Origin of the sequence: Bacteroides sp. NSJ-48 (assembly GCF_014287405.1) — a bacterium.
Classification (GTDB): Bacteria; Bacteroidota; Bacteroidia; order Bacteroidales; family Bacteroidaceae; genus Bacteroides; species Bacteroides stercoris.
Genome location: NZ_JACOOD010000007.1, coordinates 57,672 through 115,342 on the forward strand (window position 1 = coordinate 57,672; position 57,671 = coordinate 115,342).

The window sequence follows — 57,671 nt, forward strand, 5'->3', positions numbered from 1 at the left end:
GCCGTCCCGGACTCCGACGATGTACTTTTCATAGAACGGAACAAAGACCGGAACAAGGCTCAATGGCTGAATGCCGATTCAGCCCAAAAGAAGCTGGAAGCCGCCATAAAAGACACCGATGTTCCGCCCCAGGCCGCACTGAGGGCAAACAGCGGGCTGGATGTTATTCTGCGCGACCAGAACAGCATGCTGGAACTCGCCACATATTTCCAGCGCGGCCTGCACTCCGGCCTGGATGTCATTTCCGACCCCGATGTCCTTGTATACGACAGCCTGCTCACCTTTCAGCTCAAAGACCGGGGCATCACGCTGCCCCACCGCCTGGAGCATATCTATACGAACGACAAAGCATCTCCCCATACGTTTACAGACACGCTTGCCGTGGCCGGTACTCCCGGATACGTTCCAAGCCCCGAAGCCAAGCTATACGAGTACGCTTTCGACATCAGTACCCATCAGAGCTACCGCCTTTGGATGGAACCCGTTACCCCGTTGGTGCTGAAGCAGATGTCGGGCATTCTGACTACCTCGTTCGTTATCCTCATCATCCTCTGCTTCGCGTTCTGGATACTTATCCGCACCATCTTGCAGCAAAAGACGCTGGAGGAGATGAAAAGCGACTTTACCAACAACATCACCCACGAACTGAAAACCCCTATCGCCGTAGCCTATGCCGCCAACGATGCCCTGCTGAACTTTAACCAGGCGGAAGAAAAGGCACAACGCGACAAGTATCTGCGCATCTGCCAGGAGCAGTTGCAACGGCTCAGCGGACTTGTCGAGCAGATACTCTCCATGAGCATGGAACGCCGCAAGACCTTCCGCCTGCATCCGGAACCGCTGTCCATGGAAAGCATTCTCGAACCGCTTATCGAGCAGCATAAACTGAAGGCGGAGAAGCCCGTGCATATCTCTACGGACATCGAGCCTGCCGGACTTACCCTCACGGCAGACCGTACGCACTTCAGCAACATCATCAGCAACCTGATTGACAATGCCATAAAATACTCGCCCGAAGCAGCGGACGTAAACATCCGTTGCCGGCAAACCGCCTCTGCCGGACAAGGAGAGTTTGTTGAAATCGCCATCAGTGACCGTGGAACAGGTATCGCTCCCGAAAAGCAGAGCCACATATTCGATAAGTTCTACCGCGTTCCCACCGGCAATCTGCACAACGTGAAGGGCTACGGTCTCGGTCTGTTCTATGTCAAGACCATGACCGAAAAGCACGGCGGAAGCGTAACGGTAAAGAGCGAACCGGGCAAAGGAAGCACGTTCACTCTGAGGTTTCCGAACGGATAAAAGGAGTACCCGTCCGTTTCCCCCGGAAGAAACTCCGGTTTCCCTTAAGGGGAACGCGCGTTTCCTTTAAAGGGAACTGTCGTTTCCCCTAATGGGAACGGAAGTTTCTCCCGGCGGAAACGGAAGTTTACTTAGGAGAAACAGGAATATACCTCCGGAGTACATACAGATATTACATAAACAAGAATAACAAGGATGTCATGGATAAAATAAAAGTATTGCTGGTTGAGGATGAAGAAACCCTCGCCATGATTATAAAGGACACGCTGGAAGGGCAAAGTTTCATTATCCACACCGCTGCCGACGGCGAGGAGGGGTTGCGCCTGTTCTTCGACCTGCGCCCCGATGTGCTGGTGGCAGACGTCATGATGCCCCGTATGGACGGCTTCGAAATGGTACGCCGCATCCGCCAGACCGACAAGCACACGCCGGTGCTTTTCCTCACTGCCCGCTCCGCCATCAATGATGTTGTAGAGGGCTTTGAACTCGGCGCCAACGATTATCTGAAGAAACCTTTCGGTATGCAGGAACTGATTATCCGCATCAAGGCGCTGGCGGGCAAGGCTTTCAACTTTACGGAATCTGCTCCCAAAGAAGTCACCGACTTTGAAATAGGCAATTACCGGTTCAACCCCGTCACGCAACGGCTGGCGTATACAGGAACCGGTGCTGCTCCGCACGCCGATACGGAAATGGAACTCTCACACCGCGAATCGGAAATACTGAAGCGCCTCTGCGAGAACCGCAATCAGGTGGTCAATACCCAGAATGTACTGCTCGACCTTTGGGGAGACGACAGCTTCTTCAACTCCCGCAGCCTGCACGTATTCATAACGAAGCTGCGCCACAAGCTGGCGCAAGACGACCGCATACGCATCGTAAACGTGCGGGGGATAGGCTATAAACTGATAGTTAACATAAACTGACAGTTAACTGATGCCGGCCTGATAGCTGCAATGCCTTTACGGACACTCGCCTGCCAAATCCGTAAATAGGATACAAGCTTCTGTAATCAGGGTATCTTCCCTTGTCCAATATCCGGGTATTTTTGCAAACGGAATTAATCACATTAAAACAATGAAGACAATGGAAGAAAAAGTAGCATTAGTCACCGGTTCTGCAACGGGAATCGGACTTGCCTGTGCGCAGGCGTTTGCAAAAGCGGGATATATCACCGTGTTGGCAGATATAAACGAACCGGAAGAACAGGCTGAAAGTCTGGTGAAAGAAGGTTATAAAGCAGTGGCCTACCGTTGCGACGTATCGGACACAAAGGCTGTGAAAGGTATGATAGACTGGATTGTCAACTCTTTTGGCAGACTGGATGCGGCGTTAAACAATGCGGGAATACAGACCCCGCAACGTCCCATGGCGGAAATCACGGATGATGAGTTCGACCGCACGGTTGCCGTTGACTTGAAAGGCGTATGGAACTGCATGCGCCATGAAATTCTCCAAATGTTAAGTCAAGGCGGGGGAGCCATCGTAAACACCTCTTCGCAGGGCGGCGTAACGGGATTTCCGGGACAGGCAGCTTATATTGCCTGCAAACATGCCGTGATAGGACTGACCCGTACTGCCGCCATTGATTATGCGGCAAAGAACATACGTATTAATGCCGTATGCCCCGGAGTTATCCGCACCCCCATGGCGGAGGATTTGATGCGCCGCAACCCGCAACTCGAAACGGAACTGGTGCGCGACATTCCGGCAGGCCGCCTCGGAAAGCCCGAAGAGATAGCCAATGCGGTACTCTGGCTATGCAGTCCGCAGGCTAGTTTCGTAGACGGGCATGCCTTGCTTGTGGACGGGGCTTTCAGTATCCATTAAGGTATGGTTTGTTAGAAATGATATGCCTTCTTACAAGAAAAGAAAAGCATAACAACGGCACAAACCGCAGAATTTGGTTTAGTATAAAGAATGAGAAATAATATAAAGAAGTTTCAGAAAATTGACGGAAAGGATTATCTTTGTCTGAGAAGAAAACAATAACCGTGCCCAATCATGAAACAAGTTTGTTTTTTTATCATCGCCCTGCTGGCAAGTGCCGTTTCACTACACGCCCAAACCGAAACGAAGGGCGACAGCATACGCTCCCATAACCTGCCCGACGGTACGCCGCCCGAAGGGACATTCCTACCCGAAACGAAGAATTATGACGGCTTTCTCCTGGACATGAGCCTCATGAGAATGGAAGCTCCCCGCCTGCCCCGGTTTACGTTGGAAATACCGGATGCAAGCAAAGACTACAGCCGGATATTCCGTCTCAACCCGGACGCGACCTACTCGCAGGGGCTTTCAAATGTGTTCTCGCTCACCAACGCCACCGTTTACAGCATGAATCCGTTTGGGCTGACGGGCTTCTGGTCATCGCCGGAGAACCTGCAAATGGGCAGCTTCAAACTGAAGAACGGAATGCGTATCAATACATACGGCGAGTACGACAAGGACGGCTGGAAAGTTCCCAACCGTTCGGCATTGCCGTGGGAGAAGAACAACTTCAAAGGAGCATTTGAAATGAAATCCGCCAACGGTGCATTCGGCATACGCATCGAAGTACAGCAGGGCAACCGAACGCCGTTCTAACCGTAAACATCACAGACTGATATAATCAGATACAGCGGTTCGACCATACTAAAACATAAGATCCGGCTCTGCCAATCCTTTCTCCTTGCAGTACGCATATACTATTTCCAGAATGGCGTCTCCGTACTTCTCCACCCCTTTCTTCCCGAAATAAGGGATGCGGACAAGCATGTCCTTGTCGGCAGGCAGCAGGTTGCTGATGCCCAAGATGGCCTTTTGCTGGATGACCGTGTAGACCGGCAGCCCCAAACGGGCTGCTTCCGTGTTTCTCCATGCCACCAGGCGGTCGTAAAGTTCAGGATGCAGTACGTCCGAAGGCACTTGAACGGAAGATGCCGCCGTTTCTTTCCTTTTGCGGTCCTGCATGTTCTTCTCCACCGTATCCAGCATGCCTCTCCGCTTCAGGTCTTCTTTGCCGGAGACAGCATGCTCGCCGATAGACAGTATGGCTTTCCGCTTCAAATACCCGGCTGTGCTGAATCCGTGTTCCGTTATGTATGCCAGCAGTCTGTTTTTCAACAGGAAAAGAGTATTCAAATCCTCTTTGGCTGCGTTCAGTTGCTTCTTCAGCACCTTATTATCCGTGGCAAGAGCGCGTGGCCCTATCAATACGGGATACAACAGCGCCATTTCATCTTTAAAGTAACCGGCTCCCGCAACAATCCGCTCCTGCAGGGTTTCGTCCGCAGCATAATCCTGTGCGGCGTCAATCAGGCGGTTGTACTGTATGCCGAACCTCTGCGCCACTTTTACCACCTTTTCGCGGAAACGCTCCGCCGCCTCTTTGTAGGCGGCAAGCTGCTTGGGATAGAGTTTATAAAGATGTTCATCGACCAGCCGTACATAGCGCTGCAACGCTTGTGCCAGCGGCAGGAAATCAAACAGTTCCGACAGCAGCCCGTGAAAATAGGCACGTTGCAGTGAATGGAAGCGGTTTTCGTCCGGTTCGTTCCGGCGGGCTTCTTCCGTAAACCGGTCTACGGCACGGTCGCTGATAACAGCCTTTGCCGAAAGCGGTGCGCTGAGCACCAGGCCTTCCAGCGTCTTGCAACGGCTCAGTGCCACATACGTCTGCCCATGCGCAAAGGATGCGCTGGCGTCGATAATGGCACGCTCAAACGTAAGCCCCTGACTCTTGTGGATTGTAATGGCCCACGCCAGTTTCAGGGGAAACTGCCGGAAGGTGCCTTCAATATCTTCTACAATCTCCCTGCTCTCTTCGTCCAAGACGTATTTCGCATTTGCCCACTCCTCTTCCTGCAACAGGAAAGTATCCCCGCTGTCTTTGGCACGTACCTCGATACTCTGGGCGGAAACGGAGGTTACCTCACCAATCATACCGTTGTAGTAGCGGTGCTCGCCGGAAGAGTCGTTCTTCACGAACATCACCTGAGCACCTTCTTTCAGTTCGAGAACTTCGTCCGTGGGGTATGAATATTCGGGAAACTTCCCCTCGACAGTAGCGCGAAACGCATAGGTACGTCCCGGAAGCTGTTCCAGCTCGTAGCTGTTGATACGCTGCGCCTGATAGTTATGGGTGACCAGACGGATATATCCTTCCTCTTTCCGAGGCTGGAAGCCGGGGAGATAGCGGCGGTTCAGCGTTTCCAGCACCTGCGGGTCGCAATGGTTCTCACGGATGCGGTTCAGCAGTTCCAGGAAGTCTCCGTCATTCTGCCGGTATACGGTCTTAAGCTCGATGGTGCAATATTCCGTCTGCTTCAGCGCGCGGCTGGAGAAGAAATAGGGAGTGTCGTAGTACTTGCTGAGCATCTGCCATTCCTCGTCTTTCACCACGGGAGCCAGCTGCTGCAGGTCGCCAATCATCAGCAACTGCACACCGCCAAACGGTTTGTAGGGGTCGCGGTAGCGGCGGAGCATTTCATCTACCGCATCCAGCAGGTCGGCGCGTACCATACTGATTTCATCAATCACCAGCAGGTCCATGCTGCGTATGATATTGATTTTCTCCTTACCGAAACGGAAGCGGTAGCTTGCCTTTCCATTCGTACTGAACGAGCTTTCGGGCACATAAGGCGCAAACGGAATCTGAAAGAACGAATGGATGGTAACACCGCCGGCATTGATGGCCGCTATGCCGGTGGGCGCAACGACTACCATACGTTTGGGACTTTCCTGCTTAAGCTTGCGCAAAAAAGTAGTTTTACCGGTTCCGGCTTTGCCTGTCAGAAAAAGATGAGTGCCTGTGCTTTCGATGAATTGCCACGCAAGCGCTAATTCGGGGTTCTGCTCCATTGTTCTTTTCGGTTTATTTTAGAACGGTAAAGGTAGTACAAATAAACAAAGGAAAAGGAAAACCGGCTAATGTTTTTTGCCGCACGGACGGCATCCGTAAAAAAAGAGGTCATATCCTTTTGGGACATAACCTCTTATCCTTGTTTCCTGCCGGAAAAATTATTTCATACTGCCGCCAATGATGTCCAGCAGCTCATTCGTAATCGCCTGCTGGCGGCTCTTGTTGTATTGCTTCGTCAAGTCCTGAATCAGCTCATTGGCATTGTCCGTGGCAGCCTGCATGGCAAGCATACGTGCCGCGTGTTCGGAAGTGTTCGAATCCAAGAGGACCGTATAAATCTTCTGGCTCAACACTTTAGGAAGAAGCTCGGCCACCAGTTGGGAAGCAGAGGGTTCTACAATATAATCATTGTTGAAACTGCTTTTTCCGACAGTCCCGGTTGCTTCTTCGGCTACCTTGCCCAAGTCGATGGGCAGATAGTTGTCTCTCGTCAGCACCTGCGAGCCCATAGACTTGAAATGATGATAAATCAGCTCCACCTTGTCGACGCGCCCTTCAAGGAACTCTTTCATCAGGAGTCCGGCAAGCTCGTAAGCCTGCACATACGAAGGCTTGTCGGCCATTTCCTGATAACTGCCTTGCGGCTCATATCCCAATTTCTTTACGGCTTCTTCCACTTTCCTGCCTACGGGATACACCAGGATATTCTCCTTGCCCAGCGACCGGTAGTCTTCCAGTGTACGCTCCAGCATCTTTGCCACGTTGGAGTTGAAAGCGCCGCATAAAGACGAATTGGACGAGAATGCCACAATTGCCACCTTCCCTACCGGACGCTCCTCGGTGTAGGGAGACTCTACCGTAACATCCGTACTCAGGAAGTTTGTCAGAATCTCGTTCAGCTTCCGTTGATAGGGCAGCATATTCTCAATCCGCCCCTGTGCCTTATGCAGCTTGGCGGACGCCACCATCTTCATCGCCGAAGTTATCTGACGCGTACTCTTGACGGAGCTTATTCTATTTTTTACCTCTTTCAGTGAAGCCATTTCATATAGTGATTAGGGGTTAGTGATTAGCGGTTAGGGGTTGCCGGATGCCTAACTGCCATCTACATAAATTGCTTGGCTGCCTTTGCCGCCGTCTCTTCTATCTTCTTGCAGACATTGTCATCGATGACACCCGACTTCAACACATCGAGCACCTCCATCTGATAATCTCTTTCAAGGAATTCGAGGAAACTGCGTTCAAACTCATTCACCTTATCCAAAGGCACATCCTTCAGCAAACCGTGCGTGCCGCAATAAAGAATGGCAATCTGCTTCTCTACAGGCATCGGACTGTACTGGGGCTGTACCAGCAAACGGGTATTCTTCTGGCCCTTGTCGATGGTGAGCGCAGTAACCGGGTCCATATCGCCGCTGAACTTGGTGAATGCTTCCAGTTCGCGATACTGTGCCTGGTCTATCTTCAACGTACCCGCCACCTTCTTCATTGCCTTAATCTGGGCGTTACCGCCTACACGGCTCACAGAGATACCTACGTCGATAGCCGGACGGTTGCCCTGATTAAAGAGGTTGGTGTCGAGGAATATCTGCCCGTCGGTAATGGAGATTACGTTTGTAGGGATGTAAGCCGACACGTCGCCCGCCTGCGTTTCGATAATGGGAAGCGCCGTCAATGAGCCGCCGCCCTTCACTCTGCCTTTCAGGCTTTCGGGCAGGTCGTTCATCTCGCGTGCCACCTCTTCCTGGTTGATAATCTTCGCCGCACGCTCCAGCAGACGGGAGTGCAGGTAGAAGATGTCGCCCGGATAGGCCTCACGTCCGGACGGACGGCGCAAAATCAAGGATACCTCACGATACGCCACGGCCTGCTTGGACAGGTCGTCATAGACAACCAGCGCATGACGGCCGGTATCGCGGAAATACTCGCCGATTGCAGCGCCGGCAAACGGGGCGTAATACTGCAACGCAGCCGGGTCGCCCGCCGTAGCTGCCACAACGATGGTGTAATCCATCGCACCGTTCTCGCGCAGCGTATTTACGATAGATGCCACCGTAGAACCTTTCTGGCCGATAGCTACGTAGATACAGTATACGGGGTCGCCTGCCTCGTAGTTGGCACGCTGGTTGATGATGGTATCGATGGCAATCGCGGTCTTGCCCGTCTGGCGGTCGCCGATAATCAGCTCACGCTGCCCGCGGCCGATAGGAATCATGGCATCGACAGCCTTCAGACCGGTCTGCAACGGCTGGTTTACCGGCTGACGGTAAATAACGCCCGGTGCTTTACGCTCCAACGGCATTTCGCAAAGCTCGCCGCCTATCAGTCCCTTGCCGTCCAACGGTTCGCCCAACGGGTCGATAACACGTCCCAACATACCCTCGCCTACCATAATGGAAGCGATACGCTTGGTACGTTTCACCACGAAGCCTTCCTTGATTTTATCCGTAGGGCCTAACAACACAGCACCTACGTTATCTTCTTCAAGGTTCATCACGATGGCTTTGATACCGTTGTCAAACTCCAGCAACTCGTTTGCTTCGGCATTACGCAATCCGTAGATACGCGCCACGCCATCGCTGACTTGCAGCACCGTACCGATTTCGTCCAGTTGCACGCGGGTGTCGATGCCTTCCAACTGTTTGCGCAGAATATCGGAGACTTCGCTTACTTTTATATTTTCAGACAACATTTTATTTAGCAATTAATGTTTAGTGATTAATGATCGGTATTCGGTTATATCACTAACCACTGTTATACAATTCTTCTGTTCTTATCAATGAACTGCTGTTTCACTCTCTTTAGCTGGGTAGCAATACTGGCATCCAGACGGAAATCGTTGATGTCGAATATAAATCCGCCTTCGATGGAAGGGTCAACATCGGTCTGTAACTCCATTTTGGCATGCAACAGATGGGAAGCGCTATTTCGGATGCGTTCCCAAATCTCACGACTTACGGGTACGGCAGTCGTCAGTTTCGCTACACCGATATGTCTGCTCTTTCTGTATAAGTCCAGATAGCTCAAACAGATATATTGCAGAAATGCCTCACGCCTGTTTTTTAATATCAGCGTAACGAAACGGGACAATTCCTGTCCGGCAGGAGCATCCCCCACTGCTGCGGTACAGATAAGCGAGAATTTCTCCTGTACCGGCAGTACAGGGTTCTCCAATGCCGCACGCAAATCAGGATGCTTCCTGAAGCTCCTGCTCAACGTGCGCATTTCCGTATACAGCCTGTCTTCCGTACCCGTGCTCTTGGCATACTCCATGAGAGCCTTTGCATACCGCATCGAAACAATTCCTATATCCATTTTTCCAAAGATTAATGATTAGCGATTGGCCGTCAGCATTTCGTCCAGCATACGGTCAATCATTTCCATCTGGTCTTGCTCTTTGTCCAGATTATGACGGATTATCTTCTCCGCAATATCTACCGATAGTACAGCAACCTGACGGCGGATATCACGGATAGCTTCTTCCTTCTCTTGCTGAATCTGCTGTTTCACATCATCCAGCTCTTTCTGTGCAAGGGCTTCGGCATGTTTACGCGCCTCGACAATAATCTTGTCACGCTCGTGCATTGCTTCCCGCATGATGCGCCCCTGCTCCTTGTTTGCAGCAGCAATCAACGCATCACTCTCCTCTTTCAGTTTGGCGAGCTGGGCGTTTGCCTGACGTGCCACTTCCAGCGACTGGTCTATGTAGGCCCTACGCTCTTCCACCATTTTCGTAATGACGGGAAAGCCGTATTTGGCCAGTACCACAAAAACCACGCCGAATGAAAGGAGCATCCAGAACAGCAGACCACTATCAGGTAATAACAATGACATAATTTATTTTTTTTATAAGAAGAATACCAACAGACACACAACAACCGCCAACAATGCAACACCTTCAATCAAGGCGGCGGCAATAATCATGTTCATACGAATATCTCCCGATGCTTCCGGCTGGCGTGCAATGGCTTCCATGGCAGAACTACCAATCTTGCCAATACCCATACCTGCACCGATAACAGCCAAACCAGCACCCAGGGCAGCGCCCAATTTACTAACTCCAACACCTGCCGCAGCAGCTTGCAATAATACAGATAGTAACATAACTTTCAAATTTTAAATTGTTATTTTATTAATGTTTATATTCCAGATAATCTTATCAGTTTCTCATTTTACCGCCTTCTTCTCACCGGCTTTCTCCGTGTGCTCTTCCTGTGCCAGACCGATAAACACCGCCGACAGCATGGTAAACACATACGCCTGGATAAAGGCGACCAGCAATTCCAATCCGTTCATAAAGATATTGAACAGCACCGAAGCTACCGTCAGCGAACCGTTCAAGGCAGGTCCCATACTTGCCGATATGAATATCAGACATGTAAGCACCAGCATTGCCATGTGTCCTGCCAGCATATTGGCAAAAAGACGTATCATCAAGGCAAACGGCTTCGTAAAGATTCCGAAGAACTCGATAAACGGCATCATGGGCACAGGCACTTTCAGCCACCAGGGCACATCGGGCCAGAAAATATCTTTCCAATATGTCTTGGTTCCGAAAATATTAACGGCAAGGAATGTGCACACGGCCAGCACCATTGTAATTGCAATGTTACCGGTGACATTTGCCCCGCCCGGAAATACCGGAATCAATCCCATAAGGTTGTTTATGAAGATAAAGAAGAATGCAGTAAGCAAGTAAGGGGCAAACTTACGGTACTTCGGTCCTACACAGCTCTTTATGACATCATCATTCACCATCATAATGAACATCTCCATAAACCCGACGAAACCGCCCGGAGCCGCACTGTCCTGAGGATGCCTGCGATACCAGCGGGCAACGCTCAGTACGATGACTATCAATAATACACTGTTGATGAGCAATGCCAGCGTAACCTTCGTAATGGATATATCCCACGGACGCACCTCATTGCCTGCTGCATCGTGCTCCACCAGTTTTCCTTCGTACTTGCTGCCTTCCGGAGCAATGGAAAGTCCCTCGTAACTGCCTCCGTTCTCCTCCAGACGGGAAGAAAGGAATACGTGCCACCCCGTTGTGCCGCTATATACAATGACGGGCAACGGAATGATAACCTTCGTTTCTCCGAAATCGGTGATGTGCCATTCGTACGAATCGCCGATATGCCCGAACACGATTTCCTTTACGTCTACCGTATTCTCCTCTTGCTCGGCAGGAGTCACATCGTCACGTTGGGCCATGCTGTCGAGTTCGGCCACAAGGCCGTTTTGCGCTGCGGGAATACTGTCGGCCTGCATAGAAACGGCAGGTAACAACAACCCACATGCCAGCAATACTCCGGTTAGTATGTTACGCAATTGTTTCATTTTCTTGTCTCTTTTTCTTTTTCAGCTTCCGGTTCATTTCAAAAGTGAAGAAAAACCAGGAGTCATAAGTCAAATATATCAGATAGTTAGCGATGAACGTCAACAGGAACTCTTTTGCTTCCTCACGCACTGCAACGCAATACACCAGCATCACAATGATAGATGCAAGCATCCGCATAACACGCATCAGCAGGTATATCTGCAACATCCGCCCCGGCATCCGGTAACGGCAGCTTTCAATCATGTTTATCATAAACATGCCGAAAACAAGGAAGAATACAGGTATCAGCGGATAACCGCCGAAATAGTGGTGCGGGAACACCGAATAATAAACCCATCCGCCTATGCCGCCCACCAGTACCGTTAGAAGCGCCACTTGCCACAAATAGTTCCGTTTTGTTATGCTCACATCAATTCGATTTAAGGTTGGTAATCAGAAGAGTCAGTCTATACAAACCGAAACTCTGTTGCTGTTCATCTCTACAAAACCGCCATGAATATCCAGTGCACGTTCTTCGCCGTCTTTCGTTACATAAGCCAGCGTACCTGCCTTCAACGACGATACAATGGGTGCATGTTGCACCAGAATAGTAAACGAGCCAAGCGTACCCGGCAACGTTACACTATCGACTTCGCCTGTGAAGATTTCTTTTTCCGGCGATACAATATCCAAATGCAGTCCTTTCATCTTTATAGTCTACTGAATTTTTATTTCTTTGCCTGTTCCAGCAATTTCTTTCCCTTCTCTATTGCTTCCTCGATAGTGCCGACATTCAGGAAAGCCGGTTCGGGCAGATAATCGACTTCACCGTCCAGAATCATTTTAAACCCTTTAATGGTATCTTCTATAGAGACCATTGTTCCGGGAACTCCGGTAAACTGTTCGGCCACAGCAAAAGGCTGTGACAAGAAACGTTGTACACGGCGGGCACGATTCACCAATGTGCGGTCGGCATCCGAAAGTTCTTCCATACCGAGGATAGAGATAATATCCTGCAACTCCTTGTTGCGTTGGAGAATCTGCTTTACGCGCTGAGCTACTTCGTAATGCTCCTGACCTACGATATGCGGGTCGAGAATACGAGAGGTGGACTCCAACGGGTCGACAGCCGGATAGATGCCAAGTTCGGTAATCTTACGGCTCAATACCGTTGTTGCATCCAAGTGCGTGAAAGTAGTGGCGGGTGCAGGGTCGGTCAGGTCATCGGCAGGAACATATACTGCCTGTACGGAAGTGATGGAACCGTTGCGTGTAGAAGTAATGCGTTCCTGCATAGCACCCATTTCCGTTGCAAGTGTAGGCTGATAACCTACGGCCGAAGGCATACGTCCCAACAGTGCAGACACCTCGGAACCGGCCTGGGTGAAACGGAATATGTTATCAATGAAGAACAATATATCGCGCGGACCGTTCGTTTCAGACCCCATGTCACGGAAAGATTCGGCTACCGTCAAACCGGACAACGCAACCGACTGACGCGCACCCGGTGGCTCGTTCATCTGACCGAATATCAGGGACACCTGCGATTTGGCCACTTCGTCATAGTCCACTTTGGAAAGATCCCAATGACCTTCTTCCATTCCTTTCTTAAACTCTTCGCCATAGCGGATTACACCGGATTCAATCATCTCCCTCAGCAGGTCGTTACCTTCACGGGTACGCTCTCCCACTCCGGCAAACACGGAAAAACCGTTCTGCTTCTTGGCGATATTATTGATTAACTCCTGGATGAGTACAGTCTTGCCTACACCCGCACCACCGAACAGACCGATCTTACCGCCCTTACTGTATGGCTCCAGCAGGTCGATAACCTTGATACCCGTATAGAGCACCTCTTGTACGGTAGTCAAATCTTCAAATTTAGGGGGTTCGCGGTGGATAGGATAAGCACCAGTACGGTCCAGTTCTTTCATTCCGTCGATAGAGTCTCCTACGACATTCATCAGACGGCCTTTGATTTGCTCTCCTATCGGCATAGTGATCGGTCCGCCCAACGGGTAAACTTTCATGCCTCTCTGCAGACCATCCGTACTATCCATAGCTACGGTTCTTACGGTATTTTCACCAATGTGCTGCTGTACTTCCACAATCAGCCTTTTACCGTGATTCTTTCTTATTTCCAGTGCGTCGTGAATGCTTGGCAGCATCAGCTCTGCCTCTGTTCCTTCAAAATAGACGTCTACAACAGGTCCGATAACCTGAGAGATATGTCCAACAATCTGTGACATAAGCAATCTTTTTATATTCTATTTTCCTAATTATTTCCAGTAAAATTGTAAGTCGCTGCATGGAATCTTCCATCAGTCATGTCGCGTCTTTCATCGTCCAAATTCACTTGCTCTACTAACATTCGCGCCAGACTGTTTGTTCATTCAAAATAGTTACATAAACAACTTCGCAAATGTATAAACAAATCACGTCTAATTGTTCTCCTCAAAAGCATTTTTTCTATAAATTACACTATTTTGAACGATTAATACTACAATGGGAACAATTTGTTCCACACATAATAACGTTGGTTAACAATCGGTAATGCACCTAATCATAAAAAGCCATCCGTATTCTCTTAAAAAATAAGCCCTGTCTCGCGACAAGGCTTATTCACAACACAAACACAAAATAAAACACGACAAAACTACTATGCAATCTTACCTGTCTATGCCGGGGAGGCATATGTACTAATTACGGATATTCACATATACATAAGCAGCGTCAGGCCGATTTGCATGTAATAAACAAATGCGGGGAAGCATTTGTTTATTTTCTGTATGTTAAAAAGTTCAAAATCTTTATTCTTATTGAATGCCTCTCTCACGAAGCTTCAACTGCCAGTTCCATGCGGAGCGCAAAGTATCTTCAATACCTACTTCCGCTTTCCAGCCCAGCTCTTCGTTTGCCAGTTTCGGGTCGGCCCACACCTTTACTATGTCTCCGGCACGGCGACCTACAATCTGGTAGTTCAGCTTCACACCGGTTGCCTTTTCAAACGCATTGATCAATTCCAATACGGAAAGACCGCGTCCGGTACCGATATTGAACACTTCCACTTTTTCTTTCTGTTTCTTCTCCAGAATACGGCGGATAGCTACAACATGAGCCTTTGCCAAATCCACCACATTGATGAAATCGCGGATACAGGAACCGTCAGGAGTATCGTAATCGTCACCGAATACACTCAATTTCTCACGGATACCGATAGCCGTCTGGGTGAGGTACGGTATCAGATTCTGCGGCACACCGTTAGGCAATTCACCGAGCAGTGCCGAAGGATGGGCGCCAATCGGGTTGAAGTAACGCAGCAGAATCGCATTGATGGGAGCACCGGAAGCAACCGTATCACGGACAATCTCTTCGTTGATTTGCTTCGTATTTCCGTACGGGGATTCCGCCTTCTTGATAGGAGCCTCTTCCGTTACGGGAAGATGGTCGGGCTGGCCATATACGGTACAGGAAGAAGAGAATACAATGCCCTCCACTCCATGCTTAGGCATCAGTTCGAGCAGGTTTATCAGGGAAACCAAGTTGTTGCGGTAATAAAGCAACGGTTTTTCCACAGACTCTCCCACCGCCTTGCTTGCCGCAAAATGGATAATAGCCTTGATACCTTTATATTTAGCAAACACAGCGTCGAGACCGGCGTAATCCAGACAATCCAATTTCTCGAATGCTGGACGGATGCCCGATACCTTTTCAATGTTGTCTACAACATCTGCGCTGGAGTTTGACAGATTATCGATAATAACGACTTCATAACCTGCGTTCTGAAGTTCTACCACAGTATGAGAACCAATATAGCCGGTTCCGCCTGTAACCAAGATTTTCTCTTTCATATTAATATAGATAATTTAGCTTTTAGGTTATCATTAGGCTACAAATGTAAGGAAATAAATTCATAAAGCACGTACATGACCGGTAAAAATTAACCAAAGAATATTTCACCCCTGACCGTGTACGATAACTCTGCCTATAAAAGACAAAGCGAAGAAACCGCCCTCTTCTTTTACAAAGAGAACCGGTTCTTCGCTTTATCTAAAAATCAGAGTATATCTTAGAGCTTAACTACACCGGAGAAGCCCATGAATGCCATAGCCAGCAAACCGGCGGTAATCAAAGCTATCGGAGTTCCCTGCATACCCTTCGGCACGTTCACCAGACTCATCTGTTCGCGCAGACCTGCAAAGAGCGTCAACGCCAGACCGAAGCCGATAGCCGTAGAGAATGCATAAACCACACCGGTCAGCAAATCATAATCTTTCTGGATAACGAGGATAGCCACACCGAGAATACAGCAGTTCGTTGTAATCAGAGGCAAGAACACACCTAAAGCCTGGTATAAAGAAGGAGATACTTTTTTCAGGATAATCTCCACCATCTGCACCAATGCGGCAATCACAAGGATAAAGGTGATGGTTTGAAGATAGCCCAGACCGAAAGCATCGAGCACAAACTTCTGAATGAGGAACGTTACGATTGTAGCAATAGTAAGCACGAATGCCACTGCTGCCGACATACCCAACGCCGTCTCCACTTTCTTGGATACGCCCAGAAACGGACAGATACCCAGGAATTGCGACAACACAATGTTATTGACAAAGATTGCCGAGATAAATATCAATATATATTCCATAATATCAATTCTAATTATGAATTACAAATTATGCTTTCTTGAAGCTGTTAACCAACGCAATGAGGTATCCCAAAGCAATAAACGCACCCGGTGCAAGAACAAATACCAGCATACCGTATTCTTCGGGAAGAATCGTGAGGTTGAATATCTTGCCTGTGCCCAGGAATTCGCGGACAGCACCCAATAAAGTCAATGCGATAGTAAAACCTAATCCCATACCCAAACCGTCGAAGAAGGATGCCACCGGATTATTTTTGGCAGCAAAAGCCTCGGCGCGGCCCAGTACGATACAGTTTACTACAATCAGCGGAATAAACAAGCCCAGTGTCGCATAAAGTGCGGGAACGTAAGCCTGCATCACCATTTGCAGCAGTGTTACGAACGATGCGATTACAACAATGAAAGAAGGAATGCGCACCATATCCGGAATAAGGTTCTTGATAGCGGAAATCACCACATTGGAACAGATAAGCACGAACATCGTTGCCAGTCCCATACCCATACCGTTGATAGCAGATGAAGTCGTACCCAATGTAGGACACATACCAAGCAGGAGTACAAACGTAGGATTCTCTTTTACAATCCCGTTCATCAATACTTTAAAATTATTCATATCTCTACTCCTTTCTTATTTAGCACTGACAGAATCAGTGAGTTCAACTTTAATAGTAGCTCCCGTAGCCGTATTGGTTCCGGCAGCCTCTTCCACATTCTTTTGAGTAGCTCCCGTAGCGCCGTCAGCAGTATTCTGACCTGCATAGGCAGCATATGCAACGTTTACGGCATTCAGGAATGCGCGCGAAGTAATGGTTGAAGCTGTAATGGCATCTACCTTACCGCCGTCCTTGCTTACTGTCAGAGAAGCTTCACCGGGATTCATACCTGTAATATCTCCCTTGTTTCCCTTCTTGAACCAGTCGGCAGCCTTGGAGCCCAATCCCGGAGTTTCCACATGCGACAGCAGCGAGTAATCGATAATCTTGCCTTCGGCATCGAAGCCTACCAATACCTTCAGCTCACCGCCAAAGCCCATGGAAGTCGCTTCGACAGCAGCACCGATGAATTTGCCTTCTTTAGTGGCGGGATACACAGCGTACTGGACACCATTTACCTCCTGAGTCTTTTTTTCGGCAATCGGGTCATTGTCAAAACCCGGAACCACAGCGCTGACAGCATCGCTCAACGTCTTGGCATTGGCCTGCGCAATAGGTTCTTTCGTCAGTTCATTTACATAAGCCAGCAATGCTACGGATATCGCAGTAACTCCCGTAAGCACCAGCAACATATTCTTTAAGGATGATTCTAACTTTTTCATTTCTTCTTCGCTACCTCCCCAAAGCGTTTAGGTTTAACATATGTGTTGATAAGCGGAGTAAACGCATTCATAATCAGAATAGCGAACGACATACCTTCGGGATATGCGCCGAACAGACGGATGATGACCGTGAGCAGACCGATACATACGCCGTAAATCAGCATTCCCTTATGGCTCATCGGAGAAGTTACATAATCCGTAGCCATGAAGATAGCACCCAGCATCAGACCACCGGACAGCAGTTGCACCACCGGAGATACATAGATTTCCGGATTAACCCAGTACATGATGCCGGAGAAAACGAATACCGTAGCCAAAATGGATACGGGAATGTGCCATGTAATAATCTTCTTCCACAACATATAGGCCAGTCCCAACAGCAGGGCCAATGCGCTGACTTCACCCAGACAACCGCCGTTATTACCGATCAGCAAGCTGAAAGATGAGGGAAGGTCGCTCAAAGACATGCCTGGAGCACCGCTGATTACACCTTTCATTATAGCCAACGGCGTAGCAGCCGTAGTGGCATCCGTGTAAGCGGTCAGTTGTCCTACGGCAGGCCATGTGGTCATCTGCACAGGGAACGACAGCAACAGGAACACACGTCCCGCCAATGCGGGGTTAAAAGGATTACAACCCAAACCTCCGAAAGACATCTTGCCTACACCGATAGCAAACAAGGCGCCCAGAATGATAATCCAGACAGGAAGGTTGGAAGGTAAGTTGAATGCCAGCAACACACCGGTGATAATAGCGGAACCGTCACAGATGGTTGTGGTTTCTTTCTTCATCAGAAATTTGCCGATAGCCCATTCAAAGAACAGACAGGCTGCTACGGAAGTAGCCGTAACAATCAGCGCGCCCAGTCCGAAAAAGTAAAGCGATACAAGAAATGCAGGAATCAATGCTATCAGCACGCCGTACATATTCTTCTGCACGCTGTCACCGCCGTGAACGTGGGGCGAAAGGGATACGATTAATTTATTCATAAGATTATACTAAATCAATTCTTTCATTTTTTTACCTGACGTGCACGTATCATCGCTCCTACCTTACCCTTACCCAAACGGATATAGTCCAGCAACGGACGGTTGGAAGGACAAGTGAACTGGCATGAGCCACACTCGATACACGACATGACATCTTCTTTCTCTACTCTTTCAAAATCGCCGTGAGCCGATACGGTAGCAAGCAAGTAGGGTTCCAGCCCCATAGGACAGGCACTCACACATTTGGCGCAACGGATACATGGCTGCGCCTCACCACGCTTGGCTTCCTTATCGTTCATAATCAGGATGCCTGAACTGCCTTTCGCAGTCGGCACATCCGTATTTACCAGCGCCTTACCCATCATCGGACCGCCGCCGATAATCTTGCCCGTATCTTCGGGCAGACCGCCGCAAGCGTCAATCAACTGCTTCATCGGCGTACCGATACGCGCCAGGAAGTTGGAAGGCTTGGACAAAGACTTGCCGGTAACGGTAATGACACGCTCAAACAGCGGTTTATTCTTCTGAACAGCCTGATATACGGCAAATGCAGTACCTACATTCTGTACAACGGCACCCGTGGAGATAGGCAATGCACCGGCAGCGACCTGGCGACTGATAACAGCGTCTATCAACTGCTTTTCACCGCCTTGCGGGTACTGCACTTTCAAGGGCACAACCTCGATACCAGCATAGCCGGCAGCTACTTTCGTCATCAGCTGGATAGCATCGGGCTTATTATTCTCAATACCGATGAATGCCATGTTCACCTTAACGGCTTTCATCAGAATAGAAACACCTACCATGATTTCTTCGGCATGCTCCAGCATCAACTGGTGGTCGGCAGTAAGATACGGCTCGCACTCCACGGCATTGATTATGACACATTCCGCCTTGAATGCAGGCGGCGGGCACAACTTCACCTGTGTAGGGAAACAAGCGCCTCCCAAACCTACGATACCGGCATCCGCAATCTTCTTCACGATTTCCTCGGCTGTGAGATTGCACTCTTTTACCAATGTATCGGTACGGTCTATGGTCTCTTCCCACTCATCCCCCTCTACATCAATGAATACAGCCGGTTTGGCGTATCCGCTGGCATCGACGATAGTGTCGATTTTTGCGACCTTTCCGCTGACAGACGAATGGATAGCCGCTGATACGAAGCCGCCGGGTTCGGCAATCTTTGTACCTACTTTCACAACATCACCTTTAGCAACGATAGGCTTTGCAGGAGCGCCGATATGCTGGCTCAACAAGATAACGGCTTTTGCCGGAATCTCTGCCTGTACGATAGGCTGATGTGCTGAAAGTTTATTTTCGTGTGGATGAACTCCACCGATTGAAAATGTCTTCAACATACAATTCTGTATTTTTAGTCGTTTAATTTCTTTTAATATTATGCTTCAGTTTTCGGAGTTTCCGGAGCAGCAGCAGTTTCAGAAGCTTTGGAAGTTTCCGCTGCTTTTTTAGGAGCTTCTGCGGGCTTTGCAGGAGTTTCCGCCGGCTTCTTGGCAGCTTCCGCAACTTTCTTCACCGGCTCTGCAGACTTAGAAGCAACAGCCTCTCCTTCCGCTTTCGGTTTACGCGGCGGGAAATTGAGGGCGATTATCGTACCTTGCGGACAAACTTCTTCGCATTTACGGCAAGACTTACATTTGTTCGGGTCGATGTATGCCAGATTGTTCTCCAGCGTAATTGCCTCGAACGGACATACCTTCACACACTTGCCACAGCCGATGCAGGCTACGGTACAGGCCTTACGGGCTACAGCACCCTTATCCTTGTTTACGCACTGCACATAAACGCGGCGGGATTTCTTGCCTTGCGGACGGATTTCGATAATATTTCTCGGACAAGCCTTGGCACATGCGCCGCAAGCGGTACACTTGCTTTCGTCCACCTCGGGAAGCCCGGTTTCGGGATTCATGCGGATAGCACCGAACTGGCAGGCAGACACACAGTCGCCACATCCCAAACAGCCAAAGCTGCATCCCGTTTCGCCACCGTAAAGAGAAGCTGCGATAGCACAGCTCTTCGCACCGTCGTATTGATTGACACGAGGACGGTTGGCACACGTTCCGTTACATCTTACCACTGCAACCATCGGTTCGGCAGCAGCAGCATCCAATCCCAGGATTTCGGCAACTTTCGTCATGACAGGCTGTCCGCCCACCGGACAAAGTTTACCTTCCAACGAACCTGCCTTGACGCAAGCATCGGCAAATCCGCTACAACCCGGGTAACCACATCCACCGCAGTTTGCCTGAGGCAGCACAGCTGCCACTTGTGCAATTCGCGGATCTTCATACACGGCAAATTTCTTGGAAGCCACGTAAAGAATAACCGCCGCAACCAGCGCTATGGCCCCCAATGAAATTACTGCAATCAGAATTACATTCATAAATTAGTTGTTTATTAATTATTTGTTTTATGTATTAGTTAGTTCATCGGTTTAATCGAGAAAGAGAACTTCTTTCCCAATCGCGACTTGTTCAGCCACAATATATAATAATAAGGTATAAGGAGCCCTAACGAACACAGTGCAGAGACCAGTTCGTCGTGCCACATAGCCATAAAAGCAAAAAGGGAAAAGATTAAAACAAGAAAAGGAAACACAAACGCAAGCAAAACCGCCATTACCCCCATAGACAATTCTCCGACAACCCATACACGGTCGCCGGGCTGATAAGAAGAACTTTCATCTATAACATCGATAAGCTTTTCTTTTGTATCGGCAGAACTGCAATGTCCCTTGATACTGCATGAAGCACATGCTGAAGTTTGAACAATCCTCACCTGAAGATGAGTGCCGTTTATGTTTTCCACAATACCCTGATGTCTTATAGTATCCGCCATTTTGCAAAGTGTGCATTACAAATCGCGGCAAATTTACGCATTATTTGCGAACTGCAAGGGATTAGACTGCTTTTTCTGTGTACGCAAACGCTCTTTTTCCTGTTTTTCGCAGTTTTTCGCTATTTTTTCTTCTGAAAAACAAAAAAAGAGCGCCCCGCTGTCATCGGCGGAGCGCTCCCTTTAATCATTCGCAACAGATATGGTTACCATTTGTAATTGATACCGAAGCTCAACAATTCCTTCACCTGGAAATAGCTGTCGCCTTCGGTAGGTTTGGCACTGTCATCAAAACGGGCATGCACATAAAGCTTGGTGGAGAGATAACGGTTCAGCACAAAATTAATGGTGTTTTCCCATTCAATACGTGTCCACTCGTAACTGGTCTGGAAGTCCAACCGTGAATCCAGAACGATAGAAGGTATGATAGTCCACGAAAGCGTAGGCTGTATTTGAGAACCGAAATTATGCTTGACGCACTTACCCTCGTCCAGGCCGAACTTCACTTCATCCACCTCTTTATTGCCCACATAGCGCAACATATAGGTCAGCGGGGCGATAAAAACAGACAAGTTAAACTTTTCCTTTTTCAGCTTATAGTCCATACCGATACTGGACGACCAATCTGCGGGTGCAAAGAATGCTGAGACCAGCTCTTCGCTATTCGCCTTGTAACTATGGCAAAACTGTGTTTTAAATTCCGTAGTAATGGTATAATACCACTTGGATGCAGCCTGAATACCCAATTTGCTATAAAGGCGGAACTGGTCGGTGCTTACCAGGTAATCGTGGAACTCATCGGAAGGAGCTGAGTTGAAGCCGAACTTGGCATCCAGCATATTCTCCCACTGGAGTTTCTCCCTATCGTTATAGTTGGCAAACAACTGCAGGTTGGCAAGCAAGGAGTTCGTACTTTCACCGCCCTTATACCAGTTGTCGGAAATATAGTTTTGCGTAATCTGCAACGAACCGTTTCCACCGGTCACCCACCAGTTGGGCTTTTGTATCACGACTTCCGCCTCTTCTTTCACTCTTGCCATGTTCTCCTGGGCAAAGAGTTTCACCACGGAAGGCTTGGAAGAGATTTCCTTTTCGATATTGTCCTTGAAAAGTTTTTTCTTCTTAATCTCTTTCTCGGTCATTACCACCAAGTCCGGACGATTGACGTACGTATTCATCATCACGCGGTCTACAACCCTATTCGCATTCTCTTTCGACAAGAAGCTCAATGTATCGAACGGCAGGAGTTCTTTCGTCATCGCAGGTACCGTATCCGGCTTCTGGAAAGTCCAGCCAACCTGCGACAGGCGTTCCATAGGAGCATAATAATAAGTGGTGGGAACAAACATACGGTAATAGTCCGGATTGTATGCAATATACCGTTCGGGAGTAGCCGGATCGTTCAAATAATCCAACACACCGAAATATTTTTCATACAGCACGGAGACTGTATCCAGCCGGTACCCATTATCGCAGGGTTTCAGTTTCAATATCCAGTTCTGACTCCAAATACCCGACAATGTATCCGCATTCTCCGTTGCAGCCTGTTTTCTTGTACTCTTTGCAGCATTTTGGGCTATCACCGGAAAAGAAAGCAGTGCGGCAACCAATCCTATTAAAACACGTCTATTCCTCATACTTTTCTTAAAATCTATATTTGAACGCAAAATTAAATCAAAATGTTCAGATTACAAAAGGTGGAAAGTGAAAGTTTATCAGAACCTTATTACGCACAGATATTCCACTTTTTATAATTGTTTTCACCAAACTGTTATGTACTTCCTCTTTTTTTTCATAATTTTGCGCTTTAATTTTTAGAGAAAACATTTAAAACAGTATAGCTGTGGGAGAAACAAAGTATATTTTCGTCACCGGTGGCGTTGCCTCCTCATTGGGTAAAGGTATTATTTCGTCATCCATCGGTAAATTATTGCAAGCAAGAGGTTATAAAGTAACAATTCAGAAGTTCGACCCGTATATCAATATCGACCCGGGTACGCTGAACCCTTATGAACACGGAGAATGCTACGTAACGGTAGACGGCCATGAAGCCGATCTCGACCTGGGACACTACGAACGCTTCCTGGGTATCCAGACCACAAAGGCCAACAATATTACAACCGGACGTATCTACAAAAGCGTTATCGACAAAGAGCGCCGCGGCGATTATCTGGGAAAGACCATTCAGGTAATCCCTCACATTACGGATGAAATCAAGCGTAATGTAAAGCTGTTGGGCAACAAATATAAATTCGATTTCGTAATTACCGAAATCGGTGGCACGGTAGGCGACATCGAGTCTCTTCCGTACTTGGAAAGCATCCGCCAGTTGAAATGGGAACTGGGTAAAGACGCCTTGTGCGTACACCTTACTTATGTACCCTACCTTGCAGCAGCCGGCGAATTGAAAACCAAACCGACCCAGCACTCCGTAAAAGAGTTGCAAAGCGCCGGTATCCAGCCCGATGTGCTGGTACTCCGCACGGAACATGAGCTGAGCAACACCTTGCGCAAGAAAGTGGCCCTTTTCTGCAATGTAGACGAAAATGCCGTTGTACAGAGCATCGATGCACCTACTATCTACGAAGTGCCTATTCTGATGCAGGCTCAGGGACTGGACGAAACTATCCTGAAGAAAATGGGACTTCCCGTGGGCGATACTCCGGGACTGGGTCCGTGGCGCGCCTTCCTCGAACGCCGTCATAAGGCAGAAACGACCGAACCGGTACACATCGCACTGGTGGGCAAGTACGATTTGCAGGATGCCTACAAATCCATCCGCGAAGCCCTTTCACAAGCCGGAACATACAATGACCGCAAGGTATCCGTAGATTTCGTAAACAGCGAGAAGCTGACGGACGAAAACGTAGCGGAAGCATTGAAAGGCATGTCGGGCGTTCTCATCGGGCCGGGTTTCGGCGAACGTGGCATTGCCGGAAAGTTCGTAGCCATCAAATATGCGCGTACGCACGATATTCCGACATTTGGTATCTGCCTGGGCATGCAATGCATTGCCATTGAATTTGCCCGCAACGTACTGGGATACGCTGATGCCAATTCGCGCGAAATGGACGAAAAGACACCGCACAACGTTATCGACATCATGGAAGAGCAGAAGTCCATTACCAATATGGGCGGCACGATGCGTCTGGGCGCTTACGAATGCGTATTGCAAGAAGGCAGCAAAGCATACGAGGCCTATGGCACGGAACACATACAGGAGCGCCACCGCCACCGCTATGAGTTCAACAACGCATATAAGGCAGAGTATGAAGCGGCCGGCATGCAGTGTACGGGCATCAATCCGGAATCGGACCTGGTGGAGATAGTAGAGATACCCGCCCTGAAATGGTTTGTCGGAACCCAGTTCCACCCCGAATACAGCAGTACCGTACTGCACCCGCATCCGCTATTTGTAGCTTTCGTAAAGGCTGCGATTGAAAACGAAACAAAGTAATCATCACTAATTAATAATTGAAAATTCATAATTTGATTAAATGGATAAAAACACCATCACAGGCCTTGTCTTGATAGCAATCCTGTTAGTCGGATTCAGCTTTCTGAGCCGTCCGAGCAAGGAGCAACTGGCTGCACAGCAACGCTATTATGACTCCATAGCCCAAGTACAACAACGCGAAGCTGACCTGAAAGCAAAGGCGGAAGCCGCTTTGGCCAATGACAAAGAGGAACAGACGGCAGACTCTACCGTTCTCTTCTTCAACGCTCTTCAGGGAACCGACTCACAGGTTACAATACAAAACAATCTGGCAGAGCTGACAGTTGCCACCAAGGGCGGACGTATTTCGTCAGCTACGTTGAAAGAGTATATGGGACAGGACAAAAAGACACCTGTTACCCTATTCAGCGGCAACGACGCTTCCATGAACTTCCTTTTCTACAACAAGAAGGAAACCATACAGACGGAGAACTACTATTTTTCGGTGGTGAACCGTACGGACAGCACCGTAACCATGCGTTTGGCGGCAGACAGCGCCAGCTATATCGACTTTAAGTATGCCATGCACAATGACACCTATCTGGTAGACTTTACAATCGACGCCGTAGGTATGGCAAACAAGCTGGCAAACACCGACTATGTAGACATCGAATGGTCGCAGCGTGCACGTCAGATAGAAAAGGGATATACGTATGAGAACCGCCTGGCGGAACTGACCTATAAAATTACCGGAGACGGAACCGATTACCTTTCTGCCGGCAAGAACGATGAGAAAGAAGTGGCAGAGCGCCTGGACTGGATTGCTTTCAAGAACCAGTTCTTCTCTTCCGTATTCCTTGCCGATGCCGACTTTGAGAAGACGAAGCTGAACTCAAAGCTGGAGACACAGGGAAGCGGCTACATCAAGGATTACTCTGCCGAAATGAGCACTGCTTTCGACCCGACCGGCAAGACTCCGACGCAACTGTTCTTCTACTTCGGTCCCAACCACTACAAAACGCTGACCGCACTCGATAAAGGACGCGAGGACAAGTGGGAGCTCAACCGCCTGGTATATCTGGGCTGGCCGTTAATCCGCTGGATAAACAAATGGTTTACCATCAATATCTTCGACTGGCTGTCCAGCTGGGGATTGAGCATGGGTATCGTTCTGCTGCTGATGACATTGATTGTAAAGGCAGTGGTATTTCCCGCAACTTGGAAAACGTACATCTCCTCTGCCAAAATGCGTGTACTGAAACCGAAAATAGACGAAATAGGCAAGAAGTATCCCAAGCAGGAAGATGCCATGAAGAAGCAGCAGGAAGTGATGGCGCTTTACAGCCAATACGGTGTGAGTCCGATGGGCGGCTGTCTGCCGATGCTGATTCAGTTCCCCATTCTAATGGCATTGTTTATGTTCGTGCCGAGTGCCATCGAGCTGCGCCAGCAAAGTTTCTTGTGGGCCGATGACTTGTCCACGTACGATGCGTTCATCAATTTCCCATTCCATATTCCGTTCCTGGGCAGTCACCTCAGCCTTTTCTGCCTGCTGATGACAGTAACGAATATCCTGAACACCAAATTTATGATGCAACAGCAGGACACAGGCGCCAACCCGCAAATGGCAGCCATGAAATGGATGTCGTACCTGATGCCCGTTATGTTCCTGTTTATATTGAACGACTATCCTTCGGGACTGAACTACTACTACTTCATTTCGACGCTTGTCAGTGTGATAACTACCATCATCATGCGCAAAATGACGAATGAGGAAGCGCTTCTGGCACAACTGGAAGCGAACAAGAAAGACCCGAAGAAAATGAAAAAGACCGGTTTCGCTGCCCGCCTTGAAGCTATGCAGAAGCAACAGGAGCAGATGATGAAAGAAAAGCAGAACAGGAAATAAACTTCCGTTCAAGATATTTTCTCAGAAGGAAGCCGGACAATGCACTTTGCCCGGCTTCCTTTTCCTTTTTTCAAGTATATCTGTCTCCCAAAAAGAATTATCGAATGTATCCCAAAAACCTATTTATCGAATATGCAGACTAAATACACCTACAAAGAAATCTGGCTTATAGCCTACCCTATTCTCATCAGCCTGCTCATGGAGCAGATGATCGGCATGACAGACACTGCCTTCCTGGGACGCGTGGGCGAGATAGAATTAGGAGCATCCGCCATTGCAGGTATCTTCTACATAGTAATGTTCATGGTGGCATTCGGTTTCAGTATCGGAGCGCAAATTCTGATAGCACGGCGCAACGGCGAACAGCAATATAAAGAGATAGGCAACCTCTTCTACCAGGGAGTCTATTTCCAGTTGGGAATGGCAGCGGTTATGTTTGCCCTCTGTTACAGCTTCGCTCCGGTGATATTGAAACGGCTTGTCTCTTCCCAGCACATCTACGATGCGGCAATGAGCTACCTCAACTGGCGTGTATTCGGCTTCTTTTTCTCCTTTACGGCAGTGATGTTCCGTGCGTTCTTTCTGGGAACGACACAGACCAAAACGCTGACGCTGAACTCAATCGTCATGGTATTGAGCAATGTCGTATTCAACTACATCCTGATATTCGGAAAATTCGGAGTGCCGCAGCTCGGCATTGCCGGAGCCGCCATAGGCTCGTCGTTGGCGGAATTGGTGTCATTGATATTCTTCATCCTCTACACCCGTCACCGCATCGACATCCGCAAGTACGGACTGGACAAAATACCGGGTATCCGCTGGAACATACTCAAACGCATGCTCAACGTCTCTTTCTGGACGATGGTACAGAATTTCCTGTCACTCTCCACGTGGTTCCTGCTCTTCCTTTACGTAGAGCATCTGGGAGAACGTTCGCTGGCCGTTACCAACATCATCCGCAACGTATCGGGCATAATGTTTATGGTTATGATGGCATTCGCTTCGACCTGCGGGTCGCTTGTCAGCAACCTTATCGGAGCAGGACACACCGACTGCGTGCCCGGTACGATACAGCAGCATATCCGCATAGCCTATGCGTTCGTGTTGCCGCTTGCCGTGTTCTTTGCGCTGTGCCCCAAGCTGATACTGAGCGTGTACACGGATATGCCGGAACTGCAAGAGGCAGCCGTTCCCTCGCTTTGGGTACTTTGCTCCGCCTATCTGTTCCTCGTACCCGCCAACGTCTATTTCCAGTCCGTATCGGGAACCGGAAACACGCGTACGGCCCTGGCCCTGGAGATGATAACACTGGTGGTTTATACCTGCTACATCACATACATCGTAGCCTATCTGAAACTGGACGTGGCATTTGCATGGACATCGGAAATTGTTTATTCCGTAGGAATTCTGGTGCTTTGCTATTTCTACATGAAGAAAGGGAAATGGAGTCTGAAGAAAATTTAAATTAATTTCCTATCTTCGTTACCGAAATAAATCTTCAAACATATATGAAACAATCAAACCTATTATTTATGTCGGCAGCAATGATGTTGGCATCCTGCGGCGGAACCAAAGACGCAGGACAGAACGGGACGCTTATCGAAAGATCGGATATAAAGATTGAAGGTAAGCGCATGACGCCCGAAGCGCTTTGGGCAATGGGCCGTATCGGCAGCGTAGCCGTATCGCCCGACGAGAAACAGATTGCTTACTCGGTAGCCTATTACAGCGTACCGGAAAACAAGAGCAACAACGAGTTGTTTGTCATGAATGCCGATGGCAGCAGCAACAGACAAATCACCCGCGACAGCTGGCAGGAAAGCCAACCCGTCTGGATTAAAGACGGCAAGAAAATCGCTTTCCTCTGCAACGAAAGCGGCAGCAGCCAGGTGTGGGAGATGAATCCGGACGGTACGGAACGCAAACAGCTCACCCGGTACGAGGGAGACATCGAAGGATTCGCTTTCTCGCCCGACGGCAAGAAGCTGCTTTTCATCGCCCAGGTAAAAACCGTGCAGAGCACCGCCGACAAGCATCCCGACCTGCCTAAGGCAACCGGTATCATCGTTACCGACTTGATGTACAAGCATTGGGACGAATGGGTGACAACCGCTCCGCATCCCTTCGTTGCAGACTTCGACGGCAACGGCATCAGCAACGTACAGGATATTCTGGACGGCGAACCCTACGAAAGCCCGATGAAACCCTGGGGCGGTATCGAGCAACTGGCCTGGAGCCCTGCTTCGGACAAAGTGGCCTATACCTGCCGCAAAAAGACGGGACTGGCCTATGCCGTCTCCACCAATTCCGATATTTACATCTATGACCTTGCCACCGGGAAAACGGAAAACATCACCGAAGAGAACAAAGGGTACGATACCAATCCCCAATATTCGCCCGACGGCAAGTACATAGCCTGGCAGAGCATGGAACGCGACGGCTACGAGGCAGACCTCAACCGCCTGTTCGTCATGAACCTTGCAACCGGAGAGAAGCGTTTCGTAAGCCGCGCCTTCGAATCCAACGTAGATGCTTTCTTGTGGAACAAAGACTCGCAAAGCATATACTTCATCGGCGTATGGCACGGTGAAACGCAGATTTACAACATCGGTCTTGCCGACAATGACAGTCTGAACCGACTTACCGACGGCATGCACGACTACGCCTCTCTCGCCCTTTGCGGTGACAAGCTCATTGCCAAGCGCCACTCCATGAGTATGGGAGATGAGATATACGCCGTAAACAATACACGCAACGGCAATGCTTTTGCCAAGGCCGAGCAACTGACATTCGAGAACAAGCAAATCTACGACCAACTGGAGATGGGTAAAGTAGAGGCACGCTGGATGACGACCACCGACGGCAAGCAAATGCTGACCTGGGTTATCTACCCACCCCAATTCGACCCGAACAAGAAGTACCCCACCCTGCTCTTCTGCGAGGGCGGACCTCAAAGCCCCGTCAGCCAGTTCTGGAGCTATCGCTGGAATTTCCAGATTATGGCTGCCAACGACTATATCATCGTAGCTCCCAACCGCCGCGGTCTTCCGGGCTTCGGTGTGGAGTGGAATGAAGCCATCAGCGGCGATTACGGCGGCCAGTGCATGAAAGACTACTTCACAGCCATCGACGAAATGGCAAAAGAACCGTTTGTCGACAAAGACCGCCTGGGTTGTGTAGGCGCCAGCTTCGGCGGCTTCTCCGTTTACTGGCTTGCCGGACATCACGACAAACGCTTCAAGGCATTCATTGCCCACGACGGTATATTCAATATGGAAATGCAGTACCTGGAGACAGAGGAAAAATGGTTTGCCAACTGGGATATGGGCGGCGCATACTGGGAAAAGGACAACGCCACAGCCCAACGTACATTTGCCAACTCCCCCCACCTCTTCGTTGACAAGTGGGATACCCCTATCCTCTGCATTCATGGCGAAAAGGATTTCCGCATCCTTGCCAACCAGGCAATGGCAGCCTTTGACGCTGCCGTAATGCGCGGTGTTCCTGCCGAACTGCTTATCTATCCCGATGAGAACCACTGGGTGCTGAAACCGCAAAACGGCGTTCTGTGGCAGCGCACATTCTTTGAATGGCTGGATAAGTGGCTGAAGCCTGCAAAACAATAAAGAAAGCAGATAAAAAAGAATATGAAAAAAGAAAGCCGGCACATCGTTGCAGTGATGTTGCCGGCTTCTTTTTTTTCTATGTCATGCTCCCGCTTGTCAGACCAGCACGCCCAATATCGGGAATGTCGCTCCCTGCATTGCGAAGCAGATGCCAAAGACACACGCACTTACAATCCAAAGAATGACCAACGTCCATTTCAGGCCGGAAACCATAGGCTGCCACTTGAATATCTGGCTGAATATCATCCAAACGAGGCTTACCAACGGAATGCCCACTACCAGGATACCAGCAATATACATCACAATGGCCGATAACGGAGAAGCAGGCAATACGACATTAAAAGTAGGGAACATCGAGATAAGTGCTGCCCCACCGCCGATGGCCACCATTACGGCAGCAAAAAGCAGGGCTACGAACACCACTCCGAACACAAACAGCAGCGGACTGCAGATGATAGCGAATATCACCAGGCAGATTTTAAGGAACAGCCCCACCACCATAACCAGGGCATCGCCCAGTTTCTGCAGGAAAGTACGAGGCTTGTCGGACCTCATATAATCGTTCACGCCGTTTGCCATCTTCTCAAAACCGCCGGTCACTGTCTTGCCTATATTATCCACCGTAACCGCCTCGCCCCGCATACTCAGTTTCTCGGCTGCCGTGCGGGCTTCCGGAACGATTATCCAGCAAATGATGTAAGCAGGTATCAGGAGCTTGAATCCGAAAATCATGATTATTACAAGCACCAGACGCAACATCGTCACGTCCCAACCCCAATAGGCAGCCAATCCGCTCACCACACCGCCCAACATCTTATCGTCGGGATTGCGATAGAAATGGTGAGACACTTTCTCCGCAGTTGCGGAAGCGCCTGCACCTGTATTGCCGGCATGGTTGCTGCCGTCCCAACTGCCGCTTCCGGAAGCGGCATCTCCTGCGTCAGGCTCCAGTTCCTCCGGCTTTCCCATGCGGGCAATCACTTCTTCCACATAGGTAATGGTAATCACCTGCGAACCCGCAGCAAGCTTCTCCGTAAAAAGCTCGGAGATACGGCGTTCAATGTCATCGATTATCTCGTCTGCACCGGCTTCCTTACGGAAATGTATCTTCAGGTTGCTCAAATAATTATCCAAAAGGCGGTAGGCATCTTCATCGATATGGAAAACCGTTCCTCCTAAATTTACCGTTAATGTCTTTTTCATCGTTATATGTTTTTTATTTATTCTTTCATTACTCTTCAATAGCCCAACATGCTTCACGCTAATTGTTGGCAATATGATTGACCGTATCGCTCAGTTCGCGCCAGGACACCTCCAGCTCACCCAGAAAAGCCTCTCCTTTTGCGGTCAGCCTATAGTATTTGCGCGGCGGTCCCTGCGTGGACTCTATCCATTCGTAACTCAGCAAATCATCGTTCTTCAAACGGGTGAGCAGCGGATAGAGCGTACCTTCCACCACAATGAGCCGCGCTTCCTTCAGTTTCTGTATAATATCCGAAGCATAAGCCGGCTCTTTATGGAGCAACAGCATGATACAATATTCAAGCATGCCCTTGCGCATCTGCGACTTTACATTATTAACGTCCATAATTCGTATATGTTATTAAATGGTTTGACTGTTTACAACAAAAATGCCATACCTGCATCCTTTGTATGGCACAAATATATGTATTATCTTAGTACCTTGTATTGCAAAGTACCTTACATTAATATTATTTAAGAGTATATATGACCGGAGAGCAACCCGGGCTGTGCCTGTCGCACCTACAAAATCCCCGTTGATATGCCACAAATAATTACAGTTTAGTTTCTGTTTGAAACAAAGTATGCTATATTTGCATCATATTAATATAAACGCAGCAAAACATGTTTACCATCAGAAAAGCAACAAGCGCCGATTGCGGGTTAATCCATAAACTCGCCTGGCAGATATTTCCCGAAACTTACAAAGAAATTCTTTCGAAAGAACAAATCGAATATATGATGGAATGGATGTACTCCTTAGAGAGCATCCGCCAACAGATGGAAGAAGAGGGGCATGTGTACCTCATTGCCTGTGAGGAGTGCGAAGCGGCGGGTTATGTATCCGTACAGCAACAGGGAAAAGACCTGTTTCACCTGCAAAAGATTTATGTGCTTCCTTATTATCAGGGCGCACACTGCGGAAGTTTCCTGTTTCGCGAAGCTGTAAAATACATCAGGGATGTGCATCCCGCCCCGTGCATTATGGAGCTGAACGTAAACCGCAACAACAAAGCGGTAGGTTTTTACGAGCACATGGGGATGAAGAAATCCAGAGAGGGAGATTTTCCGATAGGAAACGGATACTATATGAACGACTACATCATGCAGTTGAAAATCGAAGAATAAGCAGCGGGCCGCATTATGGAATCCAAAGGGCTACACTACGTTTCCAAAGAGCTACATTACGTTTCTAAAGGGCTACATTATAACTGTAAAGGTCAACTCTGCAATTCCAAAGTTGACCTTTACGTTTTCTCTATTATTTCGCTACTCTCTCCAGCCATTTAACCATTGAGAGCATCACAATCATGGAAGCGCCCGTTGCACCCACGAAAACCAACCAGCATGCCCAGATTGGAACAGTGGTATAAAGGATACCGCCAACGAAAAGCAGCGAATTACCTACTGCCGTTGCAGCCAGCCAGCAACCCTGCATCAGACCCTGCAAATGAGGGGGAGCCACCTTGGACACGAAAGACAGTCCCAGCGGTGAGATGAACAACTCGGCAACCGTCAGGATGAAGTACAAACCTATCATAATCCACGGAGTCACACGGATGGCATTGATTTCGGCGGCACTCATCGTGCTCAACGCATCTTTGGCAGGCAAAGTGAACGAGAATATCATCAGGAACACGTATGCCAATGCCGCAATACCCATACCGATGGCAATCTTCATCGGAGTGGACGGTTCTTTATCCTTTTTCTTCAATGCGCCGAACAGCCACATGATAAACGGAGTGAGGAATACCACAAAGAACGGGTTTACGCACTGGAAGATTTCAGCACCCTTGATACGGGTAAAGCCAAGGTCAATATCGATTACGCTCAAGTCTACATAGTCGCGTGCAAAGTAAGTCAGCGAATAACCGTTCTGGTGGAACGACAGCCAGAAGAAGATTACCACACCGAACACTGCGAACAGGGCATAAATACGCTGTTTGATTTCGGCTGCGCTCATCTTGATTTCTTCTTTGCTTACGGTAGCATTCTGTTCCTTGGCAGCTACAACCTTCTTTGCCGGGTCGGGGAAGCGGTTCTTGTTGACCAGGTAGATTACCAATGAAATCAACATGGCAACAATGGCAGCCATGAAAGCGTATTGGAAACCGCGGTTAAACACATCCAGGTAGTTGTTGACAAACGCACCCATATCAGCCACATGGCTGCCGTCGAGCGTAACCTTGTCTGCCAGAGCTGTAAGATTCTCCATAGCCTGGGGAGCCATCTTGTCGCCCTCTTTAAGGAATTGGTGACAAAGTTCGGGCAAAGTGGCATCATAGTCGAAGTTGTTGACCTTCAGCCACCAGTTGCGCACACCGATAGCAATCCACGGAGCGAAGAAACCGCCGATGTTAATGAACATGTAGAATATCTGGAAACCGGAGTCGCGCAGGCTTGAGTACTTGGGATCATCGTACATCTGACCCACCAATGCCTGAAGATTACCCTTGAACAGACCGTTACCGAAAGCAATGACCAGAAGTCCGAAACAAGTCAGTCCCAGGTAAAGTCCCATGCTGGGAACAGGCGTAGGAGTAGGAATGGCAATAATCAGATAACCCACCGCCATCATCACCAGACCGGCAAGGATAGTGCCTTTGAAGTTTTTAGTCTTATCGGCAATGATACCGCCTGCCAATGCCAGAATATAGATAGATGCATAGAACGCGGAATAGATATATCCGGTAGTCGTTTCAGACAGCCCGAACTTCGCCGAGATAAACAGTGTAAGGATTGCCATCATAATATAGAAGCCGAAACGCTCTCCCATATTAGCCAAAGCGGCAGCAATCAAACCATTAGGGTGCTTGCTAAACATAAAAATAAGTTTTTGTAAATTAGTAATTAGTATTAGTTTATTTATATTTTTTGCAAATATATACTTTTCATCGAGATTTCCGGTAAGAAAACGAAATATCTCTTGCCGGAAATCAGGTTTTTAATATCCCTTTCACGAAAAAAGCCGGAAAAAGCATGCGAATAATTACACTATGACAATCTGTGCCGGAAAAAGCATTAAAATCACATAATCCCTCATGCCTACACACCTCATGCCTCAAAAAGCCTGCAAACCTCAGCGTGTACCTCCTTTATCAAATCCTTCGGATTGAGTTTGAGTTGCAACCCGCGCTGTCCGGCACTGATGTAGATATAGGAGAACTGCAGGCAGGTTTCGTGAATATAGGTAGGGAAAGGCTTTTTCATGCCGATAGGCGAACAACCGCCGCGGATATACCCCGTCAGCGGAAGCAGTTCCTTCATCGGGATAAGGTCGCACTTCTTGTTTCCGGACACCTTGGCGGCCAATTTCAGGTCTACTTCGTGCTCTCCGGGAATGACGCACACAAAATAACCGGTTTTATCGCCATGCAATATCAGTGTTTTAAATACCTGCTCTATATCCTCTCCCAAACTGGTAGCCACGTGTATGGCACTCAAATCTTTCTCATCCACCTCATAAGGAATGAGCTCGTAGGCAATCTTTGCCTTATCAAGCAGCCGGGCTGCATTTGTCTTGTTGATTTTATTTTCTTTCATCACAAACTATAATTGCAGACAGGCGAAAAGCATTCCGTTGCAGAAAGACGGTTTGCCGTCCGATGCCTTTCACCCGTCATCTTTCTTTCAGACTATTTTAAAGATGAAGTTCTTCTTTCAGGAACTTCGGGGTATATCCTTTCGTGCTCATCGCCACCTCTTCGGGCGTGCCGCAAGAGAGAAGCTCTCCCCCGCCCTTACCGCCTTCGGGTCCCATGTCAATGATGTAATCCGCCATTTTGATGACATCGAGGTTATGCTCGATAACGATAACCGTGTTGCCTTTATCGACCAATTTATTCAATACATTCATCAGGACGCGGATATCCTCAAAGTGCAGTCCGGTAGTAGGTTCGTCAAGAATATAGAGCGTCTTGCCCGTATCCCGTTTGGAGAGTTCGGTGGCCAACTTCACACGCTGGCTCTCGCCACCGGAGAGCGTGGTGGAAGACTGCCCCAGCTTGATATACCCCAGGCCGACCTCCTGAATTACCTTAATCTTGTTCAATATCTGAGGTACGTTTTCAAAGAATTCCACAGCACGGTTTATCGTCATATCCAGTACGTCGGCAATGGACTTCCCCTTGAAGCGCACTTCCAGCGTTTCGCGGTTGTAACGCTTGCCATGGCAAACCTCACAAGGGACATATACATCGGGCAGGAAATTCATCTCAATGGTTTTGTAGCCGTTGCCCTGGCAGGCTTCACAACGTCCGCCGCTTACATTGAACGAGAAACGTCCCGCCTTGTATCCGCGGATTTTGGCTTCGGGCAGGCCGACAAACAGGTTGCGGATATCGGAAAAGACTCCCGTATACGTGGCAGGATTGGAGCGCGGAGTACGCCCCAGCGGCGACTGGTCTACATTCACCACCTTATCTATATACTCCAGTCCCTCGATACTGCCATACTCCAAGGGGTCCTGAAGCGAACGGTAAAACTTCTGCGAAAGGATGGGCTGAAGCGTTTCATTAATCAGTGTGGACTTTCCGCTGCCCGATACTCCCGTTACACAAATCAGTTTGCCGAGCGGGAACTCCACATCCACATTTTTCAGGTTATTGCCTCTTGCACCGCGCAGCCACAGGCTATGGCCGTTGCCCTTGCGCCGTTCGGCAGGCACTTCAATGGCACATTCGCCGTTCAGATACCGGGAAGTCAGCGTATGCGTCCGCAACATCTGCTGCGGAGTGCCGGCAAATACCACCTCGCCCCCCAGCCTGCCTGCCTTGGGGCCCATATCTATAACGTAATCGGCGGCAAGCATCATGTCTTTATCATGCTCCACCACAATCACGGAATTACCCATATCGCGCAACTCCTTCAACGAATGAATAAGCCGCAGATTATCGCGCTGGTGCAATCCGATGCTCGGCTCATCCAATATATACAGCACGTTCACCAACTGCGAGCCTATCTGCGTAGCCAGTCGGATACGCTGGCTTTCGCCGCCGGAGAGGCTGACGGCGCTGCGGTCCAGAGACAGATAATCCAATCCCACATCCAGCAGGAATTTCAGGCGGGTACGGATTTCTTTCAATATTTCTACCGCAATCTGCTGCTGTTTCCTGCTAAGATATTGGTCTACGTTCATCAGCCAGTCATACAACTCGTTGATGTCCATTGTGGAGAGTTCGTAGATGTTTTTATCGTGAATACGGAATGACAAGGCTTCCTTGTTCAACTTCGCTCCGTGGCATTCGGGACAGACAGCCGTCCTGGCAAATTGCTCCGCCCACTTCTGTGCCGTGGCAGACGCATCCTTTTCCTGCAACATCTGGATATACTTCACCACTCCTTCAAAAGTGACAAAGTAGTCGGAAGACGTACCGATAAGGGAGCTTTTTATCTTTATTCGCTCATCCGAACCGTATAGAATCTCATCTATCGCATCGTCCGGCAACTCCCTGACAGGAGTTTTCAGTGTAGCTTCATACTTCTCCAGCAATGCGGCAATCTGCCAGAATATCATGCTGTTCTTGGCTTTTCCCAAAGGGATGATGGCTCCCCCGCTGATGGAAAGCTCGCGGTCGGGGATAATCTTGTCTATATCAATCTGGTTCACCACACCCAAACCCTTACACTTGGGACACGCCCCCTGCGGAGAATTGAAGGAGAAGTTATGGGGGGCAGGCTCGCGATAGGACAGTCCGGTGACAGGACACATCAAACGCTTGCTGTAATGGCGCACGCTCTCGCTTTGGGCATCAAGCACCATCAGCAGCCCGTCGCCCTGACGCATGGCAACGGCAACGCTGTTCTTCAGGCGGGTGTCGTCTTTATCCGCCACCACCAGTTTGTCGATTACCACTTCCACGTCATGGTTCTTGTAACGGTCCAGCTTCATGCCGGGCAATGCCTCGCGCACCTCGCCGTCCACACGGACATAGAGATAGCCTTTCTTGCGAATCTGCTCGAAAAGTTCCTTGTAGTGTCCCTTACGGTTGCGCACCAACGGGGCGAGGATGTAAATACGTTTTCCTTTATAATCGTTCAGGATAAGCTCGAGTATCTGCTCTTCGGTATATTTCACCATTTTCTCGCCGGAAAGATACGAATAGGCTTCGCCGGCACGGGCATACAGCAGACGAAGATAATCGTATATCTCCGTTGTCGTACCCACGGTGGAACGCGGATTTTTATTGGTGGTCTTCTGTTCTATGGAAATCACCGGGCTCAGACCGGTAATCTTATCTACATCGGGACGCTCCAGATTGCCCAGAAAGTTACGGGCATAAGCGGAAAACGTTTCGATATAGCGGCGCTGGCCCTCGGCAAATATCGTATCGAATGCGAGGGACGACTTACCGCTTCCGCTCAGCCCGGTGATTACCGTAAGGCTGTTGCGGGGAATTTCCGCATCGATGTCTTTCAGGTTATGTACACGCGCTCCGTATACATTGATATATTCTGTTTCTTCTTGCATATTTTAATGAATGAATTTGTGCAAAAATAACGGTTTCCGACCGAATATCAGTCGAAAAGCGGTATTTTTCGGTTTTGAAATGCACAATATTATTTCTTAACGCAATCCTTTGGTTAAAATGGGACAATATTGTTAACTTTGCGGCTACTTTGGGAAATTGTAAACATAAACCAACGATTACTGAATGAAAACGATTAACCGTATTTTTTGTTCCCTGCTGCTTGCCGGCGCGTGCAGCCTCGGAACAAGCGCACAAGAAAACCAATCCTACTTTCTGCATACGATAGAAAAAGGCCAGAGCCTGTATTCCATTGCCAGCATGTACAACATCAGTCAGGCGGATATAGTAAAACTGAATCCGGGAAGCGACGACAAGATATACGTAGGCCGTACCCTGCGCATTCCGCGTACGGATGCCGGTTTGCAAAAGGAGACTTTCCATACCATAGCTCCCGGTGAAACCCTTTACCGGCTTACGGTGAAATACAATGTGTCCGCCAAAGCTATATGCGATGCCAACCCCGGACTGAGCGCCGATAACTTCCGCATCGGGCAGGTCATCCGCATTCCGTCGGCCACGGATGCGGCAGCCGTCACCGCAGACACGCAGGCACTTTCGGGCATGCCCGCAGGCAACACTGCCATTCAGGCCCCGGTACAATCCCGCTGCCGCGACATGCACAAGGTAAAACGCAAGGAAACGGTATTCAGCATCAGCCGCGAATACGGTATTACCGAAGCCGAACTCATAGCCGCCAATCCCGAATTGCGGGGCGAGAACAAGATAAAGAAAGGTTCGTTCCTCTGTATCCCCTATCCGTCCTCTCCTTCTGCAACGCAGCAGGATACACCCCGGCAGGCCGCACCGAGCGACAGCGAACTGTTCAGTGAAAACACAAAAAGCAGCAAGCGCATCAATGTCATCAAGGCTGCCGTAGTCCTTCCGTTCCTGCCCGACGGGGCAAGCAAAAGCGAGTCTGCCAAAATGGTGGAATATTACGAAGGATTCCTTATGGCGGTAGACAGCCTGAAGCGCACAGGCACTTCCATAGACCTTTATACTTACAGTACCGGTCCTGCCACATCCTCCCTGAACTCCATACTCGGCAAAAGCGAGATGAAGGACATGGATATTATCTTCGGCCCGTTGCACCAGCAGCACATCAAGCCTTTGGCCGATTTTGCCGACAAGCACGACATACGGCTGGTGATACCGTTTACGTCTAAAGACAATACCGTATTCCGCAATCCGTCGGTTTACCAAATCAATACTCCCCAATCCTACCTTTATTCGGAAGTGTACGACCACTTTGTCCGCCAGTTCCCCAACGCCAACGTTATCTTTATCGAGGCAAGCCAGGGAACCAAAGAGAAGGCGGACTTCATCAAGGGATTGAAAGAGGAGTTGCGCAACCGTTCCATACCTACAAAATCACTGAAAGAGGATGCTACCGTGGAGTCCTTGAAAGCCGTACTGCGTGCCGACCGCGAAAATATATTCATCCCCACTTCCGGAAGCAACATCACACTGATTAAGATACTGCCGCAACTGACACTGCTGGTACGCGAGACGCCCGACAGCCGCATACATCTGTTCGGCTATCCGGAATGGCAGACTTACACCAAAGACCATCTTGAAGCCTTCTTCGAACTGGATACATACTTCTACTCCTCGTTCTACACGAACAATCTGCTGCCGGCAGCCATTAACTTCACCAAGAGCTACCGCAAATGGTATGGCAAAGAGATGGACGAACGTTATCCCAAATTCGGCATGCTGGGTTTCGACACGGGCTACTTCTTCCTCAAAGGACTGTCGCGCTACGGTTCGGGATTTGAAAAGAACCTGGACAAAATGAACCTTGTTCCCATTCAGACCGGCTTCAAGTTCCAGCGTGTAAACAACTGGGGCGGATTTATCAACCGGAAAGTGTTCTTTGTACGCTTCACCAAGAATTTCGAACTGATAAAGCTCGACTTTGATTAAAGAAACGCCTTACAGCCATTGGGTTACAGTAATTCGCAATTGAAGAAAATGAAACTAAAAACAATTATAGGAACAGCACTCTTAGCAGGTACATGTGCTTTGCCGGCAAACGCACAGATAGGCGAACAACGCCATAACTTTTCCGTGGGCATCAACGGCGGCATCAACCTGAATAGCGTAAGTTTCTCTCCCAGAGTCCGCCAGAACAACCTGATGGGTATCAACGGCGGAGTGACCGCTCGTTATATTTCCGAAAAGTATTTCAGCATGATATGCGGTGCACAAATCGAACTTAACTTCTCCCAGCACGGTTGGGACGAATTTTATGAGGACTATCCCGAACTGCAATACACGCGGAAGATGAACTATCTGGAAATTCCCTTCCTTGCACATCTGGCATTCGGTAAGGACAGAGGTTTGCAGTTCTTCGTCCATGCCGGTCCGCAGATAGGCTTCTTTTTAGGAGACAGCTATACGATAAGCGGCGACTGGGACAACTACCCGGGACTGACCGTAGAACAGCATGACAAAGCCGTAGACAACAGGTTCGACTACGGCATTACGGGCGGAGCCGGCGTGGAACTTCGCACCAAAGCCGGAAATTTCCTGGTGGAAGGCAGATACTATTATGCCTTGTCCGACTTCTACAACAGTACCAAGAAGGACTACTTTTCCCGTTCGGCACACGGAGTCATCACCGCTAAAATCACTTATTTGTTCGATTTAAGGAAATAAAGAAAATAACGGTATAATCCGGATACAGAGATATAAAAAGCGGGGCGAGTGTTGAATGTAACACTCGCCCCGCTTTTTATACCGGACTGTCTGTCTTACCGGACAGACCTTTTCTCTTTATCTCAATCTGTCCGCAGCTTTCACCATCAGCTCATCGCGATAGATAGCGCGGAAAGCCAGATAATTCAGTATGATACATACGGCAGGCAGGCATAAAGCCCATCCCAACTGGAAGGCCATTGCATTCAAATCGTTTTTCAGGATAAACATAAACGCGAAGAAAGCAATGTAATAACCTATCAGCAAAAGACTGCCGAACACCGTCATACGAACCTGCAACATACGGTTACGGAACAGGAATATGGTGCATAACGCAATAATCGCACTCAACAGCAGAATGCCGAACAAGCCCCATGTAGACTGGAAGTTTCCATCGGCCAAAGTCACGCCCAACGGCTTGAATACATGAGCCGCTATCCCATCCGGACCGATAAACTGTCCCACCGGCAAGCAAAGAGCCACAACCAGCAGGATAGCCACCAATAACAAATAAACGGATTGAATACGCTGTATCATTACTGCAATTTCTCTTTTTCCTTGGAAGGATTACGATAATATACCTTACCTTCAAGATATTCCTGAGTGGCAATCAATGTCGGTTTCGGCAACTTCTCATAATAACGGGAAATCTCAATCTGTTCGCGATTCTCGAATACCTCCTCAAGATTATCGTTGTAAGAAGCAAACTCGGCCAGCTTCTTGGAAAGGTCATTCTTGATTTCAACACTGATCTGATTGGCACGCTTACCAATAATCGCTACTGATTCATATACATTACCGGTATCCTCACACAACTCCATCATATCACGAGTCACCGTAGTAGTAGGAGCATTTGTCTTTCTGTAATCCATAAATTTCTATCTAAATTAATTTTATTCTACAACAATTGTTTCACTTTCTGTCAGTCCTTCAAAATCTTCTGCGCTTCCTTGAAGATGCGGTCGGCATCTTTCATGTATTTGCTTTCGGGAAACTCGTTCTTAAAGGCGTAATATTCGTCTACCGCTTCACGATAACGTTCCGCACGCTTGTCTTCCACACTATACACCGCCATTTCGTATTTGGCGCGCAGGATAAGGATGGACAAATCTTCACGCATATTGGTGTAAGGGTAATCCTTTAATGCGTTCTGTGCAGTGATAACGCAAGATTCATAATTATTTCCCAAATAATTTCCCAAATTATAATAGAGCTTGGCAGAGAGATATTCTTTCATAACCAGCTTGTCCTGCAAAGCAAATATCATGCTTTGGGCCTCGTCTTTCTTCGAGCTGTCAGGAAAATATTCAAGGAACATTTGCAGTTGCTGAATCGCACTGTATGTACCGGACTGGTCCAAACGGGGCTCCGGCGTATCCAGGAACAATGCCTTTCCGGCATGGAAACGCGCCAGTTCGGTAAACGTACCGCGCGGGTACACATTATAGTATTGGGTAAATGTCTGCGCGGCAGTCTGATAATCTTTCTGGTTATAATAGCTCATACCCAGCATGTAAAGAGACTCTTCCGCTTTATCAGTACCTTTAAGAATGGCAATCAACTCGTTCAGCAACGTGGCAGCACGACTGTACTGGCCTTTTGCGAAGTAATTCTTTGCCGCTTCATACTTGTATTCGTAGTCTGTGCTTTTCAGCAACTTGTTGTATTCTCCGCATGAGGAGAGCAGCAGTGCTGCAAGCAAAGTTATAAGGACGTTCTTCTTCATTACTTTTATTCAAATAATGTGCAAAGATAGAGGTTCGCATCGAATTAAACAAAGATACGCACCTTAATTTTTCAAAAACAAAGATGAATGGGGTATCCCTACTTTGGCACACTCCCTTTCATAACCTTCATACTGTCCTTTTTTTACAGTTTATACAAGTCGCTCGCAGCCAGCAAGTCCACCTTTTTCTCCGTCAATACCCGGATACAGTTTTCCATATCGTTGGGACGGATAATGACATTGGCAGTCTGCCCGTTGGCAAAGGAGTACATATATTCGATGAACACGCCTTCATCAGACAGGCAACGGAGCACCTTTGCCAATGAACCCGGAATGTTGGGACAACTGATTCCCACCACATCGGTCACATTGACGGCAAAATGATTATCCTTCAATGCCTTATACGCCTTATCAGGTTCGGAGACGATGCCGCGAAGAATACCGAAATCGGCATTCTCGGCTATACAGAGTGCAGAGAGATTGACACCCTCTTTGGCAAGAACTTCCGTCACTTCCGTAAGGCGACCGGACTTGTTTTCCAAAAAAATAGAAAGTTGTTTTGCTACCATAAGTTTACTATTTTACGATTTACAATTTACGATTGTCGATTACGCGCTTCGCTTTACCTACGCTGCGCTCGATGCTGCGCGGCTCTACCAGGCGGACATCCACGCCCAGGCCCAGTACGCTTTGCAGGCGTGCGGTAAGCTTTTTCTTCAAAGCCAGCATCTTGTTGATTTCATCCGAGTAGTATTCCGGACGGACTTCCACTTGCAGTTCCATGGTATCCGTATTATTCTTACGGTCGACGAGCAACAGGTAATGCGGTTCGAATTCGGGCATTTCGAGAATGACGGATTCAATCTGCGTGGGGAATACATTCACGCCACGGATGATGAGCATATCATCGCTACGTCCGAGAATACGGTCCATACGCACCAGTGTACGGCCGCAAGGACATTTGTCATAATGCAGGGCGGTAAGGTCTTTGGTGCGGTATCGCAGCAGCGGCATGCCTTCTTTGGTAAGGTGGGTAAACACCAGTTCGCCCGTCTCGCCCGGAGCAACCGGTTCAAGAGTGTTCGGGTCTACTATTTCGGGGAAGTAATGGTCTTCGTTGAGATGCGTCCCATGCTGGCATTCGCACTCGTACCCCACGCCGGGACCTGCTATTTCGCTCAGCCCGTAAATATCATAAGCCTTTATTCCCAACTTCGCCTCGATGTCGCGGCGCATATTCTCCGTCCACGGCTCTGCGCCGAATGCACCGAACTTCAGCTTGAACTCCTCGCGCGGGAAACCGGAGTCCTTAATGGCATCCGCCAGATACAGCGCATAAGAGGGCGTGCAGCAAAGCACCGTCGAACCGAAATCGTGCATCAGCGTAATCTGTTTCTCCGTATTGCCGCTGGACATCGGAATGACGGATGCGCCGATATTCTCGGCACCGGCATGCGCACCCAGTCCGCCGGTAAAGAGTCCGTATCCGTAGGATATCTGGAAAATGTCCGAGCTGCCCGCACCGTATGCAGTAAAAGCACGCGACAGGCATTCCGACCATGCCGACAGGTCTTTACGCGTATACCCCACCACGGTAGGCTTTCCCGTTGTTCCGGAAGATGCGTGAATACGGACTATCTGACTCATGGGAACAGCACAAAGCCCGAAAGGATAATTGTCGCGAAGGTCGTATTTAGTGGTAAAAGGAAGTTTCACGATATCATCGATGCTGTTGATGTCATCGGGGGCAATGCCCAGTTCCTGCATTTTCCTGCGATAGAAAGGAGTGTCATGATACACACGCTCCACTGTCTTTTTAAGACGAATGCCCTGGATTTTGCGAAGACTTTCGCGGTCCATGCATTCGATACTCTCGTTCCAAATCATGTTTTTGTTGTATTACATTAATGGTTATTGTTAAATTGATACCGCAAAGTTATGTTTTACTTACTGATTTGCAAATTTTCAGTACGAAAAACTTCAATATTCTTCAAGAAGCAGATTTCATATACATTCCGTCTGTTTTCCGGCTTGACGATGCAAGGACTTACAATGGCAGCATTGTTTTTAGACCCATTAAGTTGCTTTATTTTCATTCCTTTCCTATCTTTGCCCGACAATACTGATGAAATGAATAAATTCGAGTTAACATCCGCCTACCGCCCCACCGGCGACCAGCCGGAAGCAATCGCACAGCTCACCGAAGGAGTGCTTGAGGGAGTTCCCGCACAGATCTTGCTGGGCGTGACCGGCTCCGGAAAGACATTCACCATTGCCAACGTCATAGCCAACATCAACAAGCCTACGCTCATATTGAGCCATAACAAGACGCTGGCGGCACAACTCTACAGCGAGTTCAAGGGATTCTTCCCGAATAACGCAGTGGAATATTACGTATCCTATTACGACTATTACCAGCCCGAAGCCTACCTGCCCTCTTCGGACACCTATATAGAAAAGGACCTCGCCATCAATGACGAAATAGACAAGCTGCGGCTTGCCGCCACTTCCGCCCTGCTTTCCGGACGCAAGGACGTGGTGGTGGTATCTTCCGTATCGTGCATTTACGGTATGGGAAATCCGGCGGATTTCTATAACAACGTAATCGAAGTGCAGCAGGGAAAAACCTACAGCCGCAACGTATTCCTGCGCCGTCTTGTAGACAGCCTCTACGTCCGCAACGACATCGACCTGAACCGCGGCAACTTCCGTGTAAAGGGCGATACCGTAGACATCTACCTTGCATACGCCGACAACCTTCTGCGCATCGTTTTCTGGGGAGACGAGGTGGACAGCATCGAAGAGGTAGACCCCGTGAGCGGTGTTACAATCGCCCGTTTCGATGCTTACAAGATATACCCCGCCAACCTCTTCATGACTACCAAAGAAGCCACCCTGCGCGCCATCCACGAGATAGAGGACGACTTGCACAAGCAGGTGCAGTGGTTCGAGAGCGAAGGCCGTCCTTTCGAGGCAAAGCGTCTGCAGGAGCGCGTTACCTACGACATGGAGATGCTGCGCGAACTGGGTCACTGCTCGGGCATAGAAAACTATTCGCGCTATTTCGACGGGCGTGCGGCAGGTACGCGCCCCTACTGTCTGCTGGATTTCTTTCCCGATGATTTTCTTATCGTCATTGACGAAAGTCACGTCAGCGTTCCGCAGATACGCGCCATGTACGGCGGCGACCGTGCCCGGAAGACAAACCTGGTAGAATACGGTTTCCGGCTTCCCGCCGCAATGGACAACCGCCCGCTGAAGTTCGAGGAATTCGAGTCGATGGCAAAGCAGGTGATATACGTCAGCGCCACCCCTGCCGACTACGAACTGATGCAATCCGAAGGCATCGTTGTGGAGCAGGTAATCCGTCCCACCGGTTTGCTGGACCCCATTATCGAAGTGCGTCCCAGCCACAACCAGATAGACGACCTGATGGAAGAAATCCAGTTGCGCATCGAACGCAACGAGCGCACCCTCGTCACCACGCTGACCAAGCGCATGGCGGAAGAGCTGACGGAGTATCTGCTCAACAACAGCGTAAAGTGCAACTACATACACAGCGACGTAGACACGCTGGAACGTGTAAAGATTATGAGCGACTTGCGCGAGGGCGAGTACGATGTACTTGTCGGTGTCAACCTTCTACGTGAGGGACTGGACTTGCCGGAAGTATCTCTTGTGGCTATTCTGGATGCCGACAAGGAGGGATTTCTCCGCTCCCACCGCTCGCTGACACAGACGGCGGGACGCGCCGCCCGTAACGTCAACGGCATGGTTATCATGTATGCCGACAAGATAACGGAAAGCATGCAGCTCACCATCGACGAAACCAACCGCCGCCGCGAGAAGCAGTTGAAATATAACGAGGAGCACGGCATCACCCCTCAGCAAATCAAGAAGGCAAAGAACCTCAACGTATTTGCCGGCACGGAAGGATTTGCCGAAGGTGGAACCGGCAAGGAAAAATCCCCGGCAACCGCGCCCCGTCCCTATGTGGAACAAGAGAGCAGCACCACGGTTGCCGCAGACCCGATTGTCCGGTACATGAGTCGCGCCCAACTCGAAAAGAGCATCGAGCGCACCAGGAAACTGATGCAGGAAGCCGCCAAGAAACTCGACTTCATCGAAGCCGCACAATACCGCGACGAAGTACTGAAAATGGAAGAACTGCTGAAAGAAAAAACGGAATAGAAGCTAAAAAGCCAGCCTGTATCAAACTGTTTGACGCCGCATTTGTTACTCTTTGCATATAACCCACTTAACAAACAAGATTATGAATAAAAAAAGAGGAACGGTAGCGCTGACAGCCTTGGCTGCCCTGTTTTCAGTAGCCATACAGCAAGCGGACGCATGCACGCGCGCTACTTACATCGGACCGGAGAATCTGGTTATCACAGGCCGTACGATGGACTGGAAAGAGGACATCATGAGCAACATCTACGTGTTTCCGCGAGGAATGCAACGGGCCGGCTACAATAAAGGCGAAACAGTGAAATGGACTTCAAAGTACGGCAGTGTCATTGCCACAGGCTATGATATAGGTACGTGCGACGGCATGAACGAGAAAGGACTGGTGGCCGGACTGCTGTTCCTGCCGGAGTCCGTATACGACCGTCCCGGAGACACCCGCCCCGTAATGGGCATCAGCATCTGGACGCAGTATGTGCTCGACAACTTCGCCACCGTGCGCGAAGCCGTGGACGAACTGAAGAAGGAGACTTTCCGCATCGACGCTCCCCGAATGCCCAACGGCTCGGCTTCCACCCTTCATCTGGCTATTACGGACGAAACGGGGAATACCGCTATCCTGGAATATCTGGACGGGAAACTAAGCATCCACGAGGGCAAGGAATACCGGGTGATGACCAACTCGCCCAGGTACGAGTATCAATTGGTCGTCAACGACTATTGGAAGGAAGTCGGCGGATTACAGATGCTGCCCGGAACCAACCGCTCCAGCGACCGTTTTGTACGCGCGTCATTCTACATTCATGCCATTCCGCAGACAGCAGACGCGGCGATTGCAGTACCCGGCGTATTGAGTGTGATGCGTAACGTATCCGTACCGTTCGGAATCACTACGCCCGACAAGCCTCACATCTCCTCCACGCGCTGGCGCTCGGTAGCCAATCAGAAAGATAAGGTATATTACTTTGAATCCACCCTTACTCCCAACCTCTTCTGGCTCGATTTGAAGAAGATGGATTTCAGCCCCCAAGCCAAGGTCAAGAAACTCTCTCTGACCAATGGAGAAGTCTATGCGGGAGATGCCGTAAAGGATTTGAAAGACAGTCCTTCTTTCACGTTCCTGTTCCAGACACCGGTTCTCTGAGATAAGGCTTATACATAAACAAAGTTGTCAAAATGCACTTGACAATTTCTTTCAAGCACGGACTTCACAGATTTACCTTATCCTTTTTCTGTGAAATCCGTGCAACTCATGTCTGAAAAGAGACGGATAATAAACCTTTTTTTTCAAGGCATCTCTTTTTGCATGCCTCTTTTTCATGGCGCACTTAAGAGTCTTTCTCATGATTTTTCCGTATGTTTGCAACCAAACTTCAAACCTGCATGCCTACATGGAACTATTAGTATACAAAGCCTCAGCCGGTTCGGGCAAGACCTTCACACTGGCAGTGGAATACATCAAGCTTCTGATTCTCAATCCCCGCGCCTACCGGCAGATACTTGCCGTGACCTTTACCAACAAGGCTACGGCGGAAATGAAAGAGCGCATTCTGACGCAGCTCTACGGCATCTGGAAGGAAGACCCCGCATCGGATGCCTACCTGAAACGTATCAAAGAAGATTTGGCTAAGAAGCCGGAAACCGCCTCTCTTTCCGACAGGGAGTTGCGCCAACGCTCCGGAATGGCATTACAGTATATGCTGCACGACTACAGCCGCTTCCGCGTGGAAACAATCGACTCGTTTTTCCAGTCGGTCATGCGCAACCTTGCCCGCGAACTGGAACTCAGCCCCAACCTGAACATCGAGCTGAACAACGCCGAGGTGCTGAGCGATGCCGTAGACAGCATGATTGAAAAGCTCACCCCCTCTTCGCCCGTACTGGCCTGGCTGCTGGACTACATCAACGAACGCATTGCCGATGACAAACGCTGGAATGTGTCCAACGAAGTAAAAAGCTTCGGACGGAACATTTTCGACGAAAGCTACATAGAACGCGGCGAAGGATTGCGGTTCAAGCTGCGCTCTCCCGAAACGATAAAGCTCTATCGCGACGTACTGCGCGAAATGGAGACCGATGCACTGGAGCAGATGAAAGGCTTCTACGACCAGTTTGAAGGCGAGCTGGAAGGCCATGCCCTTGTGCCCGAAGACCTGAAAGGCGGTGCACGCGGCATAGGCAGCTATTTCCGCAAGTTGCGCGACGGACGGCTGGCGGATAAGGATGTCTTGAATGCCACCCTGCAAAACTGCCTGGCGGACGCCAAGAACTGGGCTACCAAGACATCTTCGCGCAAGGACGAGATTATCCGCCTTGCCGAAACCAGCCTGATGCCCCTGCTTCAGGATGCGGAAAGGTTCCGCCCGCAGAAGAACCGCACGATAAACAGTTGCCGCCTCTCGCTGCAACACCTCAACAAACTGCAACTGCTCAATCACATCGACGAAGAAGTACGCACCCTGAACCGCGAGCACAACCGGTTTCTGCTGTCCGACACCAATGCGCTACTGCACAAATTAGTGCACGAAGGCGACTCCTCTTTCGTATTCGAGAAGATAGGCGCCAACATCCGCAACGTAATGATAGACGAGTTCCAGGACACAAGCCGCATGCAATGGGACAACTTCCGCCTGCTGCTGCTCGAAGGGCTTTCGCAGGGAGCGGACAGCCTCATTGTGGGAGATGTGAAACAGTCCATATACCGCTGGCGGAATGGCGACTGGGGGATATTGAACAGCTTGGGAAGCGACCAGTCTAAAGTGCCACTCTGCGATGCTAAAGTGCCACTTTACGATGCTGAAGTGCCACTTTACGACGCTAAACCCCTACACTGCGAAAGCGGTGTCCAGCTCCCCTTCCCTTTCCCGGTGCGCGTGGAAACCTTGAAGACAAACCGTCGGAGCGAAACGAATGTCATCCACTTCAACAACCGCCTGTTTACCGCCGCAGTAGACTATCTGAACGCATTGCATCTGGAAGAGCTGAAGGAAGAGTGCATCCCCTTGAAACGCGCCTATGCCGATGTAGCCCAGGAGTCTCCCAAGACGGAAAACAAAGGCTATGTCAAAGTCTCCTTCCTAGAGCCCGATGAAGAACAGAACTACACGGAAAAGACCCTGTCGGCTATGGGCGAAGAAGTGCAAAGGCTGCTTTCGGAAGACGTGAAGCTGAACGATATAACCATTCTTGTGCGCAAAAACAAGAATATACCGCCCATTGCGGATTACTTCGACAAAGAGCTGCACCTGCCCGTTGTATCGGACGAAGCGTTCCGCTTGGATGCCTCGCTTGCCATTTGCATGCTGATAGATGCCCTGCGCTACCTGTCCAATCCGGAAGAGAAGATAGCGAGAGCCTCGTTAATCGCGAATTACAGTTTGCAGATTACCGGTAAGGGAGAAGCGGAAGCTCCCCTTGCAGCGCCTGCCGACTGGCACAAACTGCTGACCGCCGATGCAAGAACCGCGCTTCCCGCAGAGTTCGTCGCCCGTATGGACGAATTGCGCCTGATGCCTCTGTACGAATTGTTGGAAGAACTCTTCACACTGTTCGACATGGGACGCATCGGAAAGCAGGACGCCTATCTGTTCTCTTTCTTCGATGCGGTGACAGAGTACCTGCAAAACAACTCATCCGACCTCGACGGTTTCATCCGCTACTGGGACGAGACGCTTTGCAACAAAACCATTCCCAGCGGAGAAATGGACGGCATACGCATCTTCTCCATCCACAAGTCCAAGGGACTGGAGTTCCATACCGTGCTCATCCCCTTCTGCGACTGGAAACTGGAGAACGAAACATACAACCAACTGGTGTGGTGCACCGCCCCCGAAGCGCCGTACAATGCCATAGACCTTGTACCTGTCAACTACTCGTCCACAATGGCGGAGTCCGTTTACCGGCAAGATTACCTCAACGAACGGTTGCAGTTGTGGGTGGATAACCTGAACCTGCTGTACGTGGCATTCACCCGTGCCGGAAAGAACCTTATCGTATGGAGCCGGAAAGACCAGAAAGGCACTATGTCCGAACTTCTCTCCGCCGCCCTGCCCCAAGTGGCCAAAGCGGAAGAAGGCAGTTGGGACGAAGAAGGGAGCATCTATGAAAGCGGAGCGGTATATCCGTCGGAAGAGGCGCTCCTTCACTGCGTTCGGAATGGAAAGGACAAGGATGCGGACACTCCGGACGGGAAAAGCCGCACTGTGAACAAGCTTGCACAGAAGCCCGTCAAACTTCCGGTACATACGGAAAGCATGCGCCACGACATCGAATTCCGGCAGTCCAACCGTTCCGCCGACTTCATAGCCGGAGTGGATGAAGCCGAGTCCGGCCGGCGCTTTATCAACCGGGGGCGTCTGCTGCATACGCTGTTCTCCGCCATTGAAACGGAAGCGGACATCGACGATGCCGTCAACCGTCTGGTATTCGAAGGTATCATCGGCCGTGCCGAGACAGAGGAAGAGATACGGGAACTCACCCGCAAGGCATTTGCGCAACCGCAAATCAAGGACTGGTATTCGGGAAGCTGGCAGTTGTTCAACGAATGCGACATCATCTGGCAGGAGAACGGAGAACTCCGCAACCGCCGCCCCGACCGCGTAATGATGCGCGACGGTGCAATCGTGGTCGTAGACTTCAAGTTCGGCAAGCCCAACAAGAAATATAACAAACAGGTACAAGGGTATATGGAATTACTTGTCCGCATGGGATATGACGCCAATGCCATCAGCGGGTATCTGTGGTATGTAGAAGAAGAAATAATAGAGAAAGTATGAAAACATTCCTTCAATCAGTAGCCCAAGACCTATACTCCAAGATAGGGAACGACCTGTCGCGCACGGCAATCGTATTCCCCAACAAGCGTGCCAGCCTGTTCTTCAACGAATACCTGGCGGCTCAGAGCGACCGCCCGTTGTGGTCTCCCGCATATGTCAACATCAGCGAACTGTTCCGCAGCCTTTCGCCTCTGAAACCCGGCGACCCTATCCGGCTGGTGTGCGAACTGTACAAAGTGTTCCGCGAAGAAACGCACAGCGAAGAGCCTCTGGATGATTTCTATTTCTGGGGCGAGCTGCTTATCAGCGACTTCGACGATGCCGACAAGAACCTGGTAGATGCCGACAAGCTGTTCAGCAATCTGCAGGATTTGAAGAACATCATGGACGACTACGACTTCCTCGACCAGGAGCAGGAAGAAGCCATACAACAGTTTTTCCAGAACTTCTCCATCGACAAACGCACGCAACTCAAAGAGAAGTTCATCTCCCTTTGGGACAAGCTGGGAGACATCTACCGGCACTACCGGAAGAACCTCTCCGAACTGGGCATCGCGTACGAAGGCATGATGTACCGCCATGTAATAGAGGAGCTTGATACGGACCGGCTGCGCTACGACCGCTACGTCTTCGTGGGCTTCAACGTGCTGAACAAGGTAGAGACCCGCTTCTTCCAACGCCTGCAGGATGCGGGCAAAGCCATGTTCTACTGGGATTATGACGTGTTCTACACCCGCCTGCCCCACGAACAGCAACCGCCCTACGTGCACGAAGCGGGCGAATTTATCCTGCGCAACCTCAAGCTGTTTCCCAACCAACTGCCCGAAACTGCCTTCGATGTCCTGCGGCATCCCAAGAAAATACGTTTCATATCCGCTCCTACGGAGAATGCGCAGGCCCGCTACCTGCCCCAATGGGTGCGTACGGTCGTGAAAAGCGATACCGAAGCAAGCAAGGAGAAGGAAAACGCCATTGTGCTATGCAACGAGGCACTGTTGCTGCCCGTGCTGCACTCCATCCCGCCGGAAGTGGAGAACGTAAACATAACCATGGGATTTCCATTGGCGCAGACACCCGTATACAGCTACATCAACGCCCTTATGGAACTGCAAACCGCTGGCTACCGCAGGGATACGGGACGCTATACCTACGAAGCCGCACTTGCCGTACTGAAGCATCCCTACACCCGGCAACTGTCCGCCACGGCCGAAGACCTGGAGAAGCAACTCACCAAGGACAACCGCTTCTACCCTCTTCCGTCGGAGCTTAAAAAAGACGCTTTTCTCGAACAGGTATTCACCCCGCAGAACGGAACTGCTGCCATCTGCCGCTATCTCACCGAGCTGCTGCGCGAAGTGGCCGTTATATACCGTCAGGAGAAAGATGAAGAGGACATCTTCAACCAGCTCTACCGGGAGTCCCTATTCAAGGGCTACACCCTCATCAACCGCCTGCTCAGCCTGATAGAGAATGACGGGCTGAGCCTGCATACAGACACGCTGAAACGCCTGATGAACCGCCTGCTCACCGCCACCAACATCCCGTTTCACGGCGAGCCCGCCATCGGCATGCAGGTAATGGGCGTACTGGAAACGCGTAACCTCGACTTCCGCAACCTCATCATGCTGTCCCTCAACGAAGGGCAGCTCCCCAAGGCGGGCGGCGATTCGTCTTTCATCCCCTATAACCTGCGCAAGGCGTTCGGCATGACTACCATCGAGCATAAGAACTCCGTGTATGCCTACTACTTCTACCGCCTCATACAGCGTGCGGAGAATATTACCTTGCTGTACAATACGGCATCCGACGGACTGAACCGGGGTGAGATGTCGCGCTTCATGCTCCAGTTTCTCGTCGAGTCTCCCCACGACATCTCACGCCAATATCTGGAAGCCGGGCAATCTCCCCAACAAAGCCTCAAGATTGAAATACACAAGACGGACGAGGTACTGCAACGGATGTACAACGCATACGACATCCGCCGGCATCCCAACGCACTCTTTTCGCCTTCGGCACTCAACACCTACCTCGACTGCCGGCTCAGATTCTACTACCGCTACGTTGCCGGACTGAAAGCTCCCGACGAGGTAAGCACAGAGATAGACTCCGCCCTGTTCGGAACCATCTTCCACCGTTCCGCCGAGCTGGTATACCAGGACCTCACGGCCAACGGAAAGGAGATACGCCGGGAAGACCTGGAGCAGTTGCTCCGCAACGACGTAAGGTTGCAGGCATACGTAGACACCGCCTTCAAGGAGGAGTTTTTCCATGTGCCTGCTGGCGAGCAACCCGAATACAACGGCACACAGCTTATCCACTCCAAAGTAATCGCATCCTATCTGCGGCAATTGCTCCGCAACGACCTGCAGTACGCCCCTTTCCGCATGGAAGGCATGGAACAAAAAGTAACGGAAACCCTGGAGATAGAGACTCCTTCCGGAATGCTTCCGCTGAATATCGGCGGAACGATAGACCGTATGGACAGCAAAGGCGATACCCTGCGCATCGTGGACTACAAGACGGGCGGCACTCCCAAGACTCCCGAAAGCATAGAGCAGTTGTTTACCCCTGCCGACAACCGTCCGAACTACATCTTCCAGACTTTCCTGTATGCTGCCATTATGTGCCGCAAGCAAGGACTGAAGGTAGCTCCATCCCTGCTGTACATCCACCGTGCGGCATCCGAGAGTTACTCGCCCGTTATCGAGATGGGCGCACCGCGCCAGCCCAAAGTGCCGGTCAACAATTTTGCGTTTTATGAAGATGAGTTTCGCGAACGGCTATCGGCGCTCCTGCAGGAGATATACAATCCCGAAGAGCCTTTTACCCAGACGGAAGATGCGAAGAAATGCGAATACTGTGACTTTAAAAGACTGTGCAAGAAATAGAGGAGTACAATAAAACAATAGGGTAATTAAAGTAATAAAATCTGAGGAATCATATTGCAGCCAATATCACTTTAGCACCCTATTGTTTTATTGTCCTCTTTTTTATTTCTTCAACGGGATAGAGAAATAGAATGTCGACCCCTCTCCTTCCTTGGATGTAAACCACAGCTTACCGCCAATCTTCACTGCAAAATCCTGACACAGCAGCAATCCCAGTCCGGAGCCTTCTTCATTATTTGTGCCGAACGTACTGAAATGCGTATCTGTATGCAGCAGTTTCTGCTGTCCTTCTTCATCGATGCCGCAGCCGCTGTCTTTTACACTGACTACCACTGTATCTCCTTGCTCTTCCATCTTCACCAACACTTCCGAATTTTCGTTACTGAATTTAATGGCATTGCTCAGCAGATTGCGAATAATGGTTTTCAGCATATCAATATCGGTACAGACAGGCAACTTCTCCGGCTTTTCTTCACGGATGGTAATTTTCTTCAAGCCGGCCACCATATTGAACACATCAATCACGCTGTCTACCACTTCCACGGCATCCACATCCTGATAGACAACATTCAGGTTGCCAATCTGGCTTTTTGTCCACTTCAACAGGTTATCCAGCAATGAAAACACATCTTCCGTTGTCCGGTTTGCCATTGTCAGCAGTTCGTACATCTCAGCGCCAATCTTCTCAACGGGCAGATTGAGCATCAGCATGTTCAGCACCATCTTGATAGAGCCCATCGGAGAACGCAGATCGTGGGCAATCACAGAATACAACTTGTCGCGCCCGGCAATGATGCGCTGCAACTCTTCCGTCTTATTCAGAATGATACGTTTGGCCGCCACCAATGAAATCTGATGGGTGACACGGATTATCAGCTCTTCCTTATTGAAAGGTTTGGAAATAAAGTCGCTGGCACCCGCCTGAAAACCTTTCACTATATCCGTTGTACTGTTCAACGCTGTCAAAAAGATGATTGGAATATCCGCTGTATCGGGATTGGATTTGAGACGCTGCGCTACTTCAAAGCCGCTTAAATCGGGCATCATCACATCCAGCAGCAGCAAGTCCGGACGTTCTTTATCCACTTGCTCCAAGGCCTGCCGTCCGTTGTTTGCCGTAGCAATCGCAAACTTCTCATTTGTCAGGAGTACTTTCAACAACAATACGTTGGACATCACATCATCTACGATGAGGATTTTGTACTCAGAAGGATTTATTTCCATGTTCATCTTTGTATTATATTTTTTCCCGTTATTGGTACCATATTTATTCAGGAACGATACTTGCCGAAATATTCAATCATGTGGAGCAAGCCTTCCTCCAGCTCTATTGCAGGCTGCCAGTCCAGTTTATGTTTGGCCAACGTAATGTCCGGTTTCCGTTGTCTCGGGTCATCGTGCGGCAGTGGTTTGAATATCAGTTTTGATTTGGAGCCTGTCAGCCTAATAACCTTCTCTGCCAGTTCAAGGATGGAGAACTCGTTGGGATTGCCCAAATTTACCGGACCGATAAACCCTTCTTCCGTATTCATCATACGTACCATCCCCTCTATCAAGTCGTCCACGTACTGGAAACTGCGGGTCTGGGCGCCCGAACCGTAAATGGTGATGTCCTTGTCCTGCAATGCCTGGACCACAAAGTTGGAAACCACCCGCCCGTCGTCGGGCAGCATGCGCGGACCGTATGTATTGAAAATACGTATAATCTTTATGCGTATCCCGTTCTGACGGTAATAATCCATAAAAAGCGTCTCTGCGCAACGCTTGCCTTCATCATAACAAGAACGGATACCGATTGGATTTACATTTCCCCAATAACTTTCCACTTGGGGATGTATGACAGGATCGCCGTAGATTTCGCTGGTAGACGCCTGCATGATTTTTGCACCCGTCTTTTTGGCCAGCCCCAGCATATTGATGGCTCCCAATACCGAAGTTTTAATAGTCTTTATGGCATCGTGCTGATAATGTACCGGCGATGCGGGGCAGGCCAGGTTATAAATCTCATCGACTTCCGCCTCATAGGGCAATTCCACATCGTGAAGCACGAACTCAAAACGGGGATTTCCTTTCAGATGGGCTATATTCTCTTCCGAACCGGTGAAGAGATTGTCCAGGCATATTACTTCGTGCCCGTCTTTAATCAGCCGGGTACACAGATGAGAACCTATAAAGCCGGCACCACCGCTAACCAATATTTTTTTCATGCAGCACTTATTTCTGTGTCCGAAGACCATGCAACTTGTTTGTTCTGTTTATGTGCTGACAAATGTAGGCGATTTGGCTAAAATATGCAAGTTTACAGGAGATTTATTTCAACTATCAAGGCATATATTCCGGCTTGTTGTCAGGAATACTGAAATCTTTATTGGCAAACAGGTCTGCCAAACCCGAGATTTGCTTCAGACGAAGCAGCTCGTCCCGGTCCATTCCTATGTTTTTCATAATCCACTGGTCGGACATACCGGCACGGTCCAGTTCGGCAACGATGTTGCACATCAACTCGATGTTATGCGCCCCGCGCGCACGGTTATGACGGATAGTGGACGCCATGCGGTTGGACAGCTCCTTGTCAATTACAACAACCGGCAGCAAGCCGTTTTCGCGCTGATAAATCCGCTTGGAAGTTTTCAATACCTGATAGCGGTGGTAGCCGTCCACCAATATATAGTTGTCTTTCTCCCGGTCGTAATAGCACACGCAGGGCATTGTAAATCCGTCTTCCCAGATGGACAGTTCCAGCAGTTTCATTTCGGGCGGTGCCACTACATTGGGGTTATAATCATTGGCCTGTATCTTTTCTACGGGAATTGCTTTTACATTATATACCGGACTCTTATCTACACTCATAACATCATATTTTTGAATTGTTCCATTATCTTGTCTCGCTTGTATATCTCCTCTTTGGTCAGGGCAAACCCCATGTACTTGCACGCGTGGTCGTTCTTCAGGATACAGATGCACATGCGCTTGTAGGTAGGGATTTCCCTGAATTCCGTTATATCGATATCATCCAGATAATCCATGCGGACAGGTTTCTTGTTTGTCTTGTAATTGGTATGATTCATCACTTCGATGGGAATGCCTGCGTCTTGCAGCTTCTTTATGGTATTCTCGCCCAGGCATCCCCCTTTTGTCCGCCAGAATTCGATGCTGACGGTCAGCTTCTTCAGATAGTTGCGCCGGGTTTCTTCGGGCAAGGTGGAAAGCAGGAATTGCATAAAGCTCTTCCAGGTATACCCTTCGGGAATGCGTACGCTCTGCCAGCCCATGGCGTGAGTACCGCCATAGATACCGGTAAAGTTCACCCCGTTGACACGCCCTATCATCTTCCCCCAGGTATTGGGGTCTATCACTTTATACAATGCAAGGCTC

Annotated in this window: 48 protein-coding genes (2 of these 48 cut by a window edge); 15 read left to right on the plus strand and 33 right to left on the minus strand. The window is 49.4% G+C overall.

Going from position 1 to position 57,671, the window contains the following annotated elements:
* The 4 genes from H8S52_RS05105 to H8S52_RS05120 form a co-directional block, all read left to right on the plus strand.
* On the plus strand, positions 1–1,302 hold the 3' portion of the coding sequence (locus H8S52_RS05105; RefSeq protein ID WP_016662721.1) for a sensor histidine kinase KdpD. Its footprint begins 405 nt before the window's first position; only the last 1,302 of its 1,707 coding nucleotides appear in the window; the start codon falls outside the window, past its left edge; it ends in the stop codon at positions 1,300–1,302.
* 200 nt (positions 1,303–1,502) lie between these two features.
* Positions 1,503–2,228: a response regulator transcription factor gene (locus H8S52_RS05110; protein WP_186909413.1), complete on the plus strand. Its 726-nt coding sequence runs from the start codon at positions 1,503–1,505 to the stop codon at positions 2,226–2,228.
* 151 nt (positions 2,229–2,379) lie between these two features.
* The gene (locus H8S52_RS05115) at positions 2,380–3,132 is read left to right on the plus strand and encodes an SDR family NAD(P)-dependent oxidoreductase (RefSeq protein ID WP_118939564.1); all 753 of its coding nucleotides are present in this window, start codon (positions 2,380–2,382) and stop codon (positions 3,130–3,132) included.
* Positions 3,133–3,306: 174 nt separating this feature from the next.
* Positions 3,307–3,888 (plus strand): occludin, encoded by a 582-nt coding sequence (locus H8S52_RS05120; RefSeq protein ID WP_186909414.1) that lies wholly within the window; start codon positions 3,307–3,309, stop codon positions 3,886–3,888.
* A gap of 48 nt (positions 3,889–3,936) precedes the next feature.
* Here H8S52_RS05120 and H8S52_RS05125 read toward each other — a convergent pair whose 3' ends face one another.
* The 19 genes from H8S52_RS05125 to H8S52_RS05215 form a co-directional block, all read right to left on the minus strand.
* Positions 3,937–6,144 (minus strand): HRDC domain-containing protein, encoded by a 2,208-nt coding sequence (locus H8S52_RS05125; protein ID WP_186909415.1) that lies wholly within the window; start codon positions 6,142–6,144, stop codon positions 3,937–3,939.
* 159 nt (positions 6,145–6,303) lie between these two features.
* Positions 6,304–7,188 (minus strand): F0F1 ATP synthase subunit gamma, encoded by an 885-nt coding sequence (locus H8S52_RS05130; protein ID WP_117985114.1) that lies wholly within the window; start codon positions 7,186–7,188, stop codon positions 6,304–6,306.
* 62 nt (positions 7,189–7,250) lie between these two features.
* Positions 7,251–8,834 carry a F0F1 ATP synthase subunit alpha gene (atpA, locus tag H8S52_RS05135; RefSeq protein WP_117740113.1) on the minus strand — a complete coding sequence of 528 codons (1,584 nt, stop codon included), beginning with the start codon at positions 8,832–8,834 and terminating at the stop codon, positions 7,251–7,253.
* A gap of 65 nt (positions 8,835–8,899) precedes the next feature.
* Positions 8,900–9,460, minus strand: a complete 561-nt coding sequence (locus tag H8S52_RS05140; RefSeq protein WP_186909416.1) for a F0F1 ATP synthase subunit delta — start codon at positions 9,458–9,460, stop codon at positions 8,900–8,902.
* An 18-nt stretch (positions 9,461–9,478) separates the two neighbouring features.
* Positions 9,479–9,979, minus strand: coding sequence for a F0F1 ATP synthase subunit B (gene atpF, locus H8S52_RS05145; RefSeq protein ID WP_005653917.1), 501 nt, complete (start codon positions 9,977–9,979; stop codon positions 9,479–9,481).
* Between the two features lie 12 nt (positions 9,980–9,991).
* Positions 9,992–10,249, minus strand: coding sequence for an ATP synthase F0 subunit C (gene atpE / locus H8S52_RS05150; RefSeq protein WP_005653914.1), 258 nt, complete (start codon positions 10,247–10,249; stop codon positions 9,992–9,994).
* A 63-nt stretch (positions 10,250–10,312) separates the two neighbouring features.
* Positions 10,313–11,488 carry a F0F1 ATP synthase subunit A gene (gene atpB / locus H8S52_RS05155; RefSeq protein ID WP_186909417.1) on the minus strand — a complete coding sequence of 392 codons (1,176 nt, stop codon included), beginning with the start codon at positions 11,486–11,488 and terminating at the stop codon, positions 10,313–10,315.
* Complete coding sequence (locus H8S52_RS05160) at positions 11,472–11,897, minus strand: hypothetical protein (RefSeq protein ID WP_117906229.1); 426 nt, start codon at positions 11,895–11,897, stop codon at positions 11,472–11,474. Before H8S52_RS05160 ends, atpB begins: the two co-directional genes overlap by 17 nt.
* 33 nt (positions 11,898–11,930) lie before the next feature.
* Positions 11,931–12,176: an ATP synthase F1 subunit epsilon gene (gene atpC / locus H8S52_RS05165; protein ID WP_005653906.1), complete on the minus strand. Its 246-nt coding sequence runs from the start codon at positions 12,174–12,176 to the stop codon at positions 11,931–11,933.
* Positions 12,177–12,196: 20 nt separating this feature from the next.
* Positions 12,197–13,717 (minus strand): F0F1 ATP synthase subunit beta, encoded by a 1,521-nt coding sequence (atpD, locus tag H8S52_RS05170; protein ID WP_022103828.1) that lies wholly within the window; start codon positions 13,715–13,717, stop codon positions 12,197–12,199.
* A 567-nt stretch (positions 13,718–14,284) separates the two neighbouring features.
* Complete coding sequence (gene galE / locus H8S52_RS05175) at positions 14,285–15,319, minus strand: UDP-glucose 4-epimerase GalE (RefSeq protein ID WP_005653903.1); 1,035 nt, start codon at positions 15,317–15,319, stop codon at positions 14,285–14,287.
* A 218-nt stretch (positions 15,320–15,537) separates the two neighbouring features.
* Positions 15,538–16,116 carry an electron transport complex subunit RsxA gene (gene rsxA / locus H8S52_RS05180; protein ID WP_005653902.1) on the minus strand — a complete coding sequence of 193 codons (579 nt, stop codon included), beginning with the start codon at positions 16,114–16,116 and terminating at the stop codon, positions 15,538–15,540.
* A 28-nt stretch (positions 16,117–16,144) separates the two neighbouring features.
* Entirely contained in the window at positions 16,145–16,729 is a 585-nt protein-coding gene (gene rsxE / locus H8S52_RS05185) for an electron transport complex subunit RsxE (protein WP_005653901.1), read from the minus strand.
* Positions 16,730–16,744: 15 nt separating this feature from the next.
* A complete protein-coding gene (locus H8S52_RS05190) occupies positions 16,745–17,431 on the minus strand; it encodes an RnfABCDGE type electron transport complex subunit G (RefSeq protein WP_117985119.1) in 687 nt (228 codons plus the stop codon).
* A complete protein-coding gene (locus tag H8S52_RS05195; protein WP_016662731.1) occupies positions 17,428–18,420 on the minus strand; it encodes an RnfABCDGE type electron transport complex subunit D in 993 nt (330 codons plus the stop codon). Before H8S52_RS05195 ends, H8S52_RS05190 begins: the two co-directional genes overlap by 4 nt.
* 23 nt (positions 18,421–18,443) lie before the next feature.
* The gene (gene rsxC, locus H8S52_RS05200) at positions 18,444–19,781 is read right to left on the minus strand and encodes an electron transport complex subunit RsxC (protein ID WP_186909418.1); all 1,338 of its coding nucleotides are present in this window, start codon (positions 19,779–19,781) and stop codon (positions 18,444–18,446) included.
* Positions 19,782–19,819: 38 nt separating this feature from the next.
* Positions 19,820–20,824: a Fe-S cluster domain-containing protein gene (locus tag H8S52_RS05205; protein ID WP_117954655.1), complete on the minus strand. Its 1,005-nt coding sequence runs from the start codon at positions 20,822–20,824 to the stop codon at positions 19,820–19,822.
* Between the two features lie 38 nt (positions 20,825–20,862).
* Entirely contained in the window at positions 20,863–21,279 is a 417-nt protein-coding gene (locus H8S52_RS05210) for a SoxR reducing system RseC family protein (RefSeq protein WP_005653896.1), read from the minus strand.
* 203 nt (positions 21,280–21,482) lie between these two features.
* A complete protein-coding gene (locus tag H8S52_RS05215) occupies positions 21,483–22,913 on the minus strand; it encodes a DUF3078 domain-containing protein (RefSeq protein ID WP_117903696.1) in 1,431 nt (476 codons plus the stop codon).
* Between the two features lie 206 nt (positions 22,914–23,119).
* Here H8S52_RS05215 and H8S52_RS05220 point away from each other — a divergent pair, with 206 nt between their 5' ends.
* From H8S52_RS05220 to H8S52_RS05235, 4 genes are all read left to right on the plus strand, one after another.
* A complete protein-coding gene (locus H8S52_RS05220; RefSeq protein ID WP_117903698.1) occupies positions 23,120–24,733 on the plus strand; it encodes a CTP synthase in 1,614 nt (537 codons plus the stop codon).
* Positions 24,734–24,773: 40 nt separating this feature from the next.
* Positions 24,774–26,621, plus strand: a complete 1,848-nt coding sequence (gene yidC / locus H8S52_RS05225) for a membrane protein insertase YidC (RefSeq protein ID WP_117985123.1) — start codon at positions 24,774–24,776, stop codon at positions 26,619–26,621.
* A 132-nt stretch (positions 26,622–26,753) separates the two neighbouring features.
* Positions 26,754–28,085 carry an MATE family efflux transporter gene (locus H8S52_RS05230; RefSeq protein WP_186909419.1) on the plus strand — a complete coding sequence of 444 codons (1,332 nt, stop codon included), beginning with the start codon at positions 26,754–26,756 and terminating at the stop codon, positions 28,083–28,085.
* Between the two features lie 44 nt (positions 28,086–28,129).
* Positions 28,130–30,247: a S9 family peptidase gene (locus tag H8S52_RS05235; RefSeq protein WP_186909420.1), complete on the plus strand. Its 2,118-nt coding sequence runs from the start codon at positions 28,130–28,132 to the stop codon at positions 30,245–30,247.
* Between the two features lie 96 nt (positions 30,248–30,343).
* Here H8S52_RS05235 and H8S52_RS05240 read toward each other — a convergent pair whose 3' ends face one another.
* Positions 30,344–31,450, minus strand: a complete 1,107-nt coding sequence (locus H8S52_RS05240; protein ID WP_186909421.1) for a PspC domain-containing protein — start codon at positions 31,448–31,450, stop codon at positions 30,344–30,346.
* Positions 31,451–31,508: 58 nt separating this feature from the next.
* Positions 31,509–31,835 carry a PadR family transcriptional regulator gene (locus H8S52_RS05245; protein ID WP_005653884.1) on the minus strand — a complete coding sequence of 109 codons (327 nt, stop codon included), beginning with the start codon at positions 31,833–31,835 and terminating at the stop codon, positions 31,509–31,511.
* 278 nt (positions 31,836–32,113) lie between these two features.
* On the opposite strand from H8S52_RS05245, the gene H8S52_RS05250 reads away from it, so the two are divergent.
* Positions 32,114–32,617 (plus strand): GNAT family N-acetyltransferase, encoded by a 504-nt coding sequence (locus tag H8S52_RS05250; RefSeq protein WP_060384982.1) that lies wholly within the window; start codon positions 32,114–32,116, stop codon positions 32,615–32,617.
* A gap of 133 nt (positions 32,618–32,750) precedes the next feature.
* Here H8S52_RS05250 and H8S52_RS05255 read toward each other — a convergent pair whose 3' ends face one another.
* From H8S52_RS05255 to uvrA, 3 genes are all read right to left on the minus strand, one after another.
* Positions 32,751–34,313, minus strand: a complete 1,563-nt coding sequence (locus H8S52_RS05255; RefSeq protein ID WP_005653881.1) for a peptide MFS transporter — start codon at positions 34,311–34,313, stop codon at positions 32,751–32,753.
* 230 nt (positions 34,314–34,543) lie between these two features.
* Positions 34,544–35,032 carry a Cys-tRNA(Pro) deacylase gene (gene ybaK / locus H8S52_RS05260; RefSeq protein WP_117906221.1) on the minus strand — a complete coding sequence of 163 codons (489 nt, stop codon included), beginning with the start codon at positions 35,030–35,032 and terminating at the stop codon, positions 34,544–34,546.
* A 97-nt stretch (positions 35,033–35,129) separates the two neighbouring features.
* Positions 35,130–37,958: an excinuclease ABC subunit UvrA gene (uvrA, locus tag H8S52_RS05265; protein ID WP_117941136.1), complete on the minus strand. Its 2,829-nt coding sequence runs from the start codon at positions 37,956–37,958 to the stop codon at positions 35,130–35,132.
* Between the two features lie 184 nt (positions 37,959–38,142).
* Here uvrA and H8S52_RS05270 point away from each other — a divergent pair, with 184 nt between their 5' ends.
* Both H8S52_RS05270 and H8S52_RS05275 read left to right on the plus strand, forming a co-directional pair.
* Positions 38,143–39,945, plus strand: coding sequence for a LysM peptidoglycan-binding domain-containing protein (locus H8S52_RS05270; protein WP_117985132.1), 1,803 nt, complete (start codon positions 38,143–38,145; stop codon positions 39,943–39,945).
* 48 nt (positions 39,946–39,993) lie between these two features.
* Positions 39,994–40,680, plus strand: a complete 687-nt coding sequence (locus H8S52_RS05275) for a porin family protein (RefSeq protein WP_117740062.1) — start codon at positions 39,994–39,996, stop codon at positions 40,678–40,680.
* A gap of 117 nt (positions 40,681–40,797) precedes the next feature.
* On the opposite strand, the gene H8S52_RS05280 is transcribed toward H8S52_RS05275, so the two are convergent.
* The 5 genes from H8S52_RS05280 to H8S52_RS05300 form a co-directional block, all read right to left on the minus strand.
* Positions 40,798–41,256 (minus strand): DUF4293 domain-containing protein, encoded by a 459-nt coding sequence (locus H8S52_RS05280; protein ID WP_016662744.1) that lies wholly within the window; start codon positions 41,254–41,256, stop codon positions 40,798–40,800.
* Positions 41,256–41,591, minus strand: coding sequence for a DNA-directed RNA polymerase subunit omega (locus H8S52_RS05285; RefSeq protein ID WP_005653870.1), 336 nt, complete (start codon positions 41,589–41,591; stop codon positions 41,256–41,258). The genes H8S52_RS05280 and H8S52_RS05285 overlap by 1 nt, the downstream gene beginning before the upstream one ends.
* 50 nt (positions 41,592–41,641) lie before the next feature.
* Positions 41,642–42,445, minus strand: a complete 804-nt coding sequence (locus H8S52_RS05290) for an outer membrane protein assembly factor BamD (protein ID WP_005653868.1) — start codon at positions 42,443–42,445, stop codon at positions 41,642–41,644.
* Between the two features lie 143 nt (positions 42,446–42,588).
* Positions 42,589–43,014 (minus strand): hypothetical protein, encoded by a 426-nt coding sequence (locus H8S52_RS05295; RefSeq protein ID WP_004290856.1) that lies wholly within the window; start codon positions 43,012–43,014, stop codon positions 42,589–42,591.
* Positions 43,015–43,033: 19 nt separating this feature from the next.
* Positions 43,034–44,332 (minus strand): phenylacetate--CoA ligase family protein, encoded by a 1,299-nt coding sequence (locus tag H8S52_RS05300; RefSeq protein ID WP_117985134.1) that lies wholly within the window; start codon positions 44,330–44,332, stop codon positions 43,034–43,036.
* 243 nt (positions 44,333–44,575) lie between these two features.
* Here H8S52_RS05300 and uvrB point away from each other — a divergent pair, with 243 nt between their 5' ends.
* The 4 genes from uvrB (at position 44,576) to H8S52_RS05320 (ending at position 54,296) form a co-directional block, all read left to right on the plus strand.
* Positions 44,576–46,636, plus strand: coding sequence for an excinuclease ABC subunit UvrB (gene uvrB / locus H8S52_RS05305; protein ID WP_117985157.1), 2,061 nt, complete (start codon positions 44,576–44,578; stop codon positions 46,634–46,636).
* Positions 46,637–46,718: 82 nt separating this feature from the next.
* Complete coding sequence (locus tag H8S52_RS05310; protein WP_117857211.1) at positions 46,719–47,777, plus strand: linear amide C-N hydrolase; 1,059 nt, start codon at positions 46,719–46,721, stop codon at positions 47,775–47,777.
* 247 nt (positions 47,778–48,024) lie between these two features.
* A complete protein-coding gene (locus tag H8S52_RS05315) occupies positions 48,025–51,408 on the plus strand; it encodes an exodeoxyribonuclease V subunit beta (RefSeq protein WP_186909422.1) in 3,384 nt (1,127 codons plus the stop codon).
* Positions 51,405–54,296 (plus strand): PD-(D/E)XK nuclease family protein, encoded by a 2,892-nt coding sequence (locus H8S52_RS05320; protein ID WP_186909423.1) that lies wholly within the window; start codon positions 51,405–51,407, stop codon positions 54,294–54,296. The genes H8S52_RS05315 and H8S52_RS05320 overlap by 4 nt, the downstream gene beginning before the upstream one ends.
* Positions 54,297–54,398: 102 nt before the next feature.
* On the opposite strand, the gene H8S52_RS05325 is transcribed toward H8S52_RS05320, so the two are convergent.
* The 4 genes from H8S52_RS05325 to H8S52_RS05340 all read right to left on the minus strand — a co-directional run.
* A complete protein-coding gene (locus tag H8S52_RS05325) occupies positions 54,399–55,526 on the minus strand; it encodes a response regulator (RefSeq protein ID WP_117906210.1) in 1,128 nt (375 codons plus the stop codon).
* Between the two features lie 41 nt (positions 55,527–55,567).
* A complete protein-coding gene (locus H8S52_RS05330; RefSeq protein ID WP_186909424.1) occupies positions 55,568–56,503 on the minus strand; it encodes a UDP-glucuronic acid decarboxylase family protein in 936 nt (311 codons plus the stop codon).
* A gap of 115 nt (positions 56,504–56,618) precedes the next feature.
* Positions 56,619–57,146 carry a ParB/RepB/Spo0J family partition protein gene (locus H8S52_RS05335; RefSeq protein ID WP_117666059.1) on the minus strand — a complete coding sequence of 176 codons (528 nt, stop codon included), beginning with the start codon at positions 57,144–57,146 and terminating at the stop codon, positions 56,619–56,621.
* Positions 57,143–57,671 carry the final stretch of a DUF3440 domain-containing protein gene (locus H8S52_RS05340; RefSeq protein ID WP_151870607.1) on the minus strand. 761 nt of this gene lie beyond the right edge of the window, so 529 of the gene's 1,290 nt are visible here — the last part of the coding sequence; the start codon falls outside the window, past its right edge — the gene reads right to left on this strand; the stop codon is at positions 57,143–57,145. Before H8S52_RS05340 ends, H8S52_RS05335 begins: the two co-directional genes overlap by 4 nt.

Bases quoted from the DNA above. Each gene is read 5' to 3' on its own strand.
- H8S52_RS05110 (WP_186909413.1), top strand. From the start codon at position 1,503: ATGGATAAAATAAAAGTATTGCTGGTTGAGGATGAAGAAACCCTCGCC.
- H8S52_RS05115 (WP_118939564.1), top strand. From the start codon at position 2,380: ATGAAGACAATGGAAGAAAAAGTAGCATTAGTCACCGGTTCTGCAACG.
- H8S52_RS05120 (WP_186909414.1), top strand. From the start codon at position 3,307: ATGAAACAAGTTTGTTTTTTTATCATCGCCCTGCTGGCAAGTGCCGTT.
- H8S52_RS05125 (WP_186909415.1), bottom strand. From the start codon at position 6,144: ATGGAGCAGAACCCCGAATTAGCGCTTGCGTGGCAATTCATCGAAAGC.
- H8S52_RS05130 (WP_117985114.1), bottom strand. From the start codon at position 7,188: ATGGCTTCACTGAAAGAGGTAAAAAATAGAATAAGCTCCGTCAAGAGT.
- H8S52_RS05140 (WP_186909416.1), bottom strand. From the start codon at position 9,460: ATGGATATAGGAATTGTTTCGATGCGGTATGCAAAGGCTCTCATGGAG.
- atpF (WP_005653917.1), bottom strand. From the start codon at position 9,979: ATGTCATTGTTATTACCTGATAGTGGTCTGCTGTTCTGGATGCTCCTT.
- atpE (WP_005653914.1), bottom strand. From the start codon at position 10,249: ATGTTACTATCTGTATTATTGCAAGCTGCTGCGGCAGGTGTTGGAGTT.
- atpB (WP_186909417.1), bottom strand. From the start codon at position 11,488: ATGAAACAATTGCGTAACATACTAACCGGAGTATTGCTGGCATGTGGG.
- atpC (WP_005653906.1), bottom strand. From the start codon at position 12,176: ATGAAAGGACTGCATTTGGATATTGTATCGCCGGAAAAAGAAATCTTC.
- atpD (WP_022103828.1), bottom strand. From the start codon at position 13,717: ATGTCACAGATTGTTGGACATATCTCTCAGGTTATCGGACCTGTTGTA.
- galE (WP_005653903.1), bottom strand. From the start codon at position 15,319: ATGAAAGAGAAAATCTTGGTTACAGGCGGAACCGGCTATATTGGTTCT.
- rsxA (WP_005653902.1), bottom strand. From the start codon at position 16,116: ATGGAATATATATTGATATTTATCTCGGCAATCTTTGTCAATAACATT.
- rsxE (WP_005653901.1), bottom strand. From the start codon at position 16,729: ATGAATAATTTTAAAGTATTGATGAACGGGATTGTAAAAGAGAATCCT.
- H8S52_RS05190 (WP_117985119.1), bottom strand. From the start codon at position 17,431: ATGAAAAAGTTAGAATCATCCTTAAAGAATATGTTGCTGGTGCTTACG.
- H8S52_RS05195 (WP_016662731.1), bottom strand. From the start codon at position 18,420: ATGAATAAATTAATCGTATCCCTTTCGCCCCACGTTCACGGCGGTGAC.
- rsxC (WP_186909418.1), bottom strand. From the start codon at position 19,781: ATGTTGAAGACATTTTCAATCGGTGGAGTTCATCCACACGAAAATAAA.
- H8S52_RS05205 (WP_117954655.1), bottom strand. From the start codon at position 20,824: ATGAATGTAATTCTGATTGCAGTAATTTCATTGGGGGCCATAGCGCTG.
- H8S52_RS05210 (WP_005653896.1), bottom strand. From the start codon at position 21,279: ATGGCGGATACTATAAGACATCAGGGTATTGTGGAAAACATAAACGGC.
- H8S52_RS05215 (WP_117903696.1), bottom strand. From the start codon at position 22,913: ATGAGGAATAGACGTGTTTTAATAGGATTGGTTGCCGCACTGCTTTCT.
- yidC (WP_117985123.1), top strand. From the start codon at position 24,774: ATGGATAAAAACACCATCACAGGCCTTGTCTTGATAGCAATCCTGTTA.
- H8S52_RS05230 (WP_186909419.1), top strand. From the start codon at position 26,754: ATGCAGACTAAATACACCTACAAAGAAATCTGGCTTATAGCCTACCCT.
- H8S52_RS05235 (WP_186909420.1), top strand. From the start codon at position 28,130: ATGAAACAATCAAACCTATTATTTATGTCGGCAGCAATGATGTTGGCA.
- H8S52_RS05240 (WP_186909421.1), bottom strand. From the start codon at position 31,450: ATGAAAAAGACATTAACGGTAAATTTAGGAGGAACGGTTTTCCATATC.
- H8S52_RS05245 (WP_005653884.1), bottom strand. From the start codon at position 31,835: ATGGACGTTAATAATGTAAAGTCGCAGATGCGCAAGGGCATGCTTGAA.
- H8S52_RS05250 (WP_060384982.1), top strand. From the start codon at position 32,114: ATGTTTACCATCAGAAAAGCAACAAGCGCCGATTGCGGGTTAATCCAT.
- H8S52_RS05255 (WP_005653881.1), bottom strand. From the start codon at position 34,313: ATGTTTAGCAAGCACCCTAATGGTTTGATTGCTGCCGCTTTGGCTAAT.
- ybaK (WP_117906221.1), bottom strand. From the start codon at position 35,032: ATGAAAGAAAATAAAATCAACAAGACAAATGCAGCCCGGCTGCTTGAT.
- uvrA (WP_117941136.1), bottom strand. From the start codon at position 37,958: ATGCAAGAAGAAACAGAATATATCAATGTATACGGAGCGCGTGTACAT.
- H8S52_RS05270 (WP_117985132.1), top strand. From the start codon at position 38,143: ATGAAAACGATTAACCGTATTTTTTGTTCCCTGCTGCTTGCCGGCGCG.
- H8S52_RS05275 (WP_117740062.1), top strand. From the start codon at position 39,994: ATGAAACTAAAAACAATTATAGGAACAGCACTCTTAGCAGGTACATGT.
- H8S52_RS05280 (WP_016662744.1), bottom strand. From the start codon at position 41,256: ATGATACAGCGTATTCAATCCGTTTATTTGTTATTGGTGGCTATCCTG.
- H8S52_RS05285 (WP_005653870.1), bottom strand. From the start codon at position 41,591: ATGGATTACAGAAAGACAAATGCTCCTACTACTACGGTGACTCGTGAT.
- H8S52_RS05290 (WP_005653868.1), bottom strand. From the start codon at position 42,445: ATGAAGAAGAACGTCCTTATAACTTTGCTTGCAGCACTGCTGCTCTCC.
- H8S52_RS05295 (WP_004290856.1), bottom strand. From the start codon at position 43,014: ATGGTAGCAAAACAACTTTCTATTTTTTTGGAAAACAAGTCCGGTCGC.
- H8S52_RS05300 (WP_117985134.1), bottom strand. From the start codon at position 44,332: ATGATTTGGAACGAGAGTATCGAATGCATGGACCGCGAAAGTCTTCGC.
- uvrB (WP_117985157.1), top strand. From the start codon at position 44,576: ATGAATAAATTCGAGTTAACATCCGCCTACCGCCCCACCGGCGACCAG.
- H8S52_RS05310 (WP_117857211.1), top strand. From the start codon at position 46,719: ATGAATAAAAAAAGAGGAACGGTAGCGCTGACAGCCTTGGCTGCCCTG.
- H8S52_RS05315 (WP_186909422.1), top strand. From the start codon at position 48,025: ATGGAACTATTAGTATACAAAGCCTCAGCCGGTTCGGGCAAGACCTTC.
- H8S52_RS05320 (WP_186909423.1), top strand. From the start codon at position 51,405: ATGAAAACATTCCTTCAATCAGTAGCCCAAGACCTATACTCCAAGATA.
- H8S52_RS05325 (WP_117906210.1), bottom strand. From the start codon at position 55,526: ATGAACATGGAAATAAATCCTTCTGAGTACAAAATCCTCATCGTAGAT.
- H8S52_RS05330 (WP_186909424.1), bottom strand. From the start codon at position 56,503: ATGAAAAAAATATTGGTTAGCGGTGGTGCCGGCTTTATAGGTTCTCAT.
- H8S52_RS05335 (WP_117666059.1), bottom strand. From the start codon at position 57,146: ATGAGTGTAGATAAGAGTCCGGTATATAATGTAAAAGCAATTCCCGTA.